A 56,854-nucleotide genomic window follows, 5' to 3' on the forward strand; every position below is an offset into this window, starting at 1 on the left:
GTGCCCGTGATCGGTCATGTCCCCCAGGGCATGTCCTTTCGAGCATGCCCGAACAACCACCTCCTCGCGCCGCCGGCCCGTCGATCTCCCCGTCCCTGCGTCACCCACCGAGGGTCGCGCCCGAGGCCCGGCTGCGTCGCTCGCCGGGGGACTTCGCCCTCGTGGGCGCCGCCTCCGGCCGCAACTCACGAACCTCGCTGCGTCTCCTCGCAAAGCGGGGCCCGGCGCCCCCGCGCGTGCGCGGCGCCTGGTGGGAAAGTGCCTGCAAGTCGCTGGCGCCTGGGCGCCTGCCCGGGTCAAACTGGCCGCCACTCGGAGGAACAGTCCATGCTCACCAACCGCACGAGCCTCGTCCTCGCCGTGATCCTCGCCGCTTGCGGCGGCGAGTCGGCCACCAAGCCCGCCCCCGTCGAAGCCAAGGCAGCAGCGCCGGCGCCCGCCGACAAGCCCGCCGAGGCGGCCCCCGAAAAGCCCGCCGAGCAGCCCGTCCTCGCCGACAGCGGCCTCGGGGTCGGCGGCAAGTTCAAGCCGTTCGAGATCGTCAACTGCGACAGCGGCGAGAAGTACTGCCAGGTCTGCAAGTTCGGCGGCAGCCCGAAGATCATGGCCGTCGGCACCCTCGACGACCCGGCCTTCCAGGACGACATCAAGAACCTCGACGCCCTCGTCAAGAAGTACGGCGAGGACAAGCTCAAGGCGTTCGCCGTCATCACCGACATCAAGGACGGCAAGGCCACCACCCCGACGGGCGACCGCGCCGCGCTCGAGGCCAAGGTCAAGGACCTGCGCAGCGAGCTCGGCGTCGCCATCCCGCTGGTCGTCCCGGCCGACGAGGGCGGCAAGAACGACGCCTTCGACGGCTGGTACAACATCACCAAGAGCCGCACCGTCATGTTCGCCGACGGCCGCAACGCCGTGAAGTACTCCGGCGTCGCCCCGGCCGACCTGTCCGGCCTCAACACCGCGATCCAGGAGGTCCTCGGCGTCCCCGCCGACGCCGCCGAGCCGCCCAAGGCCGGCTGACCTTTCGCACCTGTCGCCAGGGCCATGTCCCTAGCGACATTTTTTAAAAGACATGCCCCGGGCGACATGCCCGAGCAGACATGCGCCCGCGACGGCGCGCGCCCGGCCTGGCAGGCCGCCTCACGGCACCAGGTACGGCAGCCCCGGCGGCGGCGTGTAGCCCGGCAGCGCGCCGAGGGCCAGCACGGCGCGCAGCACCTGCGTCGCCGCGAACATCGCCGCCGGCACCAGCGCGACCACGAAGCCGCGGATCGGCGGCAGCTGATGCGTCCCCGTGAGCGCGTTGCCGGCGACCACGAACGTCAGCAGCGTCAGCGCCCCCAGCCCGCCGAGGTAGACCTCGAGCGACAGGGCGCCGACGTACAGCGGCAGGTCGAGCAGCGCCACCCCGAGCAGCGCCGGCGCCAGCGCGTAGCCGACGGCCCGCATCGTCGCCGCGATCGAGCGCGGCGCCCCGCCGGTCAGCGTCAGCGCGACGTGGGTGGCGATCCCCAGCCCCGCGTAGAGCAGCGGCACCCCGACCGGCGCCATGAGCAGCAGCCACAGCGCCAGCGCCTCGATCAGGCTCGGCTCGAGCAGCGGGATCCCCTGGCCGGCGGGGGCTGGCGGGCCCAGCACCGCCAGCGCCACCAGCAGCGGCGCCCACAGCGGCAGTCGAACCGTCAGCAGCAGGCGCAGCGCCGCCCCGTGGTCGACCGGTTCGTGTACGTATTGAAAGCTGCGGCGCGGGCGGACCAGCAGGGCCGCCAGCGACCGTCGCACTCGCCAGCCCCAGCCGGGCAGCGCCGCGGCCGAGCCGCCTTCGGCCTCGCGCGGCCACTCCACCGGCAGCGCGCTCCACAGGGCCCCGGTGTCGGCCAGCAGCTCGCGACCCTTCGCCTCCTGGCGGACGCGCGCCGCGCTCGCAATTCCAGGCTCAGCCATTCGTGGCGAGAGTGTAACCGACTCCGGCCGGCGCGGACCCGCATCGGGCCCTTCCCGTGAGCCCGGGCTCGCGCGTAAGCTGACGGACATGGTTCGCCTCCTCCTCGCCGCCGCGCTCGTGCTGCCCGCCGCGGGCTGTCGCAAGCGCGAGGTCGTCGCCGACATGGACTACGACGATCCGAAGGCGGCGATCGCCGCCATGGAGAGCCAGGAGCGCGAGTCGTGGGAGATGCCCGACCGGATCGTCCGCAGCCTCCCGATCCCCGGCAAGGACGCCGTGATCGCCGACATCGGCGCCGGCGCCGGTTACTTCTCGCGTCGGCTCGCCGCCGAGGTCCCGGCCGGCACCGTCTACGCCGTCGACATCGACGACGAGTTCCGCTCGTACATCGAGAACAACCGCGAGGACTGGGGCACCCCCAACATCCAGCCGCACCTCGCCTTCTACGACGACCCCGCGCTGCCCGAGAAGGCGATCGACCTCGTGTTCGTCGCCAACACCTACGCCTATCTGCGCGCCCGCGTGAACTACTTCAAGAAGGTTCACAACGCGCTCAAGCCCGGCGGCCACCTCGTCATCGTCGACTTCCGGCCCGAGTCCACCCCGCCGGAGAAGTTCGCCCCCGAGCCGAAGTACCGCTTCTCGCGCGACGCCATCGTCGGCGAGCTCGCCCAGGCCGGCTTCGTCCTCGAGCGTGAGGAAGAATACCTCCCGCACCAGTACTACTTGATCTTCGCCAAGCAGCCGTAGCCATGCCTGCGTCGCGCCCGCCCCGTTTTCCCGGCCTCGTCGACACCCACTGCCACCTCGACTACCCGCCGATGATCGACGACCTCGGCGCCACCCTTCAGCGGGCCGCCGACGCCGGCGTCGAGCAGATGATCCACATCGGTTGCTCGCGGGCCAGCGCCCCGCGGGCCGTCGCCCTCGTCGCCCCGTACCCGCACCTGTTCGCGGCCGTCGGCATCCACCCGCACGACGCCAGCGAGGCCGACGACGCCGCTCTCGCCGAGATCGCCGCCCTCGCCCGGGACGCCAAGGTCGTCGCCGTCGGCGAGACCGGCCTCGACTACCACTACAACCGCAGCCCGCCCGACGCGCAAAAGCGCGCCCTGGCCGCCCACCGCGAGATCGCCCGCGAGCTCGGCAAGCCGCTGGTCCTGCACATCCGCGACGCCCACGCCGACGCCCTGGCGATCCTCGGCGACGCCCCCCCGCTGCCGCGCGGCGGCGTCGTCCACTGCTTCACCGGCACCCCCGCCGAGGCCGAGCAGTGGCTCGCGCGCGGCTACCTCCTCTCCTTCTCCGGCATCGCCACCTTTCCCCAGGCCGGCGGCCTGCGCGACGCGGCCCGCCTGTGCCCCGCCGACCGGCTCCTGCTCGAGACCGACGCGCCCTACCTCGCCCCCGTGCCCGTGCGCGGCCGCAAGAACGAGCCGGCCAACGTCGCCTTCACCTGCGCGCACCTCGCCGGCGTCCGCGGCGACGATCCAGCCGCCCTGGCCGTCCAGGCCGGCGCCAACGCCCGCGCCTTCTTCCGCCTGCCGGCTCCGGCCGCCGCCGCGAGCGCGTGAGGCAAATCCGCGGTCCAGCCGGCCCGCCTCGGCCCTGTGGTTGACGCCCGGCGCGATCGCGGGCACCTTCCCCGTCCCTGCGGCGCCTCGCTCTTCGCCCGTTCCAACGTGAAGGAAGCCGCGACCGCAAGGGCTCCGGAGAAACATGAACTTCCAGATCGGTCTCATCGCACGAAAGCTTGGAATGACGCAGGTGTTCAAGGACGAGGGTGACCGCGTCCCCGTCACCGTCCTGCAGGTCACGGGCAACACCGTCACCGCCCACCGCACCGCCGAGCGCGACACCTACAACGCCCTCCAGATCGGCTTCGCCGAGAAGAAGGCCTCGCGCGCCACCAAGGCCGAGAAGGGCGCCGCCGAGGCCGCCAAGGTCGGCACCTTCTACGTCCACAAGGAGTTCCGCGTCCCCGCCGCGGCGCTCGCCGCCCACCCGGTCGGCAGCCAGCTCGGCGCCGACCTGTTCAAGGCGGGTGCCCGCGTCGACGTCACCGGCACCAGCAAGGGCAAGGGCTACCAGGGCGTCATCAAGCGCCACAACATGGAGGGCGAGAAGAACAGCCACGGCCAGCACGAGTTCTTCCGCCACGGCGGCTCGATCGGCTGCCGCAAGACCCCCGGCCGCGTCCACCGCGGCAAGCGCATGACCGGCCACATGGGCCACGAGCGCGTCACCCTGCAGAACCTCGAGGTCGTCAAGATCGACGCCGAGCGCGGCCTGATCCTCGTGCGCGGCCCGATCCCCGGCCCCAACAACGAGATCGTGACCATCCGCGCCGCCATCAAGCCCGCCATCAAGGCCGGCAACAACAAGCCCTGAAGGCCCTGTCCTTCGGGACATGTCCCCAAGTTCGAGCCGGCCGCGCGCCGGCTCGGCTGCTTAAGAGACCGTCATGCCCCGCCCCCGCCTCAGCGACAAGGCCTACCGCCACGACGCCGCCTACCAGCGCGCCAAGCAGGAGAACTACGCCGCGCGCGCGGTCTACAAGCTCGAGGAGATCGACAAGCGGTTCCACATCCTGCGCCAGGGCGCGCGCGTGCTCGACCTCGGCTGCTGGCCCGGCTCGTGGATGCAGTACGCCGGCGACCGCGTGACCGAGACCGGCTACGTCCTCGGCCTCGACCTCAAGCCGGTCGCCCTCAGCTTCCCCGCCCACGTCGAGCACCGGATCGCCGACGTGTTCGAGTGGGCCCCCGCGCCCGACCTCGCCCCCTTCGACGTCGTCCTCAGCGACATGGCCCCGCACACCACCGGCGACCGCCACACCGACGTCGTCCGCAGCGAGGGCCTCGCCGAGCGCGCCCTCGACATCGCCTGCATGGTCCTTCGGCCAGGCGGCCACCTGGTCGCCAAGGTGTTTCAGGGCGGCGGCTTCGGCGAGCTGCTCAAGCGCTTCCGCGCCAGCTTCCAGGAAGCCCGCCCCTACCACGCCAAGAACTCGCGCGCCTCGAGCACCGAGCAGTACCTCGTCGGCCGCGGCCTCAGGGCCAGCGCCACCGCCCGCCGGCCCTGAGCTCGAAGAGCCCAGCGCTCGACGCGGGTGTTCAGCACGCCGGCTCGGACGCGCAGACGAGCACCTTCGCCACGCCCTCGTAGGGCTGACCGCCGCCGGTCACGAACTCGTAGCGCAGCTCGGCCTCGTCGCCGGCGATCGAGACGACCTCGAGCGAGCCGTCCACCGCGACGTCGTCGCCATCGATGCCGTCGGGGTACCACCGGGCGTGCAGCACCTCCGCGAGCGGCTCGTCTCGCCCGGTCTTCCAGGCCTGTCCGGCCGCCAGCGCGCCCGTGTCGCTCCCGTAGGTCGAATAGCTGACGAACGGCCCCTGCGGAAACGAGCCGCCGCATTCGCCGTCCAGGCCGATGGTGAAGGCCACGCTGATCGTCGCGCCGGTGCTGCACCAGTTGTCCACCGCGCCCACCGCGGGCAGCGACAGCGGCTCCTCGTCCGCCGTCGTCGCGCTCCCGTCGTCCTGGCACCCGCCGAGGAGAAAGAGGACCACGAGCGCGGCTCCGAGGCCGCGATGCGAATGCATCTTCATAAAGCTCCAGTGGCTGCGCACCCGCCGACAATTGCGTGGCCCATGCGAGCCCATCAAGCGAGCGTTTTCGCGCACCCCGGATCGGCAGCCGGGCACGAACGCGCCTCGGTGATGGGCGCGAATTCGCCCCTCACCTCCCGCAACTGCCGTTCGCTCGCCTCGCACGAGCAGCCCCACAAACGCAGGCGTCAGCCTCGCCCGCGACGCGATCTCCCTGTCCCGAAGGCCAGCTCCGCGCGCTGCCGCTCGCCGCTTTTCCCGCCGTTCTGCGCGCGTCTCCGCCCCGGCCGTGAAACGGCCCCCGGGCCGCTACAGCGGCCGATTCGCGGCTCTGCGCAGTTTTGCGCCGCGCGATTTGGTTGGTCCACTCCTGATCAAGAGTTCAGGGCAGCATGGGTGATCACTGGACACTGATTATGTGTTCAGTGCAGATCCCAACCCATGCAACGCCGTCGCCGACTCCGGATCACTCCCACACCGATCCGTGAAATCCCCGCCCCGGACGACCCCGGTCTGCCGGACGTGGCGCCGCGACCCGAGCCGGAGCCGCGGAAGCCGCCGGAGCCGGAGCCGGAGGGCCCGGATCTGCCCGCCCCGGTGCCGCCGCGCGATCCGCGGGATTGCCTCGGTGCCACCTGGAGGGAGCCGCACCTGTGGGCCGCGATTCGCGCGCAGCGCGACGCCGATCGCCGGCGGAGGGCCGCTTTCCTGGCCGCACGCCGCCCGAGCCGGCCCGTCTTCGTCTCCGACTCGCTCGTGTGACCGTCCTGGCGCCGGCGCGAACGCCCGTGCCGCTCACATCGGCCCGACTTGCCAGCGCATCGCCGCCGGGTTTACTTCCCGCCGCCGCCTAAAAAACGGCGTCTATGGCCGCCCCGCAGCACATTCGTAACCTGGCGATCATCGCCCACGTCGACCACGGCAAGACCACTCTGGTCGACGCTCTTCTCACTTCAGCAGGCGCACTCGACCGAGGAGAGGGTCAGATCGAGCGCGCGATGGACAGCGGCGATCTCGAGCGCGAGCGCGGCATCACCATCACCAGCAAGCCGACCAGCGTCACCTACGGCGACTATCGGATCAACCTGGTCGATACGCCAGGTCACGCCGACTTCGGCGGCGAGGTCGAGCGCGTGCTCAACATGGTCGACGCCGTCCTCGTGGTCGTCGACGCCTTCGAGGGGCCGATGCCGCAGACGCGCTTCGTCACCGAGAAGGCCGTCGCGCTCGGCCTCAAGATCTTGCTCGTCGTCAACAAGATCGACCGTCCCGGCGCCGAGCCGCACAAGACCGTCGACGCCACCTTCGACCTGCTCGCCGGCATCGGCGCCAGCGAGGAGCAGCTCGACTTCCCGGTCATCTTCTGCAGCGCCCGCGAGCGCTACGCCATGGCCGACCCGGCCGACGAGAAGGGTCCGATGTCGCGGATCCTCGACTTCATCGTCCAGCACGCCCCGGCGCCGGTCGTGCACGAGGGCGGCGCGGCGCTGTGGGTCTCGACCCTCGACTACGATCCGTTCCTCGGCTTCGTCGCCATCGGCCGGATCCGCAGCGGTCGGATCGCCACCGGCGATCGTCTGGCCCAGCTGCGTCACCCGCCGCGCCCGGCTCACGGCGACACCGCCGGTCCGCCGACCGTCGCCGAGGTGTTCCGCGTGCGCCGCCTGCTCGGCTTCCAGGGCCTGCGGCGGTTCGAGCGCGAGTACGCCGAGGCCGGTGACCTGATCGCCATCGCCGGCATGGAGACCTTGCAGGTCGGCGACACGCTCACCACCGAGGATCCCACCACGCGTCACGTGTTCCCGCGGCTCGACGTCGATCCGCCGACCATGACCATGCGCTTCCGCGTCAACGACGGCCCGTTCGCCGGGCGCGAGGGCAAGTGGGTCACCTCGCGTAAGCTCGCCGAGCGGCTCGAGCGCGAGGTGCGGTCGAACGTCGCCCTGCGCGTCAGCCCCGGCGAGTCCGCCGAGGAGTTCGAGGTCGCCGGTCGCGGCGAGCTCCACCTCGGCGTCCTCATCGAGACCATGCGGCGCGAGGGCTACGAGCTGTGCGTCTCGCGGCCCAAGGTCATCCTCCGCCGCAACGAGAACGACGAGCTCGAGGAGCCGTACGAGAACCTCATCATCCAGTGCGACCAGGAGTACACCGGCTCGATCATCGAGAAGCTGAGCCAGCGCGGCGGCGAGCTGCGGGCCATGGACAGCGCCGGCCCCGGCCGCACCCGCCTCGAGCTGCGCACCCCCACGCGCAGCCTCATCGGCTACCGCAGCGAGATGCTCACCGACACCCGCGGCACCGGCATCATGGCCGCCACCTTCGCCGGCTACGGCCCCTACCTCGGCCCGCGGAAGACCCGCCCGCGCGGCGTCCTCATCGTCATGGAGCCCGGCGAGACCTACGCCTACTCGCTCGGTCGCCTGCAGGACCGCGGCGTGCTCTTCATCAGCGACCACGTCCAGGTCTACGCCGGCCAGATCCTCGGCGAGCACAGCCGCGAGAACGACCTCGTCGTCAATCCTTGCATCGCCAAGAAGTTCACCAACATCCGCAGCGCCGGCGCCGACGAGAAGATCTTCCTGACCCCGCCGCTCGAGCGCAGCCTCGAGCAGGCGCTCGCCTACATCGAGGATGACGAGCTGCTCGAGGTCACCCCGAAGAGCCTGCGCCTGCGCAAGCGCGACCTCGACCACAACCGGCGCAAGCGCGAGGCCAAGGCCGTCGGCTGACCCGCATGCGTCGCGCCTCGCCGCGACCCTCGTGAACCTCGCGCGCGCGACGAGCTTCGGCTCGCCGCGCGCGGCCGTTTTTGCCCGACCGCGTGCCTCGACGCGTGCCATCCGCTCGCCGGCTCGCGCCAGTTCGTCGGCGCGGTGCCCCCGGGTGTATCGTCGCCTGCGGATGTTCGTCGCGCATCGTCGCCGTCTCGCCGCCGGTCGGGGTCTTCTCCTCCTCCTGCCTCTTTTCGGCGCCTGCCGCCCCGCCCGCGAGACCGCGCCGCCGGTCGAGGCCCCCGCGGCCACGAGCGACCTCCAGCGCGCCTACGACCTCCCGCGCACCGACCTCGCCTGGACCGCCCGCGACTACATCAAGGCCCGCGACGTCCTCGTCCGTCTCGAGCGCGAGCGCCCCGAATTGCTCCCGCGCCTCGACGGTCCCGACGCCGCGCTCATGGCCCGGCTCACCGGGCTCGCCGACGTCGAGGCCGCCGCCGGCGGCGTCGCCGACACCGACGAGCTGCTCGCCTTCAGCCAGGCCGGCGCCGACATCCTGCACATCTACAGCGCCCGCGCGCTGACCCGCAACGAGTACGGCCGCGAGTACGTCGCCGTCGCCGTCGCCTACTTCAAGCTCGGCGTCCTCCAGTTCGAGGCCATCCTCGTCGCCGAGAAGCTCGACGAGGCCGCCCTGCGAGCCAACGACGTCCGCCGCCAGGCCTTCGTCGAGGTCCGCTTCCACCTCGCGCGCGGCGTCCACGACGTCCTCGCCAGCGCGCTCGCCCTGCCCCGCGTCATCGACCCGGCCCACACCGCAGCCACCCTCGCCCCGATCGCCGCCGACGTCGCCCCGTGGTTCCTCCCCGAGGAGCGCGACCGGATCCTCGACCTCGCCGATCGCCTCGCCGCCGCCGGCGTCCCCGACCCCGACCTCGCCACCTTGCGCACCGCCTTCGCCCCCGATCGCGAGGCTCACCCGATCGTCGACGCCTTCGCCGAGGAGCACCGCGAGTTCCTCGACAAGAAAGAGGCGCTGCTCGCCGCCGTCGCGGCCGGCGATCTCACGCCGGTCGAGGTCGGCCGCGAGGGCGAGTGGACCCGCTGGGCCTTCCCCGAGGCTGGCTTCTCGGCCGCCTTCCCCGCCAGACCGAACGCGCAGAAGCAGAGCCACACCGCGAGCGACGGCGTGGCGATGACGACCCGCACGCTCGGGCTGAAGCAGGCCGGGCGGATCTGGCGGCTCGCCAGCTGCATCACCCGCGCCCAGCCGATCGCCGGCCGCACCCGCGACGACGACGTCAAGAGCATCGCCGCGACGATGCACCTCGAGGGGCTGCGCCCGATCACCGTCGAGGGCGCCGCCGGCCTCGAGGGCAGCCTCACCACCGACACCGCCCACGGCCTCGTCCGCGTCGTCGGCCTGTCCGACACCACCTCCTGCATCGTCAGCATCGACGTCCCCAGGGACCTCGCGCGGGAGCTCGACGGCGAGATGCGGCGCTTCGTCGACTCCTTCCGCCTCGCCGGCTTCCGCGGTTGAGCCCTCGCGCACAGCCGTGCAGCGATCTGCGTGGCCGCCCGCTGAGCCTCGCGCGGCATCGGCCGCGACGTGGTACCTCTGCGGGGCATGGGATTCTTCGACAAGGCCAAGCAGTTCCTCGGCGGCAAGAACATGGCGAGCGTCGCCATCACCGTCATCGAGCGTCAACCGGCGGAGACCGCCACCTTTCCGGTCACCGACTCGGTGCTCAAGGGCACGATGGTGATCACCGGCCAGCAGGACTGCATTCTGCTGGCGACCAAGTACGAAGTGTGGCTGTACATCAAGAAGGACGACGTCGAGTCGCCGTTCCTCGTCGTCGCCGAGAAGGATCCCGATCCCAACGTCAGCTACTCGGACAGCTGCCTCAAGATGCCGTGCGACCTCAAGCCCGGGCAGGTCATCACCCAGCCGTGGATGGTGAGCGACGTCGACCTCGCCGGCATCCTCGCGCGCAACGGCTTCCCCGATCCCAACGCCGCCACACGTGACCCGCGAGTGCGGCTCGTCGTCAAATGCATCGCCGACGTCAAGGGCTCGCCGTTCGATCCGAGCGCGGAGGTCACCGTCCGCCTCGCGCCGGCCTGAATCGCGCATGCTGTCCCCGGGGCCGTGCGCGCCCCTGCGCGCGTCCCCGTGGCACATTCGCCGGCACGATGAACATCGACCTCTCCAAGTTTTTGACCGTGGCCGCGCTCATGAGCCAGGGCCTCGGCACAGCCGCCTGCACGATCAATCTCGGCAACGGCCTGACCGACACCAACATCGGCCCCGAGACCTCGACCACGAGCACGACCGGCGCCACCGACGCTACGACCATCACCGACGGCGGGACCGAGGGCACCGCGACCGGCACGGACACGAGCGTGCCGACCACCACCGACGCGCCGACCAGCACCGACGCGACCGCCGGCACCGCCACCGACGCCACTACCGGAACCGCCACCGACGCCACCACCGGCGAGGGCTTCGTCTGCAGCGACGGCACCGCGCTCGAGAACCCCGCCTGGGTCTGCGATGAGAACCCCGACTGCCCCGACGGCTCCGACGAGGTCACCGGCTGCGGCCTCGACGCCTTCACCTGCAGCGGCGACAAGCAGGAGATCCCCGCGACCTGGGCCTGCGACGAGGTCCCCGACTGCGCGGACAACTCCGACGAGGTCACCGGCTGCGGCGAGGAGGCCTTCACCTGCGCCGATGGCCTCGAGATCCCGGCGGCCTGGAAGTGCGACACGGCCCAGGACTGCGCCGACGGCTCCGACGAGGCCGACTGCTGAATAGCCCCGGGGACGTGTCCTTTTCGACATGCCCCGAAGCACATGACCACCAGGCGGCCGCGCGGGCCCGCCGTCAGCCGGCGCTCTCGCCGAGGATCCGCCGCACCTCGACCACGTCGGAGAACGGCCGCGTCTGTCCGCGGCAGACCTGGCCCTCCTCGTGGCCCTTGCCGGCGATGACGACCACGTCGCCGGCGCCGGCCTCCGCGAGCGCACCCGCGATCGCCCGCGCCCGATCGAGCTCGATCGTCCACGTCGCCCGCCGGCCCTGCAGGCCCTCGCTCACCATCGCCGCGATCGCGGCCGGGTCCTCGTCGCGCGGGTTGTCGCTCGTCACCACCGCGACGTCCGCGTGCGCACCCACGGCCTCGCCCATCGGCGCCCGCTTCTCCGGCGTCGAGTTGCCGCCCGCGCCGAACACCACGATCACGCGCCCCGCCGCGCCCGCCAGCCGCCGCGCCGTCGCGCACGTGCAAGCCAGCGCGTCCGGCGAGTGCGCGTAGTCGACGGCGATCGTCGGCCGGCCCGCCCCGTGCAACAGCACCTCGAAGCGGCCCGGCACCACCGGACAGGCCGCGATCCCGTGCACCACCGCGGTCGCGGGCAACCCGGCCGCCAGCCCCGCGAGCGCGGCCGCCAGCGCGTTCTCGCCGAACACCTCGCCGACCATCCGCGTCGTCAGCACCCCGCCGAGCGCCGTCGCGGCCGGCGACGGCTGCAGCAGCACGCGCGTCCCCGTCGGTCCGACCTCGATCGCCGCCGCCTCGAGGTCCGCCGCGCGCAGCCGCGGGCCGCGGCCCGGCGCCGCGAACCAGCGCCGCTCCACGTCGCCGGGGATCGCCTGGTCGACGTACAGCGCGTGCTTGTCGGCCGCGTTGAGCACCGCCGCGCGCCCGGGGCCCAGGTGCATGAACAGCTGGGCCTTGGCCGCGAGGTAGTGCTCCCAGCTGCCGTGCGTGCCGAAGTGGTCGTCCGAGAGGTTGGTGAACACGCCCAGGTCGAACCGCCAGTTGCGCGCGTAGCCCTGCGCCAGCGCGTGGCTGGTCGTCTCGATCACCGCGTAGCGACAGCCGCGCGCGTGGGCCCGCTCGAGCGTCGCCACGAAGTCGGCGAACCGCTTGCCGCGCGGCCACGCCTCGTCGTCGAAGGCCACCCCGAGCGTCGACACCTGCAGCACGTGCAGCGCCGCCGTGCGCACCGCCGCCGCGATCATCCACGTCGTCGACGTCTTGCCGTTCGTGCCGGTGACCCCGAACGTGAACATCGACTCGGCCCACGGCGCCGCCGCCGCGACCGGGCGCGCGGCGCTCACGACACGCCCCTTTCAACATGTCCCATCACACATGCTCCTGACGACATGCCCGAACGTTCAGTCGCCGCGGCAGGCCGCCAGCAGCCGCTCGATCGCCGCCCGGTCCTTCTCGCCGCGGCGGGCGCCGGGCAGCTCGGTGCCGCTGGCGACGTCGAGCCCGGCCGGCCGCACCTGCTGGATCGCCAGGGCCGCGTTGGCCGGCGTGATCCCGCCGGCCAGCCACACCTCGAGCGGCGCGAGGCGCTGCACCGCCGCGGCGGCCCAGCCCCAGTCGGTCGTCTGGCCGGCGCCGCCGTAGCCGGGCACCGCGGCGTCGAGCAGCGCGCGGGCCGGGCGGGGCGTCGGCGCCCGCAGCTCGGCCAGCGCCGGTGTGCCGCGGACCACCCACAGGTACGGCAGCCCGAAGCCCGTCACCTCCTGCGCGCCGACGATCTGCACGAGGTCGAGCTGCAGCACCTCCGCCGCGCGTCGCACCTCTTCGGCCGTCGGCTCGACGAACACCCCGACGAGCTCGAGCCCCGGCGGCGGCCGCACCTCGGCCAGCAGCGCCTCGGCCGCGGCCAGCGTCAGCCCGCGGCGCGAGCCGCTCCACAGGTTGATCCCGACGGCGTCGACGCCCAGCTCGGCGCAGGCCGCCAGGTCCTGCGGCCGCGTCACCCCGCACACCTTGAGCTTCACGGACATGTCCGAACCTTCCTGTCCCGATCACCCTGTCCCGGCGAACATGCCCGTACGAACAGCCTCGTTCACAGCGCCATCACCAGCTCGCGCAGCGTCTCGCCGGGCTGCTCGGCGGTCATGAAGTAGCTGCCGATCAGGAGCGCGTCGGCGCCCGAGTCGCGCAGGCGGAGCGCGTCGTCGATCGTGCGGACCCCGCTCTCGGCGACGTACGTGAAGCTCTTGGGCACGTACTTGCGCAGCTTGGCGGCGCGGTCGGGGTCGAGCTCGAAGGTCTGGAGGTCGCGCGAGTTGACGCCGATGAGCTTGGCCCCGGCCGCCATCGCCCGATCGATCTCCGCCTCGTCGCGGGTCTCGCACAGCACCTGCATCTCGAGCGAGTGGGAGAACTCGATCAGGTTGCGCAGCTGCGGCGCCGGCAGGGCGGCGACGATCAGCAGCACGCAGTCGGCCCCGACCCGCTTGGCCTCGACGATCTGCGTCTTCTCGAGGATGAAGTCCTTGCACAGCAGCGGCAGTGCCACGCTCTGGCGGACCGAGCGGAGGTCGTCGAGCGAGCCCTGGAAGTGCTTGTCGCACAGCACGCTCATGCAGGCCGCGCCGTTGGCCGCGTAGAGCATGGCGATCTGGCGCGCGTCGGCGTCCTCGCGGAGCACGCCGGCGCTCGGCGAGGCGCGCTTGAACTCGGCGATGATCCCCGGCCGCGGCCCCTCGCGCAGGGCGGCGATGAAGTCGCGCGGCCGTGGCAGTCGGGCCCCGAGCTCGAGCAGCTCGCGGTCGGTCAGCGCCCCCGAGCGCATCGCCCTCGGGGCGGCGAGCTCGGCCCGCTTGGCGGCCAGGATCTTGTCGAGGTACGTGCTGCCTTTGTCGCTCATGTCCCGCCTCAGGGTAGCGCAGCGCGGCTGGCGGCGACGAGCCGGTCGAGCACCGCCGCGGCGCGGCCGTCGTCGAGCGCCGCGCCGATCGCCCGCGCCTTGGCCGGCAGCGCCTCCAGGCCGTCGTCGCCCGCGGCCAGCAGGGCCAGCGCCCCGCTGTACTGCACACTTGTCCGGTACGCCCCCGGCTCGCCGGCCAGCAAGCCCCGCAGCGCGTTCGCGTTGCCGGCCGCGTCGTCGCCGGCGATCGCCGCGATCGGCACCTCCGGCAGCCCGGCGTCGCCCGGGCGCAGCGTGTACGTGCGCAGCGCGCCCCGGTGCCACTCCGCGATCGTGCTCGCGCCCTCCGGGCTGAGATCGTCGATCCCCGGCCGCTCCGCGCCGGCGAAGAACCCGTGGACCACGAACACGCGCTCGCTGCCGAGGGCCCCGAGCGCCGCCGCCATCGCCTCGACCTTGCCCGGGTCGAACACCCCGATCACCTGGCGCCGCACCCCCGCGGGGTTGCACATCGGCCCCACCAGGTTGAACAGCGTGCGCAGCCCCAGCGCCTTGCGCGGGCCGGCCGCGTGGCGCATCGCCGGGTGCAGGTTGGGCGCGAACATGAAGCCGACGCCGACCTCGTCGACGCACTTGCCGACCCGCTCGGGCGGCGCCGTGATGTCGACGCCGAGCGCGGCCAGCACGTCGGCCGAGCCGCACGGGCTCGAGATCCCGCGGTTGCCGTGCTTGGCCACCCGCGCCCCGCAGGCCGCCGCCGCGATCGCCACCGCCGTCGACACGTTGCGCCGGGCCACCCCGCTGCCGCCGGTCCCACAGGTGTCGATCGCCCCGGCCTCGCGCAGCGGCACCGCGACCACCGCCTCCCGCATCGCCCGCACCGCGCCGGCGATCACCGCCGCCGTCTCCCCGCGGATCGAGAGCCCGACCAAGAGCCCGCCGATCTGCGCCGGGTCGGCCGCGCCGGCCACGATCTCGCGGAAGATCGCCAGCGCCTCGTCCTCGCCGACCGCCTCGCCGCGGACCAGCCGCGCCAGCCCGCGCCGCAGCGCCCCGTCAGCTGCTCCTTCGGTCATGTCGCTCCCGCCATGTTCGAAGGGACATGCATCTCGAGGAAGGTGCGGAGCATCGCGTGGCCGTGCTCGCTGAGCACCGACTCCGGGTGGAACTGGACCCCGTGGAGCGGCCGCGTGGCGTGCCGCACCCCCATCAGCTCGCCGACGTCGGTGCGCGCGTTGGGCACCAGCGCGGCCGGCAGCGTGCTCTCGACCGCGGCCAGGCTGTGGTAGCGGGTGGCCATGAACGGCGACGGCAGGCCGGCGAACACCCCGGTGTTGTCGTGCACCATCGGCGACAGCTTGCCGTGCATGATCCGCCCGGCCCGCTCGACCCGCGCGCCCAGCACCTCGCACAGCGTCTGGTGACCGAGGCAGACCCCGAGCAGCGGGATCGCCGGCGCGTCGGCCTCGGCCAGCCGCCGGCACAGGTCCTGGCACACCCCGCTGTCGCTCGGCGTACCTGGCCCCGGGGACAGCATGATGTGGCTCGGCGCGTCGGCCAGCACCTGCTCCAGCGTGACCGCGTCGTTGCGGTGGACGTCGACCACCACGCCGAGCTGCAGCAGGTACTGCACCAGGTTGAAGGTGAACGAGTCGTAGTTGTCGATCATCAGCACGCGGCAGCCCGCGCGGGCCGGGCCGCTCGGTCGCAGGCGCTGGCCGCCCGGCAACGGCGGCGCCGCGGATTGGACGGTCTCGGTCACGCTGCACCTCCTTCGGCGGCCGCCGCCGCGATCGCGCGCAGCACCGCGCTCGCCTTGACGTGGCACTCGTTGTCCTCGCCCTCGGGCGACGAATCGTAGACGACCCCCGCGCCGGCCTGGACCCGGAACTCGTCGCCGACGGCGACCAGCGAGCGGATGCAGATGGCGAAGTCGGCCGCGCCGTCGTAGCCCAGGTAGCCGACGGCGCCGCCGTACCAGCCGCGCGGCGCCGGCTCGAGCGCGTCGATGATCTGCAGCGCGCGGATCTTCGGCGCCCCGCTCAGCGTGCCGGCCGGGAACGTCGCGCGCAGGGCGTCGAGCGCCGTCAGCTCCGGCCGCAGCTCGCCCTGCACCTCGCTGACGATGTGCATCACCCGGCTGTAGCGCTCGATCGAGAACGACTCCGACACGCGCACGCTGCCGGCCACGCTGACGCGCCCGAGGTCGTTGCGCCCGAGGTCGACCAGCATCAGGTGCTCGGCGCGCTCCTTCGGATCGGCGAGCAGCTCGCTGGCCAGCGCCTCGTCCTCGATCACGTCGTGCCCGCGCCGCCGCGTGCCCGCGATCGGCCGCACCGTCACGCGCAGGCCCGACTGCGGCGCCGTCTCGCTGCTGGCCGCGCCCGTCACCGCCGGCGCCAGCGCGTCGCGGTCGACCCGCACCAGCACCTCGGGCGACGCGCCCGTGAGCGCCGCGGCCGGCAGGTCGAACAGGTACATGTACGGCGCCGGGTTGCCGACCCGCAGCATCCGGTAGACGTCGAGCAGGTCGATGTCGCCGCGCCGCGACACGAACCGCTGCGACAGCACGACCTGGAAGATGTCGCCGGCCATGATGTGCTCGCGCGCGCTGGCCACCGACGCGCGGTAACCCGCGCGCGACCACGGCGCCGCCACCTCGGTCGCCGGCGGCTGCACCTCCGGCACCCCCCGCGGCCGCAGCACCGACGGCCCCAGCAGCGCCGCCGCCACCGCGTCGACGCGGGCCCGCGCGGCCGCCTCCGCCGCCTCCGGCCCGCCCTCGCTCTCCGCGCACGCGGTCGCCAGCACGCGCACCCGCTGCGAGAAGTTGTCGAACACCACCAGCGTGTCGGTCGCCACCAGTTCGACCGCCGGCAGATCGCTCGACATGACCGAAAGGCCAGGTACGGGCGGGATCGGATCGAACACGCGCGCCGCGTCATGACCCCACACGCCGACCAGGCCACCCCAGAAGCGCGGCAGCTCGGCCCGCGGCGGGCTGTCGTAGGCCCGCTGCAGCGCCGCGATCCCGCCGAGCCCGCGGCTCTTGGCCTCGACCCCCGGCGGCAGCGAGAAGCCCGGCCCCGGGGTGATCGTCACGTCGAGGTCGTAGCCGTTCCACACCCCGCGCACGTGGGCCCGCGCGCCGACGCCCACCACGCTGTAGCGGGCCCACCGCTCGCCGGCCCCACCCGCGCTCTCGAGCAGGAAGCTGACGCCGGGCAGATCCGGCGGCCCCGAGCTGCTGCCCCGCGCGTAGGCCCGCAGGCGGGCGTAGACCTCGACGGGAGTGATGCCGTCACACAGCAGCTCGCGCCATACCGGCACCAGCCGCGGCGCACTCGGCTCGATCAAAGGCGGGCCCGCGATCATGGCCCTCAGGATACACCGCGTCGGCCGACCCGATCGACGGCGCAGTTCGAGCGCCGAGGTAGGACACACGCCGGATCGCGGCCACGCCGCGGTCGCGGCCGCGCGCCGGAGCCCCTCCGCTCGCGCAGCCGCCGAGGTCCGCGGCGCAGACGCTAGCGGCGCCGCCGGCGATCGCCCGAGCCCGAGTCGGAGTCGGTGTCGGTGATCCGGATGTTTCCGAGGGTATAGCCGGTGTAGGCGCGCACGCTCGAGTCGAAGCGGACGCTGCCCGACACGATCGCGGTCCCGTTGGCGTCGTTCCAGCTGTAATTGACGACGAGCGAGTTGTCGGTGGCGGTGGCGACCGACTGGTCGACCGCGTAGCCGGCCTCCGCCTTGACCCGGATGTCGATCTTGCCGACGTTGTCGACGATCTGGGTGCGACCCTGTCTGACGGCCTGCTTCCAGATCCGCTCGTAGGTGTGGTCGGCCGGGTCGAGCAGCGTCACGGTGCCGGTGGTCTCCGCCGGGTCGAAGACGTCGCGGGCGACCTTCTGCACCGTCGCCGGCACGTCGGGCTCCGGGTTGCCGACGAGCTTGACCGTCAGGACGCCGATGGTCGCGCCGAACGAGTTGCGGAACGCCATCTTGTATTTGGTCTTCTCCTCCGGCGTGCTCGCGCTCTCGTCCTCGAACGTGATCGTCGTCCCCGTCAGGTTGGTGGTGAACGTCGCGTTCATCTCGAGGTCGAGGTCGCTCACGGGCCCCGACGTGATGCCCGTCTTGCTGAGCACATCTCGCTTCATCTTCGGTGTCGGCATGCTGTCAATCCCCCGGACCTGTCACTGCCCGGATCCCCCGGCGAATGAGCGTAACCCAACCCCCTCCTGGATCAGTCGCTCGTACATACAATCATGTTACGGGCCGCGCGCCGACGCCCGGCGCAGGATCGCCCGCCGGCCCCGCCCCGCGCGCAAATGCCCCGCCTCCATGCTAGCACTTCGAGACATGTCCGTTTCGACATGGTCTGAAGAGCACGTCAATGGAGCTGCGCCAGCAGCCACGCGTCGATGACGGCGACCTGCTCGGACGCGCGCTCCCTCTCGTAGTCGCTGCGCGCCGCGGACGCCAGCTCGAGCGCGCGCCGGCGGTCGCGGCCGACGACCGCGCGCGCGAGGGCGAAGCGGACCTCGCCGAGGTCGACCGGCTCGACGCCTCTCCGGGTGCGGATGGCCAGGGTCCGCTCGAGCAGCGGTCGCGCCTCCTCGAAGCGCCCGAGCTCGACCAGCGCCACGCCGAGGCCGTGCATCGCGAACGCGACCTCGGGGTGGTCGGGCCCGAAGATCGCCTGGCTGCGCTGCAGCGCCTCCTCGTAGATCCGCGCCGCCGCCGCGAAATCGCCGCGCATGTGGTGGCAGATCGCCAGGTTGTAGAGCGTGTCGGCGAGGTCGCCCTCGGAGCCCGACCGCCGCCGCAGCGCCGCCGCCGCCTGCTCGAACGACTTGCTGGCGCGCTCGTACTCCTCGATCGCGAGGAGCGCGTTGCCGAGGTTCATCCGCGTCGTCGCGATCTCCGGGTGGTCCGGCCCGAGCGTGCGCACGCGGATGTCGAGGGCCCGCTCGAGCGACGCCAGCGCCTCCGCGGCCCGCCCGGCCCGCCACTCGAGCACGCCGATGTTGTTCAGCACCATCGCCACGTCGGGGTGGTCCGGCCCGAGCCGGTCCTCCGCCAGCGCCAGCGCGTCGCCGTAGTACTTGCGGGCCGCCTCGCCGCGGCCGCTGCGCTCCTCGAGCAGGCCGAGCGCGTTGAACGCCTGAAACATCTGCAGCCGCGGCGCCTCGGCCACGCGCAGCGCCTCGGCCGCGGCCAGCAGCGTCTGGCGGGCGAGGTCGTACTCGCCGCGCTCGGACTGCAGGATCCCGAGCAACATGTCCCTTCGGGCCTGCTCGATCGGACCTGCCCCGACGCGCAGGTCGACGGCCGCCGCCAGCCGCAGCAGCCGCTCGCCCTCGACCGGGCGGTGCTGCTTCGTGCCGAGCACCACCCCCAGCTCCGCCGTCGCCCGCGCCCGCGCCGGGTCGGCCGCGCCGGCCTCCGCGGCCGCGATGGCCCGCGTCAGCAGATCGACGGCCTGCTCGTTGCGCCCCTGATCGGTCGCGACCTGCCCGAGGAGGATCAGCGCCTGCGCCTCCACGCCCGTCGCCCGGATCGCCCGCCCCTCCTGCAGCGCGCGCTCGGCCAGCCCCTGCGCCGCCGCGTACTTGGCCGCGTGCCGCTTCGCCACCGCGTGGGCCAGGATCCCCTCGAGCCGGGCCACCTCCTCGCGACCGGCCAGCGGGCGCCCCTCCCCGTGCATCAACCGCTCGGCGTCGGCGCACTCCTTTAGATCGGGCAAGCCCTCGACCGCGACCGCGGAGCGCTGCACGACCTCGCGATCGGCCTCGGCGAACAGCGCCGCGGTCGCGCGCAACGGATCGAGGTGGCGATCGAGGCAGGCCATGCGGCGGTCGAGCAGCAGCGGCGACTGCTCGCGATGGACCAGCGACGCCTCGCAGACCTCGCGGCGCATCGCCACCCAGTCGGACGCGTACTCGTCGAGCGCCGCGGTCGCCGTCTCGGCGGCCCGGGCGGCGTAGGGCTGGCCGGTCTCGAGGAAGGCCTGCCGCGCGCGCTCCCGGGTCGCCTCGTCCCACACCCCGACGAGGTGGCGGTCCGCGCCCTCGCAGCCCGGCGGCTTGACCTGCGCCCACACGATCCCGCCGGTCACCGCCGCCGCCACGCCCGCGGCCGCCAGCGCCGCGCCGAGCGTGCGACGCCGCCGCTCCGCCGGCACCAGCGCGGCCAGCATGTCGTCCATCGTCGCGAACCGCTGGCTCGCCTCGACCGACAGCGCGCGGAGGATCGCCCGCCGCACGTGCAGCGGCACCGACGCGCGCACCCGCGTCGCGTCGACCTTGCCCCCGAGCACGCTGGTCGTCAGCTGCAGGTAGTTCTTGGCCGGGAACGGGTGGGCCCCGAACAGCGCCTCGAACAGCGCGACCGCGAACGCGAATTGATCGGCGCGCGCGTCGACCCGGGCCCCCATGTGCTGCTCCGGCGCCATGTAGGCCGGCGTCCCGACCAGCGCCCCGGTCCGCGTCAGCCGCATCGACGACAGCCCCGCGATCGCCGAGTCGAGCCCCTGCGACGCCTGCGAGGCCAGCGCGGCCGCCTGCAGCTTGGCCGCCGGGTCCGTGTCGGCCAGCGCCGCCCCGCCTGGCGCGGGGTGGTTGCCGCGGTCGGTGGTAGCGAACGGCGACATGCTCGTCGACTCGGCCGGGCTCGGCGGCGTCGCTATATTTTCGGACGTGTCCCGAGGGACAGCCGTGAACTCGGGCCCGTCGGCGCCGCGGGCGATGCCGAAGTCGACGACGCGCACGCGGCCGTCGCGGCCGACCAGCACGTTGTCGGGCTTGAAGTCGCGGTGGACGATCCCGGCCTTGTGCGCGGCCGCCAGCCCGCGCCCGGCGGCCACGAAGGTGTCGAGGATCTCCCGCGTGCTCCGCTTGGCGTCCTTGAGCCAGCGCGACAGGTTCGAGCCGTCGACCAGCTCCATCGTCAGGTACACCAGCTCGCCGATCCGGTTGGCGTCGTAGATGGCGACCACGTTGGGGTGCTGCAGCCTGGCCAGCGCCTGGGCCTCGCGCAGCAGGCGGCCGACGATCTCGTCGGCGCGGTGGCCCGGGCGGGCGTGCATGATCTTCAGCGCCACGCGCCGGTCGAGCCGCGGGTCGTAGGCCGTGTAGACCACGCCCATGGCGCCGGCGCCGATCCGGTCGAGCACCGTGTAGCGCTCGATCGCCGCCCCGCGCTCGAATTGGAGCGCCTGGACCTCGTCGATGGCCGGCGACTCGACCAGCGTCTCGCCGCCGGTCATCTGCGAGCGATCGAGGCGGGAGAACCCGCCGGCGGTGCTGCGCGCGCTGACCGGGCCCGCGAAAAGCCCGTCGCCCGTCCCCGCCGCCGCCTCGCCCACACCGGCATGGTATCAAGCCCCGGCCAGTTGTGGGTCGGGCTGGGTGTGGAGCCCCGTTTGCAGGCGAGCGGCTGCGCCGCCGTCCGGGCCGACGCGCACGAGATTCGCCGCGCACGCCGTGCGTCGCGGGGGTGTGCGGTCGCCTTCGCGGCCTGGCGGCGCCGCGCCGCGTGAGGCTTGACTCCGCGGCCCTCCGGGCCTGAAAACCTCGGGCGATGCACGCCCGCGATCCCGAGCTCTCCGCCGCCGACCCCGAGATCTTCGCGCTGATCGAGCAGGAGGACGCGCGCCAGCGCGACAGCCTGCGCCTGATCGCCAGCGAGAACTACGTGTCGAAGGCCGTGCTCGCCGCCACCGGCAGCAGCCTCACCAACAAGTACGCCGAGGGTTATCCGGGCAAGCGGTACTACGAGGGCATGGACTTCGTCGACCCGATCGAGTCGCTCGCCGTCGCCCGCGCGCGCGAGCTGTTCGGGGCCGACCACGCCAACGTGCAGCCTTACAGCGGATCGCCGGCCAACCTCGCCGCGCTGCTCGCCCTGTGCCAGACCGGCGACACGATCATGGGGCTCAGCCTCCCCGCGGGCGGTCACCTCACCCACGGGTGGAAGGTCAGCGCCACCGGCATCTACTACAAGGCCGTCCAGTACGGCGTCCGCCGCGACGATCACCGCATCGACATGGACGAGGTCCGCAGCCTCGCGCTGACCCATCGCCCCAAGCTCATCTGGGTCGGTCACTCGGCCTACCCGCGCCAGCTCGACTTCGCCGGCTTCGCCGCGATCGCGCGCGAAGTCGGGGCCTACCTCGCGGCCGACATCGCGCACATCGCCGGCCTCGTCGCCGGCGGCGCGCACCCGAGCCCGGTGCCGCACGCCGACGTCGTCACCACCACCACGCACAAGACCCTCCGCGGCCCGCGCGGCGGCCTCATCCTCTGCAAGGCCGAGCACGCCGCCGCGATCGACAAGGCCGTGTTCCCCGGCCTGCAGGGCGGCCCCCACTGCCACACCACCGCGGCCAAGGCGGTCGCCTTCCGCGAGGCGCTGCAGCCGAGCTTCCGCGACTACGCGCAGCAGATCGTCGCCAACGCGCGGGCCCTCGCCGAGGCCCTGAGCGGGCGCGGACACACGCTCGTCTCCGGCGGCACCGACAACCACCTCTTGCTCGTCGATCTCACGTCCACCGGTCACGGCGGTCGGCACGTCGCCCGGGTGCTCAACCGCTGCGGCATCGAGCTCAACGCCAACGCGATCCCGTTCGACCCGCGCAAGCCGTTCGACCCCTCGGGCCTGCGGATCGGCCTCGCCGCGATCACCTCGCGCGGCGTCCAGACCCATCACATCCCGCACGTCGCCGACCTCATCGCCGACGGCATCGGCCTCGCCGTCGCCGACGCCGACGACGCCAAGTGCGAGGCCCACCGCGCCCGCGTGCGCGAGTTCCTGCGCGCCTTCCCGGCCCCCGGCCTGTGACCGCCACCGCGATGCAGCCGTACCCGATCACCGCTATGGCCCTGTGCAACGGCATGGGCGACAGCACCGCCGCCGTGCTCGCGGCCCTGCGCGCCGGTCGCTCCGGCCTCGGCCCGTGCCCCGCCGAGTTCGAGCTCGACGCCGTCGTCGGCGCCGTCCCGGGCCCGCTGCCGCCGCTGCCCGGCTCCCTCGAGCGCGTGCGCGACACCCGACAGACGCGGATCGCCGCCGTCGCCCTCGCCGAGCTGCAGGCCCCGCTCGCCCGCGCCTGCGCCCGCTGGGGCGCCGATCGCGTCGGCGTCGTCCTCGGCACCAGCACCGGCGGCATCGAGGCCAGCGAGGGCGCCTACGCCCACGCCCACGCCCACGGCGGCGCCTTGCCGTCCCACTACGACGTCGAGCGCTCGCACGCCCTCGACGCCGTCCTCCACCTCGCGCGCGTCTTCGGCGGCGGCCTCGCCGGCCCGGCCTACGTCGTCTCGACCGCCTGCTCCTCGAGCGCCAAGGTGTTCGCCTCGGCCCAGCGCCTGCTCGCCGCCGGCCTGTGCGACGCCGTCCTCGTCGGCGGCGTCGACAGCCTGTGCCGCCTCACCGTGCGCGGCTTTGCTGGCCTCGAGGTCCTGTCCTCTGCGCCATGTCGTCCGTTCTCGCGCGAGCGCGCCGGCATCAACATCGGCGAGGGCGCCGCCCTGCTCCTGGTCGAACGGACAGGTGAGGGCCCCGCCCGCCTGCTCGGCGTCGGCGAGAGCAGCGACGCCTACCACATGACCAGCCCGCACCCCGAGGGCCTCGGCGCCCGCCTGGCGATGGAGCGCGCGCTGCAGCTCGCCGGCCTCGTCGCCGCCGACGTCGACCACGTCAACGCCCACGGCACCGGCACCCGGCAGAACGACAGCATGGAGAGCCAGGCGATCCGCGCCGTCTTCGCCGGCGCGCCCGCGCCCGCCGTCGTCGCCACCAAGGGCTACACCGGGCACATGCTCGGGGCCGCCGGCGCCACCGAGGTCGCCTTCGTCGTCGACGCCATCGCCGGCGGCTACCTCCCGGCCAGCGTCGGCGCCGACCCGCTCGACGAGGCGCTCGGCGTCGACGTCGTCACCGCCCGCCGCGAGCAGCGGACCCGCGCGGCCCTCAGCAACTCGTTCGCGTTCGGCGGCAGCAACTGCAGCGTCCTCGTCGGAGGCCCGGCATGAGCGCGCCCGGCTTCAGCGTCCGCGGCCTCGGCTTCTGGGCCCCCGGCTACCCCGACCTCGCCGCCTGGCAGGCCCGCCCCGACGCCTGTCCCGAAGACCAGAGTGCCACGCCGAAGGCCGAGCTCTTGCCGCCGATGATGCGCCGGCGCACCAGCCTGCTCACCCGCATGGCCGCCGAGGTCGCGGCCCAGGCCCTGCGCGCCGGCGGCCTCGACCCGACCGGCGCCACCCTCGTCTACGGCTCCGTCTACGGCGAGATCCGCACCACCCTCGACCTCCTGGCCGCCCTGCTCGTCGCCGGCGAGCCGCTGTCGCCGACCAAGTTCCACAACAGCGTCCACAACACCGCCGCCGGCTACGTCTCGATCGCCACCGGCAGCCGGGCCGGCAACGCCGCCCTCTCGGCCGGCCGCTCCACCCTCGCCATGGGCCTGCTCGAGTGCGCCGCGCTCGTCGCCGCCGGCGAGGGCGACGTCGTGCTCGTCATCGCCGAGGAGCCGCTGCCCGAGCCGCTGGCCGCCGGCCGCCGCTGGGGCCCGTTCGCCGCCGCCTTCGCCCTGGCCGCGCCTGCCTCTTCAGACATGCCCGCCACGACATGTCGTCTGGAACAGGGCCCCAACGACAAGTCCCTCGCGCCAGCACGTCCCGCGCCGGCGTGGCTGGCCGACAACCCGTGCGCCGCCGCGCTCGCGCTGGTCGACGCCCTCGCCGCCGGCGCCCCCGCCCGCGTCGCCCTCGAGCCGCACCTCGCCGCCGGCTGGCACTGCGGGCTGGGGGCCGGCGCATGACCGCCGCGTTCGCGCCGGTGGCCGAGTTGGTCCCGCAGCGCCCGCCGATGCTGCTCGTCGACGAGGTCCTCGCCGCCGGCGACGACGCGATCACCTGCGCCGCCGTCGTCCGCCCCGACAACCTGTTCGCCGTCGCCGGCCGCGTCCACGCCTCCGTCGCGCTCGAGTACATGGCCCAGGCGATCGCCGCGTTCGCCGGCCTGCGCGCGCGCGCCGAGGGTCAGCCGCCCGCGCTCGGCATGATCGCCGCCTGCCGCGGCCTCGAGCTGCACGCCGAGCACCTCGCCGTCGGCGACGCGCTGCAGATCGTCGCCACCCGCGTGTTCGCCGGCGCCATGGCCGAGTACCGGGCCGCCGTCACCCGCCGCGGCGAGCCGCTCGCCGAGGCCGTCCTCCACGTCGTCACCGCCGCCCCTGCCACCACCACCGCCCCCGGGAGCCCCGCATGAAGCCGCGCGCGCTCGTCACCGGCGCCAGTCGAGGGATCGGCGCCGCGATCGCCGAGGCCCTCGCGGCCGCCGGCCACCCGATCGTCCTCAACTACCGCAGCGACGACGCCGCCGCCGAGGCCGTCGCCGCCCGGATCCGCCAGGCCGGCGGCGAGGTCGTCCTCAGCCGCTTCGACGTCGGCGACGACGCGGCCGCCGACGCCGCCATGGCCGCGATCCTGGCCGACCCGCGGCCGCTCGGCGTCGTCGTCAACAACGCCGGCATCGCCCGCGACGCCCCGTTCCCGGCGCTCGAGCGGGCCGACTGGGAAGCTGTCCTTCGGACCAGCCTCGGCGGCTTCTACAACGTCACCCGGCCCGTGATCATGCCGATGGTGCGGCGCAAGTGGGGCCGGATCATCACCATGAGCTCGGTCTCGGCGCAGATCGGCAACCGGGGTCAGGTCGCCTACGCCGCGGCCAAGGCCGGCGTCATCGGCGCGACGAAGTCGCTCGCGCTCGAGCTCGCCCGCAAGGGCGTCACCGTCAACGCCGTCGCCCCCGGCCTCGTCGACACCGACATGATCAAGGACGTCCCGCTCGAGCACGTCATGCCGCGGATCCCCGCCCAGCGGCTCGGCACTGCCCGCGAGGTCGCCGCGCTGGTCGCCTTCCTCGCCACCGACGAAGCCGCCTACATCACCGGTCAGGTGATCGGTGTCAACGGCGGCATGGTATGACGCGGCCATGCATGACGTCGTGATCGTCGGCGCCGGCCCTGCCGGTTCGACCGCCGCCAACTTGCTCGCCCAGGCCGGCGTCCGCGCGCTCGCGCTCGACATGGACGTGTTCCCGCGGTTTCACATCGGCGAGTCGCTGCTGCCGATCGACCTGCCGATCTTCGCCCGCCTCGGCGTCGTCATGGAGCGCACGCGCTGGCAGTACAAGCAGGGCGCCGAGTTCATCGACGAGCGCACCGGCGAGTTCGCCTTCTTCAGCTTCGCCGACGGCCTCGAGGGCACGCCCCCCCACGCCTGGCAGGTCGACCGCGCCGAATTCGACACCATGCTCGCCGAGCTCGCGGTCTCCCGCGGCGCCGACATCCGCTTCGGCGAGCGCGTCGGCGACATCGAGTTCGCCGGCGATCACGTCCGCGTCGTCACCGACCGCGGCGAGCACCGGGCCCGCTTCCTCCTCGATTGCACCGGTCAGGACGCCATGCTCGGCCGCGGCGCCCGCACGATCGCCCCGCTGCACGAGCTCGGACGCGCCGCCGTCTTCTGTCACTTCGACGACCTCGCGCCCGACGTGCAGGCCGAGCTCGGCGAGCAGGGCAACATCAAGGTCCTGATCGTCGAGGACGGCTGGCAATGGGTGATCCCGATGCACGGCGGTCGGCTCAGCGTCGGCCTCGTCAAGTGGCGCGGCAAGCTCGACGACGACGCCTTCGAGGCCGCCCTCGCCGCCTCGCCGCTGTGTCGCCGGCTCACCGCCGGGGCCACGCGCAGCGCCTCGCGGACGATCCGCAACTGGAGCTACAAGAACACCCGCCCCTCCGGTCCGCGCTGGGCCTGCGTCGGCGACGCCCGCGCCTTCCTCGACCCGGTGTTCTCGTCGGGCGTCTCGCTGGCGATGCTGGGCGCCGAGCGGACCGTCGACCTCCTCGTCCCTGCCCTCGCCGCCGGACGCGAGGCCGACCCCGATCTCATGGGCCCCGTCCACGCCACCATGCAGATCGCCTACGACAGCTTCGAACAGCTGATCCGCCGCTTTTACCACACGCGCCTCGTCTCCCACCTGTTCTTCGCCCGCACGCCCGACCCGCAGCTGCGTCGTGGCCTCATCAGCATGCTCGCCGGCGACGTCTGGCGCGACGACAACCCGTTCCAGGACATGCTCCGCGGGTCACGCGTCCAGCCGCAGCGGGTCACGACGCCGGGCGAGTGACTGCAGCTCTTGTAAGCCAGATCGCAATTTTGGCAGTACGCCGCCCCTGAACGCGCTCGGGCTCCAGGCTCAGCTCGGGGTGGTTGCGTGTGCAATCATTGCAATTTCACGCTTCTCATTGTTCCCTGACGCGCAAGGGGACGAGTCGCATGCACGAACGGATCCTTCCTCGCATCCGGGTCGGGGTCGCCGCGCGTATGGGCGGCGGGGTGCTGGCCGTGGCGCTCGCGGGCTGCCTCGATCGCAACGCCGGGCTCGACGATCCGACCGTCGTCGAGCCTTCGACCGGCGACAGCAGCGGCAGCAGCAGCGGCTCGACCACCTTCCCCGGCATCATGACCACCACGGTCGACTCCGGTCACGGCGGCAGCGACAGCGACGGCACCACCGCCGAGCCCGCGCCCGAGCCGTGCGGCAACGGCAAGATCGACCCGCCCGAGCTGTGCGACCAGGGCGAGGCCAACTCCGACGCCGGCGAGTGCACCCTCGCCTGTCGCTGGAACGTGTGCGGCGACGGCCGCGTCCACCTCGGCGACGAGGCCTGCGACGACGGCCCCGACAACGGCAAGTACGGCCACTGCGACATGAAGTGCGGCGGCCCGGCCGAGCGCTGCGGCGACCTCTCGGTGCAGGCCGACGAGGGCGAGCAGTGCGACTCGAGCGACCCACACTTCGCCTGCCTCAAGGAGTGCACGTGGGCGACCTCGTGCACCAACATCAAGGCCAGCTGGGGCGACGAGGCCAAGACCGGCCTCTACCTCATCCGCCGCATGAGCCAGTTCTTGACCGTCTGGTGCGACATGGACGCCGACGGCGGCGGCTACACCTTCGTCAAGTACGCCTCGGGCACCGTGCTCGACGACATGAACGACCCCCAGTACCCGTTCAACCCCGAGCCGCTCACCGCCGTCGAGGCCGAGCAGAAGTGCGGCTACTGGGGCCTGCGACTGTTCGCCCCGCGCAGCCCCGGGCACCTCGCCGCCGCCGTCGGGGCCGCCAACGCCAAGCAGTTCGCCCCGATCCAGAAGGACACCCTGTTCCCGCCGTACCCCGAGATCGACAGCGACGTCGAGGGCTACCTGTCGATCATGGGCGTCTATCCGGTCACCCCCGGCACGAGCTGCGTCGGCAAGGCGCTCAACAGCGAGGACTGCCCCGAGTGGGCGATCAAGCCCGATCCGCTGCACCCCGACGTCGTCCTGCCCTACTGGGTCAGCGACACCTCCATCGCCAACCAGCCGAACACCACCGCCTGCGCCGGCTGCTCCCTCTTCTACCACTGGAACATCGTCGCCCAGCCGCCCCAGCTCGCCGGCTACATCACGATCAACATGATGAACAAGGGCGCGATCAGCTCGCACTTCCTGTGCGAGCTCGGCGACAAGCTCGGCCCGGGCTGAGCCGCGCGGCTGACCGTCCGGCATGTCCTCTCGGCCAGCCGTTGCCGAGCGCGGGACTCGTCGGCCCGAGCGCTCGCGGCGGCCGCACGCCGCTCAGCCGAGCTCGAGCGTCGCCAGCAGCTCCACCACCTCCGCGAGCGGCAGCCCGACCACGTTGGTGTAGCTGCCCTCGATCCGGCGCACCAGGCCGGCCGCCGCGCCCTGGATCCCGTAGGCGCCGGCCTTGTCGCGCCACTCTTCCGTGTCGAGGTAGCGGTCGATCTGCGCCGGCGTCAGCGGCCGGAACCACACCGTCGTCGTCACCGCGAACGGGTGCCAGCGGACCTCGGGCCCGCGGGCGTCGGCGACCGCCACCGCCGTCGTCGTGAAGTGCGAGCGCCCGGCCAGGCGCGTCAGCATCGCAGCCGCCTCCGCGCGGTCGGCCGCCTTGGCCAGCGGCTCGATCTGTCCTTCGAGCCAGACCGTCGTGTCGGCCGCCAGCACCACCACACCTGGCCGCAAGGCCAGCTCTGCCTTGGCCCGCGCGACCCGCTCGACGTACCGCGGCGGCGGCTCGTCGGCGAACCACGTCTCGTCGCAATCGACCGGCGCGCGCGCGAACGCGATCCCGGCCGAGCGGAGCAGCTCGGCGCGACGCGGCGACGCCGACGCGAGGACGAGGGTCGAAGAGGGCTGCGGCTGTCCGGACATCGCCCGCGGATCTGCCGGATCGGCGGCCCGCGTGCAACCGCCGCGGCAGCCGCACACGTCGACGCGGGGCGGCCACACAGGCGCGAGCGTCCCGGCACGCCCCGCGAGCGGCTCCCGCCCTCTGCGCTCCTGTTCGCGTCACCCGTGAACCTCGTCGCCGCCCGAGCACGCGGCCGCTCGCCTCGGCGACGCCCGACCTCGCCGCCCCCCTCGCCTCGCGCCGCCCGGCCGATGTTCCGCGCAGCCTTCGCGGCCGCTCGCCTCGGCGCCGCACTCCCTCGCCTCGCGCCGCCCGGCCAAACCTTCGCGCAAGCGGCCGCGACCGCCACGGGCGGCCCTTCACGCCGGCAGGCGTCCGCGCCTCCGGGCCGTGCGGCCGCGCGTGCTACCATCCCGGCCATGCGGCGCCCCTTCTGTCTCTCGAGCGTCTACCTCCTCGCGGTCCTCGCGCTGTCGGCCCCGTTCATCACCGCCTCGCCGCTCGCGCCCGCCGAGCCTGTCCCCGAGGACAGCTGTGCGATCGAGGCCGTCGACCCCGCGCTGCTCGGCGTGTGGCACCGCTTCGACGCCCTCGCCGAGGGCGACCGCATGCGCTTCTGGTTCTTCCACGAGGGCGGCTTCGGCCTCTACCGCTACGGCAAGGTCGGCCTGACCAACACCCACAGCTTCGACTACAGCGCCGAGGGCGGCGTCCTCGAGCTGACCTTCCGCAAGACCGGCGAGCGCCGGCGCGTCCCCTACCGCCTCGAAGACGACGGCGGCCGCACCTGGCTGGTCCTCGACGACGACCCGCGCGAGGCCGGCGGCGCCCGCTACTTCAAGGCCCCGGCGGCGGCCACCGGCGCCCCCTGCTTCGACGCCTCCGAGGACATGTCCCGGGCGACAGGCTCCGAAGGACATGTTCCTGCGGCCAGCGACCGGATCGGCGGGCGGCTGTGGGGCGAGGAGGTCCGCTACGCCACCGGCGGCATGGGCTTCTCGATCTACCAGCTGCAGCCGCAGGCGATCGACGGCCGCGGCGTCGGCTGGCACCACCGCGGCGACTACGACGAGTGGACCACCGAGACCCTCACCTACCGCCAGCGCGGCGACCGGCTGGCGCTGTCGTTCCCGCTGCGCCACGACGGCCTCGAGACCGCGATCACCGTCAGCGGCAGCGGCGACGACCGCACGCTCCACCTCGCCGAGGACCCGCGCGACTTCTGGCGCGCCCACACCTACCGCGACATGGGCCCGACCTTCGCCGGCGCCGCCGCCCCGGCCGCCTGCCTGCCGCAGTAGCCGCCGCCGCTCCGGCCCGCCGACCAACCTGCTCTTTCGCACCTATCCCGAGTCACATGTCCTTGGAGCCAGACGACATCGCCGCCAACCTCGCCGCAGTGCGCGCGCGGATCGCCGCCGCCGTGGTCCGCCGCGGCCCCGGCCGCGAGCCGATCCTGATCGGCGTCGGCAAGAAGCAGCCCGCCGAGGCCGTGATCGCGGCCCGCCGCGCCGGCCTCGGCGACTTCGGCGAGAACTACGCCCAGGAGCTGGTCGCCAAGGCCGAGGCCGTCGCCGCCGCCGTCGTCCCCCCGCGCTGGCACTTCATCGGCCCGCTGCAGACCAACAAGGTCCGCAAGGTCGTCGGCGTCGGGGCGCTGGTCCACACCGTCGACCGGCCCGCCCTCGTCGACGAGCTCGCCCGCGAGGTCGCCCGTCTGCGGGCCGGTCGCGGCGCCACCGCCCCGCTCGAGCTCCTCGTCGAGGTCAACGTCGGCGACGAGGCGCAGAAGGCCGGCGTCGCCGCGGCCGAGCTGCCCGCGCTGCTCGACCTCGTCGCCGCCCGCCCCGAGCTGCGCTGCGTCGGCCTCATGGCGATCCCGCCCGAGGGCGAGCCGGAGCAGACCCGGCCGTACTTCGCCCGCCTGCGCGAGCTGGCGCGCCGCGAAGCCGCCGTCGCCCGCCCCGGCGTCGAGCTGGTCCACCTGTCGATGGGCATGAGCTCCGACTTCGAGGTCGCTATCGAGGAAGGCGCGACGATGGTCCGCGTCGGCACCGCGATCTTCGGCCCCCGCCCGCCGCGCGCCTGAGACCGCGCACCCCGGCCGATCCTCTCGAAGCGCACCGTGCTCGGCGACGCGACCAGGACCTCGGCGCCGCAGCGTCGCCGCGACCTCCCGCACACAGCGAGCGCCGCCGCGTCGCCCACGACCCGGCAGCAGGTTGCACACCGCGACGCGGCCGCCGTGAACACGACCCGCGACGCGCCGCCGACCGTCGCCGCTCGCCCATCCATTCTCGCGCCGACCACCTCCTCCTCGCCGGCGCCGGCGATCGTGACCGAGGGCAAGCGGCGCGGCGCCCGGCGCCTGTGTCTTCGCGCGGCGCGGCGTGCTATCGCAGGCCCGTGCCCAAGGCACCCCTGCTCGCTCCGCCCGGGCCGCCGACGCTCACCTTCCGCTGGGACGGCGCCCCCGTCGCCGCCTGCCCCGGCGACACCGTCGCCTCGGCGCTGATCGCCGCCGGCGAGCTCGCCACCAGCCGCAGCGCCAAGTACCGCCGCCTGCGCGGCCCGGCCTGCCTGCACGGCGGCTGCGGCACCTGCCTGGTGCGCGTCGACGGCCGGCCCAACCAGCGCGCCTGTCTCACGCCTGTCCGCGAGGACATGGTCGTCGAGCCGCAGAACACCTACGGCGGCCTCGACCCGACCGCCCTCGTCGACCAGATCTTCCGCCGCGGCATCGACCACCACCACCTCGTCGTCTACCCCCGGCTCGCCAACCAGATGATGCAGGGCGTCGCGCGCGAGCTGGCCGGCTTCGGCGAGCTGCCCGACGCCCCGCCCGAGGGCGCCGCCGGTCTCTTCGACCATGTCCCCGAGGTCCTGGTCATCGGGGCAGGTCGCTCCGGGCGCGCGCTCGCGGCCGCCCTCGCCGCCGCCGGGCGCCCGCCGCTGGTCGTCGAGCGCCGGGCCGCCGCCGCCCTGCCCGCCGCCGAGCGCCCGGCCCGGCTGCTCGCCGGCGTCGGCGTGTTCGCCTGCTACCCGCAGGAGCGGCTGTGGGCGGCCGCCTCCGAGCACCCGCCCGTGCTCCACCGGCTGCGCCCGCGCCACGTCGTGCTGGCCGTCGGCGCCCACGAGCCGACCATCCCGCTGGCCAACAACGACCTCCCCGGGGTCGTCTCGGCGCGTGGCCTCGCGGACATGCTCGAACAGACAGGTCGCCGCCTCGCCGCGCGCGTCGTCGTCGTCGGCGAGGGCCCGCGCGCCGAGCTGCTCGCCGCCGGCCTCGGCGCCGAGCGGGTCGCCCCGGCGCGCGTGCACAAGCTGCTCGGCGCCCGCCGGGTCAAGGGCGTGCAGCTCGACGACGGCAAGATCCTCCGCTGCGACCTCGTCGCCCTCGCCCCCGACCCCGCCCCCGCGTTCGAGCTGGCCGCCCAGGCCGGCGCGCCGATCCGCTTCACCGGGGCCGGCTTCGCCCCCGTCTGCGACCCCGACGGCCGGATCGCCGCCGGCCCGGCCGCCCACCCGCTCGAGGCCGCCGACGCCCAGACCGCCCCGCCGCCGCCGTGGACCCTGTGGGCAGTCGGCGAGCTGGCCGGCGCGACCACCCCCGCGGAGATCCAGGCCAGCGTCGACCGCTGCGCCGCCGCCCTCCTGCGCGCGCTCGCCGAGTCACCTGCTCCGGAGGACAGCCATGCCCGCGCCTGAGCCCCCGCGCCCGCACCTGTCCCCGCGGACAGGCGCCTCGCCCGCGCGCCTCCACCCGCACATGTCCCTGCGGACAGCCACTTCTCGACCCGCTCCGGGCCGCTGCGTGACCTCGGGCTTGCGCTCCCATCCGCCCCCGCGGACAGCGACCACCTCCACCATCCCCCGGCTCCGAGGCCAACCATGACCGCGCGCACCTTCGTCTGTCGCTGCGAGGACGTCACGCTCGGCGAGGTCGAGCGGGCGATCGCCGTCGGCCTCGCCGACGTCGAGGAGATCAAGCGCTACACCGGCCTCGGCACCGGCCCCTGCCAGGGCAAGGAGTGCCTGTCCGCGCTCGGCCGCCTCCTCGTCGCCCGCGGCCTCGTGCCGGCGGCGGCGCTGCGGCCGTTCACCGCGCGCCCGCCGGTCGAGCCGGTCACCTTCGGCGCCCTCGCGGCCGGCGCCACCGGCCCCGTCGCCCCGGAGGATCCCTCGCGATGACGGCAGTGATGGGCCGCCCCGACACCGCCCTGCCGGCCGACGTCGACGTCGCCGTGATCGGCGGCGGCATCATGGGCCTGGGGCTCGCCTACCACCTGGCCCTGCTCTCCGGGACAGGTGCGAAGGGCAAGCCGCCGCTGTCGGTCGCCGTCATCGAGCGCAGCTACCTCGTCAGCGGCGCCTCGGGCCGCAACGGCGGCGGCGTGCGCATGCAGTGGGGCGACGCCGGCAACGTCCGCTTGATGATGGACAGCATCGAGCTGTGCAAGGACCTCGCGCAGCAGCTCGGCATCAACTTGTGGTTCCGCCAGGGCGGCTACTTGTTCCTGGCGCGCAGCGAGGCCGGCGAGGTTCGGCTCGAGCGCAACGTCCACCTCCACGCCGAGGTCGGCGCGCCGACCCGCCTGCTCACCGCCGCCGAGGCGCAAACGATCGTCCCGCAGCTCGACGTCGCCGAGGTCCGGCTCGCCACCTTCAACCCCGAGGACGGCGTCGTCTTCCCCTGGGCCTTCGTGTGGGGTTACGCCGCCAAGGCGGTCGAGCGCGGCGTCCTCCTGCGCACCCACACCAGCGTCACCCGCGTCGAGCCGCTGGCCCGCGGCTACGCGCTGCACCTCTCGACCGGTGAGGTCGTGCGCGCCGCCCGGGTCGTCAACGCCACCGGCGCCTGGTCCGGCGCGCTCAACCGGCAGCTCGGCATCGACCTGCCGAACAGGCCGCACCGCCACGAGATCCTCTCGTCCGAGCCGCTCAAGCCGTTCCTCGACCCCCTGGTCGTCGACCTCTCGAGCGGCCTCTACTTCTCTCAGAGCACCCGCGGCGAGCTCGTCACCGGCATCAGCCTGCCCGACGCGCCCGACGGCAGCGACGAGAGCCTCACCCTCCACTCCAGCCTCCGCTTCCTCACGCACCTGAGCCGCACGCTCACGCGGCTGATGCCGATCACCGCCGCGATGAAGGTCCTGCGCCAGTGGGTCGGTCCCTACGACGTCTCGCCCGACGGCGACGCGATCGTCGGCCCCAGCCCCGGACACCCCGACTTCATTCAGGTCTGCGGCTTCACCGGCCACGGCTTCATGATGGCGCCGGCCGTCGGCCGACTGCTGGCGCGCTGGCTCCTCGACGGCGAGGCCCACCCGATGCTCGCGCGCTGGTCCCCGGGTCGCTTCGCCGCCGGGGGTATGGCCCGCCGCGAGGACATGATCATCGGCTGAGTCGCCGGGATCGGCCCCCCGAATAAACCGGTGCGCTTCGCCATGAACCATCGACCACGCGCGAAATCGGCGGCGCCGCCTCACGCGCCACGCGCCATGTGGGCCCGGGTCGCCCCCGCCTGGGCGGCCGTCGCAAGTGGCCTGCGGGCGCCCAGCCGCGCCTTCCGGCCCGGTGGCGGCGAAAGACCCCGGCGTTTCCCGACTCCCCCGCGGCCCCGCCGAGGCGCCATCACCGGGTTGCGACCGCCTGGTGCGCGTGCCCCTTCGCGGCCGGACTGCGATATCATCTCCGTCCGACCTCCGAGGTGCCATGGGCCCGTGCTTGCCAGCCGAATTTGTTCTGCCCTATCATCGGCGAAACATGCAGCCAGCGAAGGATAGCGCCCCATGGAAGTGACTTTCTGGGGCACCCGGGGCAGCATTCCAGTTTCCGGGCCGAAGTACGTGGAGTTCGGCGGGAACACCCCCTGCCTTCAGATCGGGCTCGAGAGCACGACGGACACCATCATCTTCGACTCGGGCTCGGGCATCCGCGAGCTCGGCATCCGCCTCGTACAGACTCGAGCCGCGCACTCGCGCGTCATCCACCTGTTTTTGACCCACGCACATTGGGATCACATCCAGGGCTTCCCGTTCTTCCCGCCGGCCTTCATGCCGGACTTCCGGCTCCACATCTACTGCACGAAGGACGCGCGCACGATCCTCGACCGCCAGATGTCGACGCCGTTCTTCCCCGTCGGCCTCGACGTGATGGGCTCGACCAAGCTGTTCCACCAGCTGCTCCCGCAAGAGGTCACGACCATCGCCGAGGCGACGCTGCGCCACATCCCGCTGCCGCACCCGCAGGAGAGCACCGCCTTCCGCATCGACGAGCGCGGCAAGTCGATCGTGTTCGCCACCGACACCGAGCACGCGCCCGACCACATCAACGAGACGCTGCGTGACCTGGCCGAAGGGGCAGACGTCCTGATCTACGACGCCCAGTACACCTCCGAGGAGTACAGCGCCGGCAAGCAGGGCTGGGGCCACAGCACCTTCGCCGAGGCCGTCAAGCTGGCCCGCGCGGCTCACGTCCGCAAGCTCGTGCTCTACAGCCACGACCCGACCCACGACGACGAGATGCTGCGCAAGATCGAGGCGGCCGCGCAGGAGCACTTCCCCAGCACCGTCGCCGCCCGCGACGGCATGAAGCTGACGCTCTGACCGCTTGTGCTGGCCGCCAGGACATGTCCTCGCGGCCAGGCCAGTCGGTCCTCGCTACGCGAGCTCGGTCCTCGCGCCTGTCGCTGCCGCTCAGGCGACCAGGCGCCCGACCGCGAGCGGCCCCTCGGCCCGCTCGACCTCGATCGACGTCGACCGCCCCAACAGCGCGTCGTCGCCGGCCGCCAGCACCGTCAATCCGTTGTCCGCGCGGCCGACCAGCAGCCCCGTCCGGCGGTGACGCGAGCGGTGGATCACCGCCGACACCCGCCGGCCGACCTGCCCCGCCGCGAACGCCTGCTGCTTCGCCGCCGACAACGCCCGCAGCGCCGCCGCGCGGCGCTGCTTGACCGCCGCATCGACCTGCCCCGAAAGACAGGCGGCGTCCGTCCCCGCCCGCGGCGAGTACGAGAACACGTGCAGGTACGCCAGCGGCAGCGACTCGAGCAGCGCATGGGTGCTCGCGAAGGCCGCCTCCGACTCGCCGGGGAAGCCGACGATCACGTCGGTGCCGACGCCGATCCCCGGCACGACCTCGGCGAGGCGAGGCACCAGCGCGCGCAGGTCGGCGGCCGTGTGGGCGCGACGCATCCGCCGCAGCGTGTCGTCGTCGCCGCTCTGCACCGGCAGGTGGAGATACCGGCACAGCCGCGGCTCGCGGGACAGCAGCGTCACCAGGTCGTCGTCGACCTCGTGCGGATCGACCGAGCCGAGGCGCAGCCGCGCCGCTCCGACGTGCGGCAGCAGCTCGGCGACCAGCCGCGACAGCGACGCCCGCGGCCGCAGATCGCGGCCGTAGATCCCGAGGTGCACCCCGGTCAGCACCACCTCGGGCACCCCGGCCGCCACCAGCTCCTGCAGCTGCGCGCGCACCTCGTCGGGCGCCACGCTCGCGCTGCGCCCGCGGACCTGCGGCACCACGCAGAAGCTGCAGCGGTAGTCGCAGCCGTCCTGGATCTTCAGGTAGGCCCGGCTGCGCCGCGGGTCGGCGGCGGGACGCAGCCGGGCCACGCGGACCCGCCGGGCCAGGTCGACCGGCGCGACGTGGATCTCGGGGACATGTCCTTTTCCACATGTCCCCGAGAACAGGTCCACCAGCCGCTCCTTCTCGCGGTTGCCGACCACCAGCGTCACCCCCGGCAGCGCCGCGGCCTCCTCGGGGGCGGCCGTCGCCCAGCAGCCGGTGACCACCACCTTCGCGCCGGCGCGCGCGGCCCGACGCACGTGCTGGCGCGCGTCGGCGTCGGCCTCGTGGGTGATCGTGCAGGTGTTGACGACCACCAGCTCGGGCGCGGCCTCGGCGTCGACGACCGTGTGGCCGGCCGCGCGGGCCATCTGTTCGAGGGCGTCGGACTCGAACTGGTTGAGGCGACAGCCGTGCGTGGCGAACGCGACGCGCATCAGAGCGGCACGACGATCGTGAACTCTTGCGGCGACTTGCGCGTGTTGACGAAGCGGACCTTGGTCTTGAACGCGCGCGCCAGGCACTTCGCCTCGGCGCTGGTGTCGTCCGACGTCGCCTCCGTCACACGCCCCTTCGGGCCGTCGACCTTGAGCCGCAACTTGTAGGTCTTGCCCTTCGGCGTGCTGATCGTCCGGCAGGTCTCGAACTCGGCGCGGTAGCTCTTCAGCGCCTGCGAGCGCTCCATCGGTCCGAGCACCTCGGGCCAGTTGGCGGACGCCTCCTCGCCCTTCGGCGCCGTGTCGGCCTTCTTGACCGGCGACGGCTTCTTGGCCGCGTCCTTCTTGGCCGCGTCCTTCTTGGCCTCGTCGTCGACGATGATCGTCTCCTCGGCTGGCTTCTTCGGCTCCGGCGGCGGCGCCTCGACCTTCGTCTCGGGCGGCGCCTCGACCTTCGCCTCCGGCGGCGCCTCGACCGGCGTCTTCGCCGACTCGGGCGTGCCCCCGGCGACCTCGCCCGCGCTGGTGCCCGCCGGCTGCGGATTCGGACCGTCGCTGCGGCTGAGCGCGCACACCAGGCCGACCACCAGCACCAGCACCGCCGCGCCGAGGCCGATCACCAGGCGCGTCAACATCTGCGCGTCCATCGTGCCGCCGCGCCACGGCAGCGACAGCGACGTCGGCCGCAGCCCGGACGAGCTGCTGTTGAGCCCCGTGGACAGCATCGACTCGTCCGGCGTCACCGGATTGGGCAGGCCCGCGAGCCCCGGCGCGCCGGCCCCCACGGCCAGGCGCGCCGCCTGGGCCGCCGCCTCGAGGTTGGTCGTCGTCGTGCGCCCGCCGTCGACCGAGGCGGTGCCGCGCGGCGTGGCCACGATCGCCTCGACCAGCTCGCCCATCGTCTGGTAGCGCTGGGCCTTGTCCTTCTCCATCGCCTTCAGGATGACCGCCTCGACCTCGACCGGGATCTCGGCCTCGGGCGCCAGCTGCCGCGGCGGCACCGGCTTGGCGTTCACCTGCTGCGACAGCACCCCGTACATCGTCTTGTCGGTGAACGGGAGATTGCCGGTGAGCAGCTGGTAGAGGATGCAGCCGACGGCGTAGATGTCCATCCGCTGGTCGGCGGGGTCGCCGTGGATCTGCTCCGGCGCCATGTACTCGGGCGTGCCGATCAGCGCGCCGACCTGCGTGAGCGGGTTGGTGCCGCCGTCGCGGTTCTCCTCGAGGAACTTGGCGATGCCGAAGTCGAGCACCTTGACGAAGTCGCGGATCCCGTTGCGATGGATCAGGAACACGTTCTCCGGCTTCATGTCACGGTGGACGATCCCGTGATCGTGAGCCGCCTGCAGCGCGCGACAGATCTGCAGCATCACCCGTCGGGCCCGCGCCCACGACATCGGCCCCTTCTTGAGGACCTTGCCGAGGTCCTCGCCCTGCAGGTGCTCCATGACGAAGTACGCCTGGTCGCTCGGCGTCGTGCCGAAGTCGATCACGTCGATGACGTTCTCGTGGCCGATCGTCGAGGCCGCCCGGGCCTCGCGGAGGAACCGCTTCCGCTGGTCGGGGCGGTTGGTGTAGGCCGGGTTCAGGACCTTGACCGCCACCTTCTTGCCGAGCGCGACGTGCTCGGCGAGGTAGACCTTGCCCATCCCGCCCTTGCCGATGAGGTCGAGGATCCGGTAGCGGTCGGCCAGGACCTGGCCGAACAGCGCGTCGCGCTTGGTCACCTTGCTCTTGGCGCCCGAGCTGCGCTGGATGGTGTCGTCTTCCTCGTTGTGGGGCTCGCCGTCCACGCTGGTCGGCTGTCCGTCGGCGGCCTCCTCGACGGACGCCCGTCCGACGTCGATCGAGAAGTGCGACGCCGAGACCTGGCCCTCGAGCGCTGCCTCATACTCCTCGGCCAGGTCCTCTTCGCCGCCCGGCTCCGAGCGAACCACGGGCGCCGCCGGGAGCGAATCCGGAGGATCCACGATCACCGCGGTGAACCGCGGCCCCGATCGATCCTCGCCAGCTTGGCCGGAGTCGCGGCTCCCTTCAGGGTTCGTCGCCATCGCGCTCGCAGGACGCTAGCACGGCCGGCGCGGGCGGAAAAGCTGGCGCCGACCCCGAGAACGCGCTGGCTCGGCCGCCAGCGCCCGCCACTGCCCGGGCGCGAGGCCCTCGACCGTCCACGGTCCGATCGCCCAGCGAACCAGACGCAACGTCGGCAACCCCACCGCGGCCGTCATGCGACGCACCTGGCGGTTTCGGCCCTCGCGCAGGACGAGCTCCAACCAGCAGGTCGGGATCGTCAGGCGCGTGCGAATCGGCGGTGTTCGCTCCCACAACGCCGGTGGGTCGACGAGCCTCACCTCGGCGGGTGCGGTCGGGCCGTCGCGGAGGACCACGCCGGCGCGCAGGCGGTCCAGCGCCGCCTCCGTGGCGATGCCCTCGACCTGCACCAGATAGCGCTTGGGCAACTTGTGTCGCGGATCACTGAGCCGGTGTTGCAGCGCCCCGTCGTCCGTCAACACCACCAGGCCCTCGCTGTCGAAGTCGAGGCGACCGGCGGCATACACGCCAGGCACGTCGATGAATTCGGCGAGGGTCGGCCGACCCTCGCGGTCGGTGAATTGCGTCAGCACCCCGTAGGGCTTGTTGAACAGGAGCACCTGCGACACGACGTTCAATTCTGACGCTGCCCCGGGTCTCGCGGCCGCCGCAGCGACGCTTGCATCCTCACGAACCTCGTGTTCGCCGCGCTGGCGGGCTCTGGGGGTGAGATCCCCCGGATCTTGGAGCGTAGCCGTGCCTGTGGCCTGGACGCCCTCGGTTCGAGGAAGTACCACAGTGCGACGGCGCCTGCGCGCCGCGGCTCGAAACGAGGAATCGTGAGCACCACCAGCTTCTCCGTCGACCTCCGCGATCTCCACTTCGTCCTCTTCGACCAGCTCGCCGCGCACGAGCAGCTCGCCGCGATCCCGCGCTTCGCCGAGCTCGACCGTGAGGTGTACGAGGCCACCCTCGACGAGGGCAAGCGCCTGGCGACCGAGGTGCTGGCGCCGATCAACGCCCCGGGCGATCTCGAAGGATGCACGATCGACGGCGACGGCAACGTGAAGACCCCGAAGGGCTACCGCGAGGCGTGGGACACCATGCGCGCCGGCGGCTGGCTGGCGGCCTCGGCGCCGAGCGAGCTCGGCGGCAGCGGCCTGCCCTTCACCATGCACGTCAGCCTGAGCGAGATGATGTGCGGCGCCTGCATGGCGTTCATGATGTACGCCGGCCTCAGCGTCGGCGCCGCGCGCGTGATCCTGGCCCACGGCCCGGCGGACACGCGCGAGATGATCGCCCGCAAGATGTTCACCGGCGAGTGGGGCGGCACGATGTGTCTCACCGAGGCGGGCGCCGGCAGCTCGGTCGGCGACAACCGCTGCCGGGCCACGCCGACCGACGAGCCCGGGGTCTACCTGCTCGAGGGCGAGAAGATCTTCATCAGCGGCGGCGACCAGGATCTCACGGACAACATCGTCCACCTGGTGCTCGCGCGCACCCCGAACGCCGGCAAGGGCACCAAGGGCCTGTCGCTGTTCATGGTCCCCAAGTACGAGTTCACCGCTGACGGCGCGCTCGGGGCCCGCAACGCCGCCAAGGTGCTGCGCATCGAGGAGAAGATGGGCATCCACGGCTCCTCGACCTGCGTGCTCGGCCTCGGCGGCGACGCGCCGTGCCGCGGCGTGCTGATCGGCCAGGAGAACCAGGGCATCGAGCTGATGTTCCTGATGATGAACGAGGCGCGGATCGGCGTCGCCGTGCAGGGCCACGCCGTCGCCGCCGCCGCTTACAACTACGCCCGCGGCTACGCCCGCGAGCGCATCCAGGGCCAGTCGATCCGCGAGGCCCGCAGCCAGGACGCCCCCAGCGTGGCGATCGTCCACCACCCCGACGTGCGCCGCATGCTGATGACCCAGAAGGTCTACACCGAGGCGATGCGGTCGCTCCTGCTGCGCATGGCGCTGATCGTCGACCGCGAGCACGGCAGCGAGGACGCGGCCGAGCGCGAGCGCCTGCGCGGCCGCATCGACCTGCTCACCCCGATCCTCAAGGCCACCTGCACCGACCTCGGCTTCGAGGTCGCCGTCGGCGCGGTCCAGGTCTACGGCGGCTACGGCTACATCGGCGAGTACCCCGTCGAGCAGCTCGTCCGCGACGTCAAGATCTGCTCGATCTACGAGGGCACCAACGGCATCCAGGCCATGGACCTGGTCGGCCGCAAGCTGCGGGTCGGCGGCGGCGCGCTGTTCATCGACTGGATGCAGGAGGCCCAGGGCCGGCTCGCCGCCGCCGCCGAGGCGGGCCTGAACGGCCCCGCCGAGGCCATCGGCAAGGCCGTGCAGCTGCTCGCCGCCAGCGCCATGCACCTCGCCGGCCTCGGCAAGGCGCGCAAGGTCGAGGCGGCGATGATCCAGGCCGTCCCCTTCACCCGCATGTTCGGCCTGGTGCTGCTCGCCATCGAGTGCGTCGAGCAGGCCCTCGTCGCCGCCCGCCTCCGCGAGGCCCGCGGCGACGACCCGCTGCTGGTCGGCAAGCAGCGCAACCTCGAGTTCTTCGTCGCCGCGCTCCTCCCGCAGGCGATCGCCCTCGGCAAGAGCATCCAGTCGGACGACGAGAGCCCGCTCGACCCGGCCCTGTTCACCTGAGCGTTCAGGCATGCTCCAAAAGACAGGGCCGTGAGGGCATGTCCCCGCGGCCCTGTTCGTTTAAACATTCATCGCCCATCCGCGTCGAGCATGCCTGCTGGCGAACGGAGACACGGCCGCGGCGCGGGAGGTGGTCGCCCGGGCGTGGGCGGCCTTCTTCACGTCCGGAGCCGGGTCAGGTCACGGAGCGCGACACCGAGCGCGACGTCGACCGCGGCGCCGTCGATTGGCACGGGTGGACCCCACCGTATCAGCGCGCCTTGGCGACAGTGGTTTGCGCTGCGAAAAAATTGTTCGCGCCTGGTGAATTGAAAAGCGTGGTGACTCGACTTCGCCGGCGAGGGTCGACGACTGCCGCTCGCGGCCGCCACCCCGCGACACCTCTCACCCCAAGAGCAACACGATGCATTCGCCCGGACTTCCTATCCACCTCCCGCTCCACATCGCCCTCTGCGCCCTCGCGGCGCTCGCTACCCCCGCCTGTGACGCCGACGAGGCCGCCGACGGTGAAATCCCCTCCTTCGACGTCGACGTGCGAGGTGCCCTGGTCCGCTGTGACAACGGCACCTTCGACCTCGAGCAAATGAACGCGACGCTGCGCGCCTACCCCGAGCTCGGCGAGATCCTCGGCCTCGAGCGCGTGGCCGGCTGCGAGGACGCCCCGAGCTACCTCGCGGGCCTGTCGGCGCACATCGAGAGCTTCCCGTCGCAGGAGCCGGCGCCCGCGGACGCGGAGTTTCGAATCGCACAGGCGGAGGCCAGCAACCTCACCACCAACGGCGTCCTCCGGCTGAGCAGCGTCGGCTGCACCGGCGTGCTGATCCACGAGCGCGCGCTGGTCACGGCCGCCCACTGCGTGGCCGCGCTGGCCCCGGCGTCCGGCGAGAAGAACTTTTGGGTCGACAACTTCGACATCGACAACTTCGGCGGCGGCAGCTACGTCGGGACGGTACGCGTGAACGTCCACCCCGACTACGCCGGGACCGGCAGCAGCTACGTCGGCGACGACGGCGACGACATCGCGGTGGTCAAGCTGACCAGCGGCAGCTTCGGCTTCCCCGCCGAGGACCGCCACCGGATCTACACCGGCGCCATGAGCACGATCGGCACGATGCGCCTGTACGGTCAGGGCGTCACCTCGCACACGGGCGGCGGCGCCGGCACGCTCCGGCGCATGGTCTACCTGCCCAACTGGAACGGGCCGGAGCACTTCCTGATGGACGCGGAGACCAGCCGCATGTGCAAGGGCGACTCCGGAGGGCCGGTGATGGACGTGCTCCCCGACGGGGTCACCCGGGTGGTCGCCGGGCTGGCGACGTCGATCGAGATCGGCAGCCCCGGCGACATGTGCGCGACCACCGGCGGGAAGCAGCGCGCGGTTCGCCTGCAGAACAAGGTCCGCTGGATCGACGACATGATCGGCGGGACCGACAGCGATGACTGCACACCGCTGGTCATGGACGGGTGGTCCTACGAGCGCTGCTGGTGAGCGCGCTGCACACCGTCGTCTCGAGCATGGCGTCTTGCTCGCAGCGACGACCACCTCCGCCTCACGACAAGCGGGGCCGCCACACTCTTCTGGGGCGGCCTCGCTACGGCGGCGTGGGACGCAGCGACGACCACCTCTGCCTCACGACAAGCGGGGCCGCCACACTCTTCTGGGGCGGCCTCGCGGCGGCGGCGTGGGACGCAGCGAGGGGCCCCATGCCTGACGCGCAGACGCGGGATGATTCTTCGGACATGCCCCATCGACCACTCCGCGTCGAGCATCTGGCATGGCAGGTCTCGCGTCGCGAGGGACCCGCGCCGCCGCCGCGAGGCCGCCCCTCCCCGCTCCCCACGGCCCCGCGTCCTCCCGCACGCGATCCTCGACGCCTCATTCCTTGCCCGGAGCGGTGACGCTCCGCGACTGCTCCGAGAAAGCGGCATGACCGCCAGGACATGTCCCGGCGGTCATGCTGTTGCCTTGCCGGAGCTCAGGGAACCGCGGCCCACGCGCCGGTGGTGTCGGGGCACGCGGGCGTGAACACGGCCGTCTTCACCCACTTCTCGCCGGACTCGTCGAGCGTGTGGGCCGCGAGCGGGCTGCACACCTCGCCCTTGGCGTCGAAGTCGAGCGGCCCGGTGATGCCCGTGAGGTCGACGGACTTGCCGGTGGCGAACGCCGACAGCGCGGCGGGCACGAACATCTTCGGACCCGCGCCGAAGTCGACCGGCACGCCCGACTTGTCGGACAGCTTCTCCATCGCGTCGGCGACGCGCAGGCCGACGACGATGTCGCCGGACTTCACCGCGGCCATGCCGATCAGCGACGCCATCGTCGCGTCGTAGGCGAGGCCGGCCTCGGGCGCCAGCGACGACTCGCCGAGGCGGGTGCGCAGCTTGGCGAGCTGCGGGGTGTCGAGGTCCGGGGTGATGGCGACGACGACGCCGGCGAGCTCCTTGTCCTTGAGCGCCGCCACCGCGGGCATCGCCCGCTGCGGCACGTAGATCTTCTGCGGCAGCGGGGCGCCGGTCGTCTTGTAGTACTTGATGATGTCGGCGACCTCGGAGCGGCCGAGCAGGACCAACATCTGCGGCGTGTCGAAGCTCGTGAGCGCCGCGTCGAGCTTGGCCTTCGCGCCCTTGGTGGCGTCGTCGAGCCCGCGGTACGAGGCGATGAACTGGCTGCCGGGGACCTGGGGGATCTGGCTGGGACCGCCGGTCTCCTCGGTCGCCACGGCGTTGTAGAGGCCGAGCCCGTACGCGTCCTCCGCCAGCAGCAGCACCGCGTTCGCGTCGGGCACGCCCGTGAAGTCTTCGCCGATCCGGGCGCCGAGCGCCGGGCCCTGGTACTTGGCGCCGGCCATCGCCTGGAAGACCAGGTTGGCCGAGGTGTCGAGCTCGGTCATGTCGGCCGTGACCATCGGCCCCATCGTGAACGCGTTGACGCCGGGGGCGAACGTCACCTGGTCGACCACCGCCGTGAATTCGACGTCGTCGACCGGGCCGATGAGCACCGGGATGGCCAGCGTGTCGCCGAGGTGCCGGCCGGCCGACGTCGCCGACGCGACCTCGCTCTTGGTGTCGCAGACCACCAGCGCGATCTTGTCGCCGTTCGGCAGCTCGCCGGAGCCGTTGAACTCCTCGACCGCCGCTCGCACGCCCTTCTCCATCGCCTCGCCGAGCGCCGCGTCGGCGCCGGTCTTGGGCAGCATCACGCCGATGAACGCGACGTCGTCGCTGACCTCGCCGCCGGGGTAGATCGGGGCGCCGCACTCGTCGGTCTCGGTCGACGCGCACTCGCGCGGCGCGCTCGAGGTGGCGCAGATGAACGCCTCGCCGAGGCCTGCGCACTGCGAGTTGGCGTCGCAGCCTTTCTCGCGGACCTGGCAGGTGTTGGCCGCGCAGTACATCGGCTTGTTGTCGTCGAAGAAGGCCGCGCAGTCGGCGTCCTCGTAGCACTCGGTGAAGTCGAGCGTCGCCGAGCACGCGCCCGCGATCACCCCGAGGACGCCGCAGACAGAGATCCGGGTCAGCATATGCGAGAAGACAGACGACATGGTCGCAAAGCTCCAGCGTTCGCGGCTCAGAAGCGATAGACGTAACCGAGGCCGACCTGGCTCGGCGAGACCTTGGGCTGCATCGCCTGCACGGCCTTCGACTTGCGCGCCTTCGGCACCAGCAGGAGCACCATGCCGACCACCGCCATCACGCCGCCGGCGATGAACAGGCCGTCGGCCGCGGCCGCCAGCGACTTGCCCTTTTGACCGGCCTCGCGCTGGTCGTCGAGCGTCTCTGCGGCCTCGAACTTGTTCTCTTGCCCCTTCGCCAGGCCGCCCGCGATCCCGCCGCCGATCAGCAGCGCCGCGCCGACGCCGAACATCGTGTAGCCGATCGGCCGCAGGATCTTGGCCTTGTTCTGCGGCGACTTGTCGTCGCCGGGCGGCGACTGCGGGCCGAGCTGCGGCCCGACCGGCTGCGTCGACTCCGGCTGCTTGGCCGGCTCGGGCTGCTTCGGCTTCTGCTTGGCCTCTTCCTTCTCGCGGATCTCGACGATCTTCTCGAGCGTCGCCAGCCGCTGCAGCGCCGTGTCACGCAGACCGATGTCGACCGACTCGTCGGCGATGAACCTCTGGTAGTAGGAGATCGCCGCGTCGACGTTGTTGGCCTGCTCCTGGATCCGGCCGATGTTGAACAGGATGTTCGGGTCGGGCTGCACCTTGTAGGCGCGCTCGAACAGCGCCACCGCGGCGGCGTAGTCCTTCTCGCGGTACTTCGCCCGCGCCTGCTCGGCCAGGCTCTCGAACGTCTCGCCGTTGGCGTCGGTCGGCGGCGGCTCGGCCAGCGCCGCACGCACGGCGATCGGGACGTACACCGCGGCGGCCGCCGAGCGGGCGGGCATGCTCGAGGCGAGAAACGCAGCGGCCACGAGAGTGACGATCGGCTTCTTCATGGGGGGGCCTGTGGGGCGGGGTCGACGGCGGCGACCCTCACGAACCCGAGAGCTAGAGACTAACGCTTTTTGCTCGGACCGACTGGCAACAAATCGTCATCCGGCGCGGGGTTCGGCTTCGGCTTGACCTGTCCGTCGGGCGGCCGCTTGGTCCCGCCGCCCCCCGGTTTTTTGGTCCCGCCCGGCGGCTTCGGCTGCTCCACCGCCGGCTGCGGGATCGGCGGCGTCCCGGCCTTGGCCGTCAGCATGTAGTCGTAGGGCTGGTCCTTGGCCGCGCTGACGCTCAGCGCCGTCTGCATCGGCCCGTAGCCGGGCGCGGCCAGCGTGAGGTTGTATTTGCCGGCGTGCAGCGGCACCTCGACCGTGGTCGAGCCGAGCGGCCGTCCGTCGAGCGTGACTTCCGCAGTCACCGGGGCCGACCGGATCGTGATGATTGCGAACCCCATGTCCGGGTTCAGCTCCGGGAACAGCCCCTTGATGCGCTGCTTCGCCTCTTCGTTGGCGGCGTCGAGCGCCAGCACGTCGCGGTAACCCTTGACCGCGCTGATGCGATCGCCGTCGCGCTCGTACTTGCGGGCGCTGGCCAGCGCCTTCTGCACCTCGAGCTTCGAGCGCAGCTCGTCCGCGCGGTCGGACAGCTCCGGATCGCGGGCGAACTCCTCCTCGGCGATCTCGAGCTTGCGCTCGGCCTGCGGCAGCTTGCCCTCGTCGATGAGCTGCGCGATCTTGTCGAGGTTGCTCTCGAGCTGCTCGCGGCCGCCCTCCTCGCGGGTCGCCACCTCGGGGCGGTCGGCCTCGGCCTCGTTGCTGCTGCCGCCGCCGAACGCGTAGATCAACACGGCCAGCACCGAGAAGGCCGCCGCGCCGATCAGGATCAGGTTGAGGGTGCGCTGGCGGGCCGCGGCCTCTTGCGCCTGCGGACCGACCACCAGCAGCGTGCGCCCGTCCTGGCTCTGCACCAGGCTCCCGCCCTCGAGCGGGATGCCCTGGGCCTTGAGCTGGTCGAGCGTCGCTTGCGGGAACTGGGCCGTGATCGGCATCACCGGCGACGGCATCGACTGTGCCAGTGCACCGGCCCCCGACATCGGCTGCGCAAGCGGCGCGGCGGCCGCGGCGGGTGCCGACCGCGGCCGGCCGAACGTGCCGACCACGATATTCTCCGGCGACGGGATCGGCTTGCTGTGTTCGGTGCTGCTCTGCGGCTCCTCCGGCTCGAGCGGCTCCGTCCGCGGCTGGGCGCGCGGCAGGCGGAACATCGAGAACGGCACCTGGTCGATCAGCCCCTCGACGACCTCGTTGGCGTCGCGCGGGCGGCGTTCCCGGCTCTTCTCGAGGCACCGGCTGATGAGCTCCAGGACCCCCTCCGGGACGCCGTTGTCGGGCGGCAGGAGCTCCTGGATCGGCTGCGCCTTCTCGTGGACGTGCTTGTACAGGACCGACGCGTCGTTGTCGGCCTGGAACGGCATCACGCCGGTCAGCATGAAGTAGAACAGGATGCCGACCGCGTAAACATCGACGCGCTGGTCGATCTTCTCGCCCAGGATCTGCTCCGGGGACAGGCAGGTGGGCGTGCCGAGGACGTTCTGCTTGGTGATGTCGGACGAGCCGGAGACCAGCTTGGCGAGCCCGAAGTCGAGGATTTTGACGTAGTTGGCCCGGCCCTGCCGCTCGCACAGCATGATGTTGGCGGGCTTGATGTCGCGGTGGATGATCCCGCGCGAATGGGCCTCGCCGAGGCCTTTGAGGACCTGCGCGGCGATCGGCACGAAGTCGGCCAGCGTGAGGTGGCCGCGGCGGCGGACGAACCGGTCGAGCGTCTCGCCCTGGACGTACTCCATGACGATGAAGGCCCGCCCGTCGACCTTGCCGAAGTCGTGGATGGTCACGATGTTGGGGTGCTGCAGGCTGGAAAGCCCGCGGGCCTCGCGTTCGAAGCGGGCCAGCGCCTCGGAGTCGCCGACCCAGTCGGGCGCCAGCACCTTGAGGACCACCGGGCGATTCAGGTCGATCTGCGTCGCCTGGTACACGACGCCCATCCCACCGCGGCCGAGCCGGCGCTCGATCAGGTAGCGCCGAGCGAAAGTCGTCCCCAGCAGGGGGTCTGCTTGTGCTTGGTCTTCCGGTTTGCTCATGGCTTCTCGGGGGACCCTGTGACGTTAACACACCTTCCCCCGGTGTTGCGCGTCTTCGGCAAAACCCGGCGGTAGTTGCCGCAATGGCGCGCTCGTGGAAGCGCGGGACGACGCAGTCGACAGCTTGTGGCATGCTCCGGCCGTGCCCACGACCCTGAGCTTCGCCCCGACCATTCCCGCTCTGCTCCACGGCAGCCGCGCCGTCCTCGTCGTCGCGGCGGCCGGCGTCCTCACCGGCGAGTTGCCGGCGTTCCTGCCGGCGCCGGCGCAGTCGCTGCTCGCCGAACTCGCGCGGGACACCAAGCCGGGCGAGCTCGGAGCGGTATCCGGAACGCTGACCGGCCTGTCGGAGCCGCGCCGGTTGCTCCTCGGCGTGCTGCCCGACCACGGGTCTCGCTACAATTCGCCGAGTCGCGCCGAGAGCGTCCGCCGCGTGGTCGCCGGGGCGGACCTCGGCAGCACCAAGGCCGGCATCATCCTGATCCTGCCGGATCCGGCGCACCTGCTGGCCACCGTCAACGCGGTCGGCCGCGCTCTCCCGCTCTACTCGAGCAAGAGCGGCGCGAGCAGCGGCGCCGAGGTCCAGATCCTCGCGCTCGACCTCGCCGGTCAACCGATCCCGATCCCGCCCGAGGTCGAGTCGACGATGCACGCCACGCGGATCGCCGCGCTGCACGTGGATACGCCGCCGACCGAGCTCAATCCGGAGGAGTTCGCCGCGCGCGCGCGCGACCTGTTGACCGCGATTCCGCGGGTCGAGCTGCGCGAGATCGTCGGCGATGCCCTGCTCCAGGAGGGCCTCGCCGGCATCCACGCCGTCGGCCGCTGCGCGGTCAAGCCGCCGCGCGTGCTCATCGCCCAGTACACCCCGGCGGCCGGGGGCGGCCGCCCGATCGCGCTGGTCGGCAAGGGCATCACGTACGACACCGGCGGTCTCAGTCTCAAGCTCAGCGGCGCGATGAACTCGATGAAGGGCGACTGCGGCGGCGCAGCCGCCGTGCTCGGGGCCTTCTGCGTGCTGGCCGCCAATCATTGCAAGCACAAGCTCTCGCTGGTCCTCTGCATCGCCGAGAACGCCGTCGGCCCCGGCGCCTACAAGCCCGACGACATCCTCCGCATGCACTCCGGCAAGACCGTCGAGATCAACAACACCGACGCGGAGGGCCGCCTGCTGCTGGCCGACGGCGTCAGCTACGCCGCGCGAGCGCTCGGCGCCGAGGTCGTGTTCGACGCCGCCACCCTCACCGGCGCCCAGCTGATCTCGACCGGGCTGCTCCACGCCGCCATCGTCAGCAACGACGAGTTCCTCGAACAGACCATCATCGCCGCCGGCAAGCACTGCGGCGACCTCGTCCACCCGCTGCCGTTCGCGCCCGAGTTCTACAAGCAAGAATTCGAGAGTAATGTCGCAGATATGGTCAATTCTGTAAAGAATCGCATGAACGCCCAGTCGGCCTGCGCGGCGCAGTTCGTCTACTGGCACATGGACGACACCAAGGCGTTGTGGTGCCACATCGACCTGGCGGGGCCGAGCTTCCCGAAGAACCGCGGCACGGGCTTCGGCGTGGCTCTGCTGTCGGAGACGATCCGCCGGATCCCCTGAGGAGGTGCGGCATGTACGGCTACGGCAACTGGACCCTGCCTGGCAGCTGGCACGCGGTGCTGGCCGACGAGATGGCCAAGCCATACTTCAAGGACCTCGTCGACTTCGTCAACTATGAGCGCGAAAACAATACGGTTTATCCGACCGAGGAAGATGTCTTTCGCGCCTTCGAACTGACCCCCTTCGAGCAGGTCAAGGTCGTGTTGCTCGGGCAGGACCCGTACCACGACGAGGGTCAGGCCCACGGCCTGTGCTTCTCGGTCCTGCCGGGGGTCAAGCCGCCGGCCTCGCTGGCCAACATCTTCAAGGAGCTGGCCGCCGACCGCGGGTGCAGCGTCCCCCCGCACGGCAACCTGCAATCGTGGGCCGAGCAGGGCGTCCTCCTCCTCAACACCGTCCTCACCGTCCGCGCCCACACCCCCGGCTCGCACAAGAACAAGGGCTGGGAGAAGTTCACCGACGCCGTCATCCGCGCGCTCGGCGAGCGCAACGAGCCGGTGGTGTTCGCCCTGTGGGGTGACTTCGCCAGGAAGAAGGCCACCCTGGTCGACCAGCGCCGCCACCGCGTCGTGGTCGCCCCCCACCCCTCGCCGATCCTCGGCAAGGGTCCGAAGTTCCTCGGCAGCCGGCCGTTCTCGGCCATCAACACCGCGCTCGAGGACCTCGGCTACCCGGCGATCGACTGGCAAATCTTCTGACAGTCGGGCGAGCCACGACCCCGGCCGTTGCCGGTGGTGGCAAAGCGCGACGACCTCCAGCCGCCGCCGCCGGCGATAGACGAAGAAATACGGCAGTCCGACGAGGAAACAACGACGAGTCCCGTACAGGTACGGCGGCCAGGCCTGGGGGAATCGAGCGATGTCATCGAGGGCCTTGCGGATAGCCCGCTCGACGCGTCGTACGTGGACCGGGCCGAGGCGCGCGGCAAAGCCGCGCGCCTCTTCGGTCTCGCGTTGCGCCTCCGGATGAAAGCCGACTCTTTTTCCCGGCTCAAACTCGCGCGTCATGCTACGAAATCGGGATGACGACCGATTCTTTTGCAGGAGGCCCGCCGCGGATCCTCACGGACGCTGATGAGGTCACGCTGGCCAAGGCGCTGAAGCGCAGGTTGGCGGAGTTGGACCGCGGGGAAGTCGAGCTCATCCCCGCCGATCAGGTGCTGCGAGAAGTCTTTGGTCCTCCATCGCCGCAGAAGAAGCGCAAGAACGCGCGCACTTCGCGTTGAGGCGGCCCGATCCGCAGAAATTTTGTCCTCGCCGAAGTCGGCATTTATCCTACATCACCCACACCGGAGTTTTGTCGGATGACGCACGAACGACGCCAAGATCGCAGCGAAAACCCCTGCCTCGCCGGGGATCTCTACCTCCGGGCGGTCGCCCAGCGGACCGGCCTGGAGCACCTCACGCTCGCCACGCATGAGGGCCTGCTCCTCGCGGGCGCGGGTGACAAGGACCTCGGCAATCGCGTCGCCGCGGTCGCCCCCCTCTACGTCGAGGAGCCTGCGTCCCTGCGCGCCGGTCTCATCGACGAGCTGACCGACGGCCAGCCGATGCAGGTGTGGCGCGTCACCGTCCGCGACCGGCCCTTCTACCTCATCGGCTTCGGCACGCTCACCGACATGTCCGAAGAGGTCCAGGACGCCTTCGACCGGATCTTCGCCCGCCCCACGCCGCGGGCAGCGAACTGAGATCCTCCTCGCGTCACGACGCGCGCTCCGAGAGCCGCGACGTTTGGCGTCGCGGCTCTTTGCGTTGCACGAGCCGCCGAGCTGCGACGCACCTCCTCGGCGCGACCTGTCCGCGTCTCGTCTCGCCGTGAGTCGCCGGCGTTCTCGTCACGCGGCTTGCGTCTCGCGCGCCTCGCCTCGTCATCTCCCACGCTCCGCGTCTCTCGCGGCAACCTCTCGACGCGCCGCGTCATGTGGCTCGCCTCAACGTCGCCGCGCTGCGAGCCGCCGCGCACCGACGCGCTCGCCATCACCTCGCGTCTCGCGATCGGAGCCGCGACGATCCCTCGTCGCGGCTCCTCGTCGCGGCGGCGTCTCGCCTCTCAGCTCGGGATCACGCAGACACCGACGTCATCGGTGCCCGGCGGTGGGTCGGCGAAGAACGGCACGCAGTCTTCGCTCGGGGCGCAGTCGGCGTCGCCACCGGACACCGAGCAGAAGGGCGTGCAGCAGCCGGTCGAGCCCTCGTCGCAGCCTTCGACCGTCTCGGCGGCCTGGCAGCTGAAGCCCGCGAGGCAGGCGTTGGTGTACTCGCAGGGGGAGTTGTCGTCGCCGGTGTTGGCGCCCGTGTCGGGCGAGAAGCAGATGAAGCCGCCGAACGACGCGTCGCCGTAGCAGCCCTGCATGCCTTCGCAGTCCTGCAGCAGCGGGTCGCACGACTTCAGGCAGATCGGCAGCACGCCCTCGTTGGCCGTCTCGAGGCAGAGTTCACCGTCGCCGCAGCTGTTGCCCTCGCCGCAGTACGCCGTGCACGTGCCGCCTTGACCGGTCTGGAAGTCGAAGTTGAGGCAGATCGTGCCCTTCGAGCAGTTGTCGAGCCCGCTGAAGACCGACTCGCCGGGGTTGATGTTGCACGGGTCGCCGACGACGCCGCCGTTCACCGGCTCCTCGACGCACTTGTTGGCGTCCCAGTAGTTCATCGCCATCGAGTCGTAGGCCACGCACTTCTGGCCTTCGGGACAGTCCTGGGTCTTCGGGTTGCACATGCTCGTGCCGCCCTCGGTCGTCGGGTCAGTGGTCGTCGGCGCCTCGGTGTCGGCCTCCGTGCTCGTGCCCGTCGGGCTCGTCGATTCCGTCATCGACCCGGTCGTCGGCCCGGTCGTCGGCCCCGTGTTCGACTCCGTCCCCGGATCCGTCCCCGGATCCGTCGTCGGAGTGCTCGTGTCGGTCTCGGTGTCTTGCCCCTTCTCGCCGCACCCCGCGGTCAGCAGCGCGCCGACGAGCGCGGCAATGCCCAAGCCCTTCACGGTTCCCAGCTTCTCAATCATGGCGATTTTTATCGCGTGCCGGCTGCGCGGCAGTCAACGCCTGCATCCGCGCGGCGCTGCTCCAGCCCCTGCTCTCGCGGCTCCAGCGCCGACGCAGCGGCGCGCCAACGCACCGTCTCATTTTGATACACTCGGCACGGATGGAGCCAGCAGCCCGCAAGAAGCCCGCGCGAACGCCCACCCCGGAAGCGCCGGCGAAGCGGACGCGCGTCGATCGCGACAGCGTGCTGTTCGCGCTCGGCGAGCTGGTGCGCCGCGAGGTCGACCTCGACGCCTTGCTGGCGCAGGTCATCGACACCGTCACCAAGGCGATGGACGCCGACCGCGGCACCTTCTATCTGGTCGACCGCGCCCGCGGGGAGCTGTTCAGCAAGGCCGCGCATCTGCCCGAGCTGCGCGAGATCCGGCTCAAGGTCGGTCAGGGCATCGCCGGTCACGTCGCGCGCACCGGCGAGGCGATCAACCTCTCGCACACCGAGGGCGACCCGCGCTTCTACGGCGCCATCGACCGGGCCACCAACTACGCCACGCGCTCCATGCTGTGCGTCCCGGTCCTCGATCGCGCCGGCGAGATCCTCGGCGTGCTCCAGCTGCTCAACAAGAAGGGCGCCGCCTTCGACGACGACGACGAGGCCCTGCTGCGCGCGCTCGCCAGCCAGGTCGCCATGCTCGTCGAGAGCACCAGCCTCTACGCGCAGCTGCGGGCCCCCACCGGCGGACCGCTGCGTTACCGCTTCAACGGCGTGGTCGGCGGCGGCGCGCGGATGAGGCGCGTCTACGATCTCGTGACACGCGCGGCCGGCACCGACGCGACCGTCCTCATCACCGGCGAGACCGGCACCGGCAAGGGTTTGATCGCGCGGGCCATCCACTACAACAGCCCGCGCGCCGGGCGGCCCTTCGTCGCCGTCGACTGCGCCTCGCTCCCGGCCACCTTGATCGAAAACGAGCTCTTCGGCCACGAGCGCGGCGCGTACACCGGCGCCGACCAGCGCAGCGTCGGCAAGTTCGAGGCCGCCGACGGCGGCACCGTCTTCCTCGACGAGCTCGGCGAGGTCCCGCTGCCGCTGCAGAGCAAGCTGCTGCGCGTCCTGCAGGACCGCGAGTTCGAGCGGGTCGGCGGGCGCAAGACCCTCAAGGTCGACGTCCGGATCCTCGCCGCCACCAACCGCAACCTCGAGGACATGGTCGCGCGCCAGCGCTTCCGCGAGGACCTCTACTACCGCCTGCGCGTGCTCTCGCTGGCCATGCCGCCGCTGCGCGAGCGCGGGCCCGAGGACCTCGAGCAGCTCGCGTATCACTTCCTCGCCGGGTTCGCCCAGCGCCACAACAAGCCGGTCGTGCGCTTCTCGCCGCCCGCGCTCGCGCGGCTGCACGCGCACAGCTGGCCGGGCAACATCCGCGAGCTCGAGAACTGCATCGAGGGCGCCGTCGTCCTCAGCGTCGGCGACGCCATCGAGGTCGCCGACCTGCCCTTGCCTGCCGACCCGCGCGAGCTCCCGCCCGCGGGCCGCAAGGGCGGCCGCGGCGCCGCCGCCGACCTCGCGCGCCTGTCGTGGACCGAGATGGAGAAGCTCTACATCGAGGCGGTCCTCGCCGCCCACGACGGCAACCGCAGCGGCGCCGCGCGGGCCATGGGGATCGGCCGCGCCACCCTCCTGCGCAAGATCAAGGCGCTCAAGATCCGCGCCTGAGCCCCGGCTCCAGCGCCGTTCGCGGCACCTGTCTCATCACGATCCACGTGTATCGTTTCGATGCACCCGCGCGCGTGGCTCGACGCGCGGCCGCGGGCGCGGCCCCGGGCAACGTCGCGTCCGGCGCCCGCCGCGGTCGCTGGCACGGCGCCTGCTAAGTGGCCTCGCGCAGGAGTCGAACGATGACCACCAAGCCCGCCACCACCACGCCCGCCACCCCCGACAGCCAATGGCGCCAGGGCAAGCCTGTGGAGGACCCCGAGAAGATGAAGCGCTGGGGCTTCATCACCGCCAAGCCGTCCGAGTACCTCATCCACGTGCGCCGCGGACGGATCCGGCGCGCCAGCACCGGTCAGGGCGCGAGCTGCTTCAAGTGGCCGTGGGACAGCGTGGCCGTCATCCCGACCACCATCAACCGCCTGCAGTTCACCGCCGACCAGGTCACGCTCGAGAAGGTCGGCGTGCAGATCACCGGCCTCGCCGTTTACCGGATCGCCGAGCCGGAGCTGACCTTCCGCATGCTCAACTTCTCCTACAGCGAGCGCGCGCAGGAGAAGCTCGGCGAGATCCTCACCGAGATGTTCGTCGGCGCCACCCGGCGCCTGGTCGCCAACCTGCGCGTCGAGGACGCCATGACCCGGCGCAAGGAGTCGATCGCGCGCGAGCTGATGGCGGAGCTCGTGCCGATCGTCGAGGGCCGCGGCCGCACCGACGACACCACCGCCACCGGCTGGGGCGTGGTCATCGACACCGTCGAGATCCAGAACGTGCAGATCCTGTCGGACACCGTGTTCCAGGACATGCAGGCCAGGTTCCGCGCCGAGCTGGCCCTGCGCGCGCGCATGGCCGAGATGGAGAGCGCCCGCGAGATCGCCACCCTCGAGGCGACCTCGTCGCGCCAGATCGAGGAGGCCAGGATCGCCAGCGAGACCGCCACGCGCGAGCTCAAGGCCCAGGCCGAGAGCCGCACCATGCAGATCGAGCTGGCCGAGGCCGCCAAGCGCGACGAGATCGAGGCGCGCGCCGCCGAGGAGCAGCGCGTGCGCGACCAGATGCGCCTGTTCGCCGAGCTCAAGGGCTCCACCGAGCTCGCCGAGGAGCGAGCCGCACGCGAGCAGGCGCGGGCCCTCGCCGAGCTCAAGGCCGCCACCGAGCTCGCCGAGGAGCGAGGCGCGCGCGAGCAGGCGCGCCTGCTCGGCGAGCTGCGGGCCAAGACCCAGATCGAGCAGGAGAAGGCCGCCCAGGCCGAGGCCGTGCGGCTGGCCCAGCTCGCGCGCGAGCGCAAGTACGCCGAGGCCGAGCGCCAGCTGCTCGAGGTCAAGCACACCACGCAGCAGCGCGAGGTCGAGCTGGCCGCCCAGCTGGCGCTGAACCGCAGCAAGGCCAGCACCGAGCTCAAGGACCTCGAGAGCGCCGCCGCCGCGCGGCTCAAGGAGCGCGAGCTGCAGCTCGAGCGCCTCGCCGGCGAGGTCCGGGCCGCCGTGGCCCGGGCCGCCCGCGAGGTCGACAACCTCGTCTCCGACGACCGGATCCGCATGGCCCTGGTCGAGACCGGCCTGCCCGCGATCGCCGGCGCGTTCGCGCAGAAGTTCGGCGAGGTCAAGATCACCTCGTTCGGCGACGGCGCCGACCCCTCCGCCATGGTCGCCCGCGGGATCGGCGAGGTCCTCGCGCTCGCCCGCAAGGTCGGCACCGACCTGCTCGCCACGCCGGCCGCGCCTGTCCCTGCGGACAGCAGCCAGCCGGACCGGTGAAGGTCGTCGCCCCACATGTCCCGAGAGACAGCCCGACCCCTGTGGCGGGCGGCGCCCCACGCCCTGTCTCTTCGGACATCCCAGATCGCCCGCGCGGAGCGCCGGGCCCATCGTCACGCGCGTCGCCTGTCTTTCTGGACATGTCCTCGCGCGCCGTACGGGCGGCGCCTGCGCGGCTCCTCGCGGCTCGCCCGGCTCCTTCGTCGCCGCGCCGGCGGCCACCCCCCTGCCCTCCGCCCTCGCGCGGCGCGACCGGTTGACCGGCACCGCGGGCGGTCCACGTTTGCAGCACGACGACCGATGCTGCCCGCCTCGACCTCGCCCGC

49 protein-coding genes and 1 pseudogene (1 of these 50 running past the window's edge) are annotated in these 56,854 nt (G+C 72.4%); 31 read left to right on the forward strand and 19 right to left on the reverse strand.

Translation table 11 applies throughout. The features are described from left to right. Both K7C98_RS33350 and K7C98_RS33355 read left to right on the forward strand, forming a co-directional pair. Positions 1-10, forward strand: the 3' portion of a protein-coding gene (locus K7C98_RS33350) for a hypothetical protein (RefSeq protein ID WP_224195881.1). Its footprint begins 1,073 nt before the window's first position; the window shows 10 of its 1,083 coding nt (coding positions 1,074-1,083); its start codon lies off the left edge, out of view; its stop codon occupies positions 8-10. Positions 11-327: 317 nt separating this feature from the next. Next, positions 328-1,023 (forward strand): hypothetical protein, encoded by a 696-nt coding sequence (locus tag K7C98_RS33355; RefSeq protein WP_224195882.1) that lies wholly within the window; start codon positions 328-330, stop codon positions 1,021-1,023. Between the two features lie 120 nt (positions 1,024-1,143). Here K7C98_RS33355 and K7C98_RS33360 read toward each other — a convergent pair whose 3' ends face one another. Next, a complete protein-coding gene (locus K7C98_RS33360; RefSeq protein WP_224195883.1) occupies positions 1,144-1,947 on the reverse strand; it encodes a YIP1 family protein in 804 nt (267 codons plus the stop codon). Positions 1,948-2,035: 88 nt separating this feature from the next. Between K7C98_RS33360 and K7C98_RS33365 the strand changes: the two genes are divergently transcribed. The 4 genes from K7C98_RS33365 to K7C98_RS33380 all read left to right on the forward strand — a co-directional run bounded on the left by K7C98_RS33365 (position 2,036) and on the right by K7C98_RS33380 (position 5,033). Beyond that, the gene (locus K7C98_RS33365; protein WP_224195884.1) at positions 2,036-2,698 is read left to right on the forward strand and encodes a class I SAM-dependent methyltransferase; all 663 of its coding nucleotides are present in this window, start codon (positions 2,036-2,038) and stop codon (positions 2,696-2,698) included. Between the two features lie 2 nt (positions 2,699-2,700). Beyond that, positions 2,701-3,522, forward strand: coding sequence for a TatD family hydrolase (locus K7C98_RS33370; protein ID WP_224195885.1), 822 nt, complete (start codon positions 2,701-2,703; stop codon positions 3,520-3,522). Between the two features lie 145 nt (positions 3,523-3,667). Then, the gene (gene rplC, locus K7C98_RS33375; protein ID WP_224195886.1) at positions 3,668-4,339 is read left to right on the forward strand and encodes a 50S ribosomal protein L3; all 672 of its coding nucleotides are present in this window, start codon (positions 3,668-3,670) and stop codon (positions 4,337-4,339) included. A gap of 73 nt (positions 4,340-4,412) precedes the next feature. Then, entirely contained in the window at positions 4,413-5,033 is a 621-nt protein-coding gene (locus K7C98_RS33380) for an SAM-dependent methyltransferase (protein WP_224195887.1), read from the forward strand. Positions 5,034-5,064: 31 nt separating this feature from the next. On the opposite strand, the gene K7C98_RS33385 is transcribed toward K7C98_RS33380, so the two are convergent. Continuing rightward, positions 5,065-5,556, reverse strand: a complete 492-nt coding sequence (locus K7C98_RS33385; protein ID WP_224195888.1) for a hypothetical protein — start codon at positions 5,554-5,556, stop codon at positions 5,065-5,067. 872 nt (positions 5,557-6,428) lie between these two features. Between K7C98_RS33385 and typA the strand changes: the two genes are divergently transcribed. From typA to K7C98_RS33405, 4 genes are all read left to right on the forward strand, one after another. After that, entirely contained in the window at positions 6,429-8,291 is a 1,863-nt protein-coding gene (typA, locus tag K7C98_RS33390) for a translational GTPase TypA (RefSeq protein ID WP_224195889.1), read from the forward strand. Positions 8,292-8,463: 172 nt separating this feature from the next. Further along, a complete protein-coding gene (locus K7C98_RS33395) occupies positions 8,464-9,819 on the forward strand; it encodes a hypothetical protein (RefSeq protein WP_224195890.1) in 1,356 nt (451 codons plus the stop codon). A gap of 87 nt (positions 9,820-9,906) precedes the next feature. Beyond that, the gene (locus K7C98_RS33400) at positions 9,907-10,407 is read left to right on the forward strand and encodes a hypothetical protein (protein WP_224195891.1); all 501 of its coding nucleotides are present in this window, start codon (positions 9,907-9,909) and stop codon (positions 10,405-10,407) included. A 68-nt stretch (positions 10,408-10,475) separates the two neighbouring features. Next, positions 10,476-11,096 carry a hypothetical protein gene (locus tag K7C98_RS33405; RefSeq protein ID WP_224195892.1) on the forward strand — a complete coding sequence of 207 codons (621 nt, stop codon included), beginning with the start codon at positions 10,476-10,478 and terminating at the stop codon, positions 11,094-11,096. 73 nt (positions 11,097-11,169) lie between these two features. Here K7C98_RS33405 and K7C98_RS33410 read toward each other — a convergent pair whose 3' ends face one another. The 8 genes from K7C98_RS33410 to K7C98_RS33445 all read right to left on the reverse strand — a co-directional run bounded on the left by K7C98_RS33410 (position 11,170) and on the right by K7C98_RS33445 (position 21,330). Continuing rightward, positions 11,170-12,408: a Mur ligase family protein gene (locus K7C98_RS33410; protein ID WP_224195893.1), complete on the reverse strand. Its 1,239-nt coding sequence runs from the start codon at positions 12,406-12,408 to the stop codon at positions 11,170-11,172. Between the two features lie 57 nt (positions 12,409-12,465). Further along, positions 12,466-13,092, reverse strand: coding sequence for a phosphoribosylanthranilate isomerase (locus K7C98_RS33415; RefSeq protein ID WP_224195894.1), 627 nt, complete (start codon positions 13,090-13,092; stop codon positions 12,466-12,468). Between the two features lie 62 nt (positions 13,093-13,154). Continuing rightward, a complete protein-coding gene (gene trpC / locus K7C98_RS33420) occupies positions 13,155-13,961 on the reverse strand; it encodes an indole-3-glycerol phosphate synthase TrpC (protein WP_224195895.1) in 807 nt (268 codons plus the stop codon). A gap of 8 nt (positions 13,962-13,969) precedes the next feature. After that, positions 13,970-15,037 (reverse strand): anthranilate phosphoribosyltransferase, encoded by a 1,068-nt coding sequence (gene trpD / locus K7C98_RS33425; RefSeq protein ID WP_224195896.1) that lies wholly within the window; start codon positions 15,035-15,037, stop codon positions 13,970-13,972. Then, entirely contained in the window at positions 15,034-15,630 is a 597-nt protein-coding gene (locus tag K7C98_RS33430) for an anthranilate synthase component II (RefSeq protein ID WP_224196205.1), read from the reverse strand. Before K7C98_RS33430 ends, trpD begins: the two co-directional genes overlap by 4 nt. Before the next feature lie 89 nt (positions 15,631-15,719). Next, positions 15,720-17,336 (reverse strand): anthranilate synthase component I family protein, encoded by a 1,617-nt coding sequence (locus K7C98_RS33435; protein WP_224195897.1) that lies wholly within the window; start codon positions 17,334-17,336, stop codon positions 15,720-15,722. Positions 17,337-17,488: 152 nt separating this feature from the next. After that, a complete protein-coding gene (locus K7C98_RS33440; RefSeq protein WP_224195898.1) occupies positions 17,489-18,109 on the reverse strand; it encodes a hypothetical protein in 621 nt (206 codons plus the stop codon). A gap of 245 nt (positions 18,110-18,354) precedes the next feature. Then, positions 18,355-21,330: a tetratricopeptide repeat protein gene (locus K7C98_RS33445; RefSeq protein ID WP_224195899.1), complete on the reverse strand. Its 2,976-nt coding sequence runs from the start codon at positions 21,328-21,330 to the stop codon at positions 18,355-18,357. Between the two features lie 215 nt (positions 21,331-21,545). Here K7C98_RS33445 and glyA point away from each other — a divergent pair, with 215 nt between their 5' ends. The 7 genes from glyA to K7C98_RS33480 all read left to right on the forward strand — a co-directional run bounded on the left by glyA (position 21,546) and on the right by K7C98_RS33480 (position 28,561). Beyond that, a complete protein-coding gene (glyA, locus tag K7C98_RS33450) occupies positions 21,546-22,805 on the forward strand; it encodes a serine hydroxymethyltransferase (RefSeq protein WP_224195900.1) in 1,260 nt (419 codons plus the stop codon). After that, complete coding sequence (locus tag K7C98_RS33455; protein ID WP_224195901.1) at positions 22,802-23,998, forward strand: beta-ketoacyl-ACP synthase; 1,197 nt, start codon at positions 22,802-22,804, stop codon at positions 23,996-23,998. Before glyA ends, K7C98_RS33455 begins: the two co-directional genes overlap by 4 nt. Then, positions 23,995-24,786 (forward strand): beta-ketoacyl synthase chain length factor, encoded by a 792-nt coding sequence (locus tag K7C98_RS33460; RefSeq protein WP_224195902.1) that lies wholly within the window; start codon positions 23,995-23,997, stop codon positions 24,784-24,786. Before K7C98_RS33455 ends, K7C98_RS33460 begins: the two co-directional genes overlap by 4 nt. Then, positions 24,783-25,235: a hypothetical protein gene (locus K7C98_RS33465; protein ID WP_224195903.1), complete on the forward strand. Its 453-nt coding sequence runs from the start codon at positions 24,783-24,785 to the stop codon at positions 25,233-25,235. Before K7C98_RS33460 ends, K7C98_RS33465 begins: the two co-directional genes overlap by 4 nt. Next, positions 25,232-25,954 (forward strand): 3-oxoacyl-ACP reductase FabG, encoded by a 723-nt coding sequence (fabG, locus tag K7C98_RS33470; protein ID WP_224195904.1) that lies wholly within the window; start codon positions 25,232-25,234, stop codon positions 25,952-25,954. Before K7C98_RS33465 ends, fabG begins: the two co-directional genes overlap by 4 nt. 7 nt (positions 25,955-25,961) lie before the next feature. Continuing rightward, positions 25,962-27,161, forward strand: a complete 1,200-nt coding sequence (locus K7C98_RS33475; RefSeq protein ID WP_224195905.1) for an NAD(P)/FAD-dependent oxidoreductase — start codon at positions 25,962-25,964, stop codon at positions 27,159-27,161. A gap of 149 nt (positions 27,162-27,310) precedes the next feature. Beyond that, on the forward strand, positions 27,311-28,561 hold the full coding sequence (locus tag K7C98_RS33480; RefSeq protein WP_224195906.1) for a fibrinogen-like YCDxxxxGGGW domain-containing protein: 1,251 nt from the start codon (positions 27,311-27,313) through the stop codon (positions 28,559-28,561). 93 nt (positions 28,562-28,654) lie between these two features. On the opposite strand, the gene K7C98_RS33485 is transcribed toward K7C98_RS33480, so the two are convergent. Further along, positions 28,655-29,329, reverse strand: a complete 675-nt coding sequence (locus tag K7C98_RS33485; protein ID WP_224195907.1) for a Maf family protein — start codon at positions 29,327-29,329, stop codon at positions 28,655-28,657. A gap of 321 nt (positions 29,330-29,650) precedes the next feature. Between K7C98_RS33485 and K7C98_RS33490 the strand changes: the two genes are divergently transcribed. From K7C98_RS33490 to K7C98_RS33515, 6 genes are all read left to right on the forward strand, one after another. Beyond that, a complete protein-coding gene (locus K7C98_RS33490; RefSeq protein WP_224195908.1) occupies positions 29,651-30,532 on the forward strand; it encodes a hypothetical protein in 882 nt (293 codons plus the stop codon). 56 nt (positions 30,533-30,588) lie between these two features. Further along, positions 30,589-31,320 (forward strand): YggS family pyridoxal phosphate-dependent enzyme, encoded by a 732-nt coding sequence (locus K7C98_RS33495; RefSeq protein WP_224195909.1) that lies wholly within the window; start codon positions 30,589-30,591, stop codon positions 31,318-31,320. 317 nt (positions 31,321-31,637) lie between these two features. Further along, the gene (locus tag K7C98_RS33500; protein ID WP_224195910.1) at positions 31,638-32,939 is read left to right on the forward strand and encodes a 2Fe-2S iron-sulfur cluster-binding protein; all 1,302 of its coding nucleotides are present in this window, start codon (positions 31,638-31,640) and stop codon (positions 32,937-32,939) included. 183 nt (positions 32,940-33,122) lie between these two features. Next, the gene (locus K7C98_RS33505) at positions 33,123-33,422 is read left to right on the forward strand and encodes a (2Fe-2S)-binding protein (protein WP_224195911.1); all 300 of its coding nucleotides are present in this window, start codon (positions 33,123-33,125) and stop codon (positions 33,420-33,422) included. Continuing rightward, entirely contained in the window at positions 33,419-34,636 is a 1,218-nt protein-coding gene (locus K7C98_RS33510) for an NAD(P)/FAD-dependent oxidoreductase (RefSeq protein WP_224195912.1), read from the forward strand. Before K7C98_RS33505 ends, K7C98_RS33510 begins: the two co-directional genes overlap by 4 nt. A 387-nt stretch (positions 34,637-35,023) precedes the next feature. Next, positions 35,024-35,839, forward strand: a complete 816-nt coding sequence (locus K7C98_RS33515; protein WP_224195913.1) for an MBL fold metallo-hydrolase — start codon at positions 35,024-35,026, stop codon at positions 35,837-35,839. Positions 35,840-35,929: 90 nt separating this feature from the next. Here K7C98_RS33515 and mtaB read toward each other — a convergent pair whose 3' ends face one another. The 3 genes from mtaB to K7C98_RS33530 form a co-directional block, all read right to left on the reverse strand. Continuing rightward, positions 35,930-37,237: a tRNA (N(6)-L-threonylcarbamoyladenosine(37)-C(2))-methylthiotransferase MtaB gene (gene mtaB / locus K7C98_RS33520; RefSeq protein ID WP_224195914.1), complete on the reverse strand. Its 1,308-nt coding sequence runs from the start codon at positions 37,235-37,237 to the stop codon at positions 35,930-35,932. After that, positions 37,237-39,174: a serine/threonine protein kinase gene (locus K7C98_RS33525; protein WP_224195915.1), complete on the reverse strand. Its 1,938-nt coding sequence runs from the start codon at positions 39,172-39,174 to the stop codon at positions 37,237-37,239. The genes mtaB and K7C98_RS33525 overlap by 1 nt, the downstream gene beginning before the upstream one ends. 129 nt (positions 39,175-39,303) lie before the next feature. Then, the gene (locus tag K7C98_RS33530) at positions 39,304-39,906 is read right to left on the reverse strand and encodes a pseudouridine synthase (protein WP_431312848.1); all 603 of its coding nucleotides are present in this window, start codon (positions 39,904-39,906) and stop codon (positions 39,304-39,306) included. Positions 39,907-40,107: 201 nt separating this feature from the next. Between K7C98_RS33530 and K7C98_RS33535 the strand changes: the two genes are divergently transcribed. Together K7C98_RS33535 and K7C98_RS33540 are read left to right on the forward strand one after the other, a co-directional pair. Continuing rightward, positions 40,108-41,916: an acyl-CoA dehydrogenase gene (locus K7C98_RS33535; RefSeq protein WP_224195917.1), complete on the forward strand. Its 1,809-nt coding sequence runs from the start codon at positions 40,108-40,110 to the stop codon at positions 41,914-41,916. A 403-nt stretch (positions 41,917-42,319) separates the two neighbouring features. Next, positions 42,320-43,405, forward strand: a complete 1,086-nt coding sequence (locus tag K7C98_RS33540) for a trypsin-like serine protease (RefSeq protein WP_224195918.1) — start codon at positions 42,320-42,322, stop codon at positions 43,403-43,405. A gap of 487 nt (positions 43,406-43,892) precedes the next feature. Here the strand turns inward: K7C98_RS33540 and K7C98_RS33545 are convergent, their stop codons facing one another. From K7C98_RS33545 to K7C98_RS33555, 3 genes are read right to left on the reverse strand one after another with little or no spacing between them, the layout of a single operon-like run. Continuing rightward, positions 43,893-45,458: an ABC transporter substrate-binding protein gene (locus tag K7C98_RS33545; protein ID WP_224195919.1), complete on the reverse strand. Its 1,566-nt coding sequence runs from the start codon at positions 45,456-45,458 to the stop codon at positions 43,893-43,895. A gap of 26 nt (positions 45,459-45,484) precedes the next feature. Next, complete coding sequence (locus K7C98_RS33550) at positions 45,485-46,351, reverse strand: tetratricopeptide repeat protein (RefSeq protein ID WP_224195920.1); 867 nt, start codon at positions 46,349-46,351, stop codon at positions 45,485-45,487. 59 nt (positions 46,352-46,410) lie between these two features. After that, positions 46,411-48,483 (reverse strand): serine/threonine-protein kinase, encoded by a 2,073-nt coding sequence (locus K7C98_RS33555; RefSeq protein WP_224195921.1) that lies wholly within the window; start codon positions 48,481-48,483, stop codon positions 46,411-46,413. A 142-nt stretch (positions 48,484-48,625) separates the two neighbouring features. Between K7C98_RS33555 and K7C98_RS33560 the strand changes: the two genes are divergently transcribed. Next, the gene (locus tag K7C98_RS33560) at positions 48,626-50,086 is read left to right on the forward strand and encodes a leucyl aminopeptidase family protein (RefSeq protein ID WP_224195922.1); all 1,461 of its coding nucleotides are present in this window, start codon (positions 48,626-48,628) and stop codon (positions 50,084-50,086) included. 11 nt (positions 50,087-50,097) lie between these two features. Then, entirely contained in the window at positions 50,098-50,784 is a 687-nt protein-coding gene (ung, locus tag K7C98_RS33565; RefSeq protein ID WP_224195923.1) for a uracil-DNA glycosylase, read from the forward strand. A gap of 84 nt (positions 50,785-50,868) precedes the next feature. On the opposite strand, the pseudogene K7C98_RS45555 reads toward ung, so the two are convergent. After that, positions 50,869-51,093 (reverse strand): annotated as a pseudogene (locus tag K7C98_RS45555) (type II toxin-antitoxin system RelE/ParE family toxin); the annotation flags it as partial. 14 nt (positions 51,094-51,107) lie between these two features. Between K7C98_RS45555 and K7C98_RS33575 the strand changes: the two are divergent. Both K7C98_RS33575 and K7C98_RS33580 read left to right on the forward strand, forming a co-directional pair. Next, on the forward strand, positions 51,108-51,311 hold the full coding sequence (locus K7C98_RS33575) for an addiction module protein (protein WP_224195924.1): 204 nt from the start codon (positions 51,108-51,110) through the stop codon (positions 51,309-51,311). A 78-nt stretch (positions 51,312-51,389) separates the two neighbouring features. Next, positions 51,390-51,773 (forward strand): hypothetical protein, encoded by a 384-nt coding sequence (locus tag K7C98_RS33580; RefSeq protein WP_224195925.1) that lies wholly within the window; start codon positions 51,390-51,392, stop codon positions 51,771-51,773. 362 nt (positions 51,774-52,135) lie between these two features. On the opposite strand, the gene K7C98_RS33585 is transcribed toward K7C98_RS33580, so the two are convergent. Further along, positions 52,136-53,059 (reverse strand): hypothetical protein, encoded by a 924-nt coding sequence (locus K7C98_RS33585; RefSeq protein WP_224195926.1) that lies wholly within the window; start codon positions 53,057-53,059, stop codon positions 52,136-52,138. Positions 53,060-53,220: 161 nt separating this feature from the next. Between K7C98_RS33585 and K7C98_RS33590 the strand changes: the two genes are divergently transcribed. Together K7C98_RS33590 and K7C98_RS33595 are read left to right on the forward strand one after the other, a co-directional pair. Then, on the forward strand, positions 53,221-54,774 hold the full coding sequence (locus K7C98_RS33590; RefSeq protein ID WP_224195927.1) for a sigma-54-dependent Fis family transcriptional regulator: 1,554 nt from the start codon (positions 53,221-53,223) through the stop codon (positions 54,772-54,774). 182 nt (positions 54,775-54,956) lie between these two features. Then, on the forward strand, positions 54,957-56,528 hold the full coding sequence (locus tag K7C98_RS33595; protein WP_224195928.1) for an SPFH domain-containing protein: 1,572 nt from the start codon (positions 54,957-54,959) through the stop codon (positions 56,526-56,528). Positions 56,529-56,854 lie beyond the last annotated feature (326 nt).

Origin of the sequence: Nannocystis pusilla (genome assembly GCF_020073745.1) — a bacterium.
Classification (GTDB): Bacteria; Myxococcota_A; Polyangia; order Nannocystales; family Nannocystaceae; genus Nannocystis; species Nannocystis radixulma.

Bases quoted from the DNA above. Each gene is read 5' to 3' on its own strand.
- K7C98_RS33355 (WP_224195882.1), top strand. From the start codon at position 328: ATGCTCACCAACCGCACGAGCCTCGTCCTCGCCGTGATCCTCGCCGCT.
- K7C98_RS33360 (WP_224195883.1), bottom strand. From the start codon at position 1,947: ATGGCTGAGCCTGGAATTGCGAGCGCGGCGCGCGTCCGCCAGGAGGCG.
- K7C98_RS33365 (WP_224195884.1), top strand. From the start codon at position 2,036: ATGGTTCGCCTCCTCCTCGCCGCCGCGCTCGTGCTGCCCGCCGCGGGC.
- K7C98_RS33370 (WP_224195885.1), top strand. From the start codon at position 2,701: ATGCCTGCGTCGCGCCCGCCCCGTTTTCCCGGCCTCGTCGACACCCAC.
- rplC (WP_224195886.1), top strand. From the start codon at position 3,668: ATGAACTTCCAGATCGGTCTCATCGCACGAAAGCTTGGAATGACGCAG.
- K7C98_RS33380 (WP_224195887.1), top strand. From the start codon at position 4,413: ATGCCCCGCCCCCGCCTCAGCGACAAGGCCTACCGCCACGACGCCGCC.
- K7C98_RS33385 (WP_224195888.1), bottom strand. From the start codon at position 5,556: ATGCATTCGCATCGCGGCCTCGGAGCCGCGCTCGTGGTCCTCTTTCTC.
- typA (WP_224195889.1), top strand. From the start codon at position 6,429: ATGGCCGCCCCGCAGCACATTCGTAACCTGGCGATCATCGCCCACGTC.
- K7C98_RS33395 (WP_224195890.1), top strand. From the start codon at position 8,464: ATGTTCGTCGCGCATCGTCGCCGTCTCGCCGCCGGTCGGGGTCTTCTC.
- K7C98_RS33400 (WP_224195891.1), top strand. From the start codon at position 9,907: ATGGGATTCTTCGACAAGGCCAAGCAGTTCCTCGGCGGCAAGAACATG.
- K7C98_RS33405 (WP_224195892.1), top strand. From the start codon at position 10,476: ATGAACATCGACCTCTCCAAGTTTTTGACCGTGGCCGCGCTCATGAGC.
- K7C98_RS33415 (WP_224195894.1), bottom strand. From the start codon at position 13,092: ATGTCCGTGAAGCTCAAGGTGTGCGGGGTGACGCGGCCGCAGGACCTG.
- trpC (WP_224195895.1), bottom strand. From the start codon at position 13,961: ATGAGCGACAAAGGCAGCACGTACCTCGACAAGATCCTGGCCGCCAAG.
- trpD (WP_224195896.1), bottom strand. From the start codon at position 15,037: ATGACCGAAGGAGCAGCTGACGGGGCGCTGCGGCGCGGGCTGGCGCGG.
- K7C98_RS33430 (WP_224196205.1), bottom strand. From the start codon at position 15,630: ATGATCGACAACTACGACTCGTTCACCTTCAACCTGGTGCAGTACCTG.
- K7C98_RS33435 (WP_224195897.1), bottom strand. From the start codon at position 17,336: ATGATCGCGGGCCCGCCTTTGATCGAGCCGAGTGCGCCGCGGCTGGTG.
- glyA (WP_224195900.1), top strand. From the start codon at position 21,546: ATGCACGCCCGCGATCCCGAGCTCTCCGCCGCCGACCCCGAGATCTTC.
- K7C98_RS33460 (WP_224195902.1), top strand. From the start codon at position 23,995: ATGAGCGCGCCCGGCTTCAGCGTCCGCGGCCTCGGCTTCTGGGCCCCC.
- K7C98_RS33465 (WP_224195903.1), top strand. From the start codon at position 24,783: ATGACCGCCGCGTTCGCGCCGGTGGCCGAGTTGGTCCCGCAGCGCCCG.
- fabG (WP_224195904.1), top strand. From the start codon at position 25,232: ATGAAGCCGCGCGCGCTCGTCACCGGCGCCAGTCGAGGGATCGGCGCC.
- K7C98_RS33475 (WP_224195905.1), top strand. From the start codon at position 25,962: ATGCATGACGTCGTGATCGTCGGCGCCGGCCCTGCCGGTTCGACCGCC.
- K7C98_RS33480 (WP_224195906.1), top strand. From the start codon at position 27,311: ATGCACGAACGGATCCTTCCTCGCATCCGGGTCGGGGTCGCCGCGCGT.
- K7C98_RS33490 (WP_224195908.1), top strand. From the start codon at position 29,651: ATGCGGCGCCCCTTCTGTCTCTCGAGCGTCTACCTCCTCGCGGTCCTC.
- K7C98_RS33495 (WP_224195909.1), top strand. From the start codon at position 30,589: ATGTCCTTGGAGCCAGACGACATCGCCGCCAACCTCGCCGCAGTGCGC.
- K7C98_RS33505 (WP_224195911.1), top strand. From the start codon at position 33,123: ATGACCGCGCGCACCTTCGTCTGTCGCTGCGAGGACGTCACGCTCGGC.
- K7C98_RS33510 (WP_224195912.1), top strand. From the start codon at position 33,419: ATGACGGCAGTGATGGGCCGCCCCGACACCGCCCTGCCGGCCGACGTC.
- K7C98_RS33515 (WP_224195913.1), top strand. From the start codon at position 35,024: ATGGAAGTGACTTTCTGGGGCACCCGGGGCAGCATTCCAGTTTCCGGG.
- mtaB (WP_224195914.1), bottom strand. From the start codon at position 37,237: ATGCGCGTCGCGTTCGCCACGCACGGCTGTCGCCTCAACCAGTTCGAG.
- K7C98_RS33540 (WP_224195918.1), top strand. From the start codon at position 42,320: ATGCATTCGCCCGGACTTCCTATCCACCTCCCGCTCCACATCGCCCTC.
- K7C98_RS33545 (WP_224195919.1), bottom strand. From the start codon at position 45,458: ATGTCGTCTGTCTTCTCGCATATGCTGACCCGGATCTCTGTCTGCGGC.
- K7C98_RS33550 (WP_224195920.1), bottom strand. From the start codon at position 46,351: ATGAAGAAGCCGATCGTCACTCTCGTGGCCGCTGCGTTTCTCGCCTCG.
- K7C98_RS33555 (WP_224195921.1), bottom strand. From the start codon at position 48,483: ATGAGCAAACCGGAAGACCAAGCACAAGCAGACCCCCTGCTGGGGACG.
- ung (WP_224195923.1), top strand. From the start codon at position 50,098: ATGTACGGCTACGGCAACTGGACCCTGCCTGGCAGCTGGCACGCGGTG.
- K7C98_RS33575 (WP_224195924.1), top strand. From the start codon at position 51,108: ATGACGACCGATTCTTTTGCAGGAGGCCCGCCGCGGATCCTCACGGAC.
- K7C98_RS33580 (WP_224195925.1), top strand. From the start codon at position 51,390: ATGACGCACGAACGACGCCAAGATCGCAGCGAAAACCCCTGCCTCGCC.
- K7C98_RS33590 (WP_224195927.1), top strand. From the start codon at position 53,221: ATGGAGCCAGCAGCCCGCAAGAAGCCCGCGCGAACGCCCACCCCGGAA.
- K7C98_RS33595 (WP_224195928.1), top strand. From the start codon at position 54,957: ATGACCACCAAGCCCGCCACCACCACGCCCGCCACCCCCGACAGCCAA.